We start from the raw sequence: 57,229 nt of genomic DNA on the forward strand, positions 1-57,229 counted from the left end.
TACCGAGCCGGCCACTCATCGCGGAACCCGCGCGCAGGGCCTCGGCCGCTCCGTCGTCCTGTGCCGACTCCCTTACGGCGGCGGTCAGTTCACGCACGGTCCGGCCCACGTCGCCCCAGCGCTCGGCGAACCGCGCGGCGAGGAAGCCGTCCTGGCCGACCGGCAGCAGCTGGGTGCGCGGGTCGCGGGCGCCGAGCAGTTCGCCGACCCGCTCGGCGGGCACCCGCGGGGCGTCCGGGCCGCGGCGCAGCAGGACCCGGTGACCGCCGAGCACCGTGGTCTCGGAGCCGTCCATCGAGCGCAGCGCCGCTGCCGCCGCCTCCGGCAGCGCCGACTCGGCGAGCAGGGCCAGCTGGCTGTCCAGCACGACCCCGGCCGCGCCGCCGGCCAGCGCGGCGGCGGCCGTGCGCGGGCCGATGCCGCCGCAGGCCCAGACCGGGACCGTCACGGCGGGCTCGGCCAGCAGCCGCTGGAGCAGGACGAAGGTGCTCAACTCGCCTGTCCGGCCGCCGCTTTCGGCACCCCGGGCGATGAGCCCGTGCGCACCGGAGCGGACCGCCGTCAGCGCCTCGTCGAGTTCGGTGACCTCGACGAGGACCTGGTGGCTGCCGGCGACCTCGTCGACCCGCCAGGCGGCGTCCGCGGCGAGCACGACGGTCCCCGGGCCGCCGGCACCAGCCGCCGCGAGGTCCGCCGGGCCGATCCGGCAGTGGGCGCCGACCCGTACTCCGTAGGGGCCGGGGGACCAGCGCCGGATTCGCGCGAGTGCCTCTCTGGATCTTCGGTCGCCAATTCCCAGGTCGAGTATCCCGAGTCCGCCGGCGCGGCTCACGGCCGCCGCGAGTCGGGCATCCGGTTCATGGAACGGGGTGATTCCAATGATCATTGCTTCGGCGCGCGCGGCAGACGTCATGATTCTCCGAATAAACGGTGAAACTGCACGGTGGGGGGTTTCGGCCTGAAGGCGCCGAACGGAGTCGCGAAGACGCAAGATGGCTGGTTGAAAGCTAGCGTCACCGTTACTCGGCGGTCAACAACGGAAAGGTAAGTGTCCCGCTCAGCGGAATGATCCGGCCAGTCCGAGCGGGTCCCCAAACAACCGAAAACCCTGCCAATTTCCTTCAGAGGGCACACCATTCGGACCGCAGTGGCGCAAGCGGTCCAAAAACTCCCGGTATTCATCCGAGGATCATGGTCCCGAAACATGGGCGACTACGGGATGGAATTATGTAAACATTGGGTGTCGATGCCTCCTCGTTCGAGCCGCGCTAGGTTGGCATCCATGAGCACACCCCGGGACCTGCTGATCATCGCCATGGACGTCGCCCCCGACCGCCCCGTCGAATCGGGTGATCTCTCGCTCGCGCTCGCCGGAGCCGAGGTGGTCGACCTCCTCGCCGCCGAGGCCGTCGCGCTGGACGGCGAACTGGTCGTGCCGAACGTCCGAGTACCCCTGCCGGACGCGCTGTTGGACGAGGCCGCGACCGCTCTCGTCCGCGAGACGCCGTACGAGTCGGTCGAGAACTGGCTGTGGCGGCGCGGGCGGGGACTGTCCTCGGCCTATCTCGCCGCGCTGGAGAAGGAGGGCCTGATCGCCCGGCAGCGCGGTCGCTGGATCCCGGTGCCCAGCGGCAGGGCGGCCCTGGTCGACTCCCCGGCCCGCAGCCGGGCGGCGGACCGCTGGGCGACCGGCGAACCCGTCCTCGCCCAGCTCGCCGCGGCCGTCGGTATCCGCGCGGTCTCGGACGAGGACTCCGCGAAGGTCACCGACGAGGCCCTGGACACCGTCCTGGCCACCGTCCACGACGCGGTGACGGAACTGGAGGCCGTCCGCCAGCGCAAGACCGTGGAGGACGCGGCGTACGACAATGTGTGGCGCGGAATGTGACGGAGCATCAGCGAAATGTGACGGCAGGTCAGTGAGATGTGACGGCGCATCAGTTGCCGCCGAGCGGTGCGGCAACTGCCGGACCAGCAGAGCCAGTTGATGGTGCTGAGCCTCAAGTGACGCCACGTCACCCATGGTAGGCACAACGTGTGCGCGGAGCCTAGGTCGCGAACACGGCCTGGGTCCGGACCGGGGTCGTCCCCAACGGAATCGTCACCGTGAAGACGGTCTGTCCGGGCTCCGACGTCAGCTCGACCGTGCCGCCGTGGGCCGCGGCCAGGGAGCGGGCCACCGCGAGGCCCAGCCCGCTGCCGCCGCGGTCGCGGCTGCGGGCCTTGTCGACGCGGTAGAAGCGGTCGAAGACCTGGGCCCGGTCGGCGTCCGGGATGCCGGGGCCCGCGTCGGCGACCCGGACCGACGCCGAGCCCGCGGCGACCGCCACCGTGACCGAGACCTCGGTGCCGGGCGGGGTGTGCACGGCCGCGTTGGTGAGCAGGTTGTCCAGCACCTGCCGGATCCGGACCGGGTCGACGCGCAGCCGCACCGGGGCCGGCGGCACCGTCACCGTCAGCGGCCGGTCCGGATGCCCCGCGCGGAACGCGTCGGCCGCCTGCGCCACCAGCTCCACCAGGTCCGCGTCCTGAAGCCGGATCGGTGTCTCCACGTCCGCCGCGTCCAGACGCGCCAGCAGCAGCAGATCGTCGAGGAGGACGCCCATCCGGGCCGCCTCGGCGCGCAGCCGGGCCAGATGCCTGTCCCGCTCCTCGGGCACGTTCGCCGCCGCGTACTGGAACAGGTCCGCGTAGCCGCGCACCGACATCAGCGGTGTCCGCAGCTCGTGCGAGGCGTCCGCGACGAACCGGCGCAGCCGCTGCTCCGCCTCCGCGCGCACCGCCAAAGAGTCGTCGATGTGCTCCAGCATCGTGTTGAACGCGGTGCGCAGCTCCTCCACCTCCGGGCCGCCGCCCCGCTCGTCCGCCCGCAGCGGCAGCCGGGCCGCCGACTCGGTCAGATCGTGCGAGGCGATGCCGTGCGCGGTGTGCGCCATGTCGCTCAGCGGCTGGAGCCCGCGCCGCAGCAGCCTGCGGCCGAGCACCACCAGCACGAGCAGCGCCAGCCCGAAGGCGACCACCTGGATGATCACCAGCTGCCGTACCGTGTCGTCGATGTCGTCCATCGGCGCGCCGCTGACCAGCACCACACCGGGTTCGACCGCGCAGCCGCGCAGCCGGTACTCGCCCTCGCCCGTGAGGTCGCTGGTGCGCAGCACCTCGGAGCCCTTGGCGATCTGCGCCCGGGCCACGGCGGTCAGGTCGCCGATGTCGGCCGGCAGGTCCGAGCTCTCCTCCGGCGTGCGCAGCACCGGCTTGCCGTCCTTGATGTCGTACACGGCGTAGTACCAGCGGTAGTACTTCTTGCCCTGGAGCGTGCCACTGGCCGCGATCGACTTGGACTGGGCGCCCTGGGCGAGCCCGAGCTGATCGTCGAGCTGGGCCGACAGATAGTCCCGCATGTACGTCGTCAGCGCCGTGCCGACGACGGCGAACACCACCAGTGCCAGCGCCCCCAGCCCCAGCGCGAGCCGCGTGCCCAGCCGCAGCCGCCGCCAGTTCTCCCGCAGCCGCCCGATCACTCGGCGGCCTGCCGGATCACATAGCCGAAGCCGCGCACGGTGTGGATCAGCGGATCGCGCCCCTCGTCCAGCTTCCGGCGCAGCCGGCTGACCACCAGCTCCACCACGTTGGAGCGGCCGCCGAAGCCGTACTCCCACACGTGGTCGAGGATCTGCGCCTTGGTGAGCACGGTCGGCGACTTGCGCATCAGATAGCGCAGCACCTCGTACTCGGTCGGCGTGAGCGTCAGGAGCTGGTCCCCGCGCCGCACCTCCCGGGTGTCCTCGTCCATCGTCAGGTCCGCGACCCGCAGCACCGAGCGCGGGAAGCCGGGCCCGGCGCTGCGCCGCAGCACGGTCCGCAGCCGGGCCATCAGCTCCTCCACCGCGAACGGCTTGACCAGGTAGTCGTCCCCGCCCCGGGTCAGCCCCGCGACCCGGTCGGCGACCGCGTCCCGCGCGGTGAGGAACACCACGGGCACCATCGTCCCGGAGTGCCGCAGCCGGTCCAGCACGCCGAAGCCGTCGAGGCCGGGCAGCATCAGGTCGAGCACCACGATGTCCGGCTGGAACTCGGCGGCGACGGTCAGCGCCTCCTCACCGGAGTACGCGCACGCCGCCTCCCAGCCCTCGTAGCGGGCGACCGTCGCGACGAGGTCGGCGATCGGCGGGTCGTCGTCCACGACGAGGAGTCGAACTTTGTCCACCCGCTCATACTGCGCCACCCACCGATCCACGCCAGACCCGCGGCCCCGCCACACCCACATCGACAACAACTTGAAAGTTGTCCGACAGGAAAACGACAGCGCACCGAGGTCAAGCTCTTCTCCCAGGACCCGATCAAGGAGCTGCTGTCCGTGACGACCGTCCAATCACCCCCTGCGCCCCCCACGGCGATACGCCCCAGGGTGGTGGCCCGCACCGGCCTGTACGCCGTGCTGGCCGCGAACGTCGCCGTGGTGACCGTCTTCTTCGCCCAGGCCGGATTCGCCTCCAACACGCTGATCGTCATCGGCCGCCTCCTCGGCCTCTACGGCGCGCTCGTGATGGCCTTCCAACTGCTGCTGGTGGCCCGCCTGCCCTGGCTCGACCGCCGTATCGGCATGGACCGGATGACCTCCTGGCACCGCTGGACGGGCTTCGCCCTGCTCTGGACGCTGCTCGGGCACCTCGTCTTCATCGCCTTCGGCTACGCGCAGGGCACCGACACCGGCCCGGTCGGCGAGGTCGTCGACCTCGCCGAGACCACCGAGGGCATCCTGCGCGCCCTCGTCGCCTTCGCCCTGATCCTCGTCGTCGGCGCCACCTCCGCCCGCTACGCCCGGCGCCGCCTGGCCTACGAGACCTGGCACTTCATCCACCTGTACACCTATGTCGCGGTGGTCCTCGCCTTCACCCACCAGGTCGCGGTCGGTACGACGTTCACCGCGTCCTCCGCCGCGAAGACGTACTGGTACGCCGTCTGGGGCACCGCCCTCGGCTCGGTCGCCCTGGGCCGCCTGGTCCTGCCGCTGTGGCGCAACCTGCGCCACCAGTTCCGGGTCTCGGCGGTCGTCCCCGAGTCCGACAACGTGGTCTCGATCCACATCACCGGCCGCGACCTCGACCGCCTCCCGGCCCAGGCCGGGCAGTTCTTCCTCTGGCGCTTCCTCACCAAGGACCGCTGGTGGCAGGCCAACCCCTTCTCCCTCTCGGCCGCCCCCGACGGCAACGGCCTGCGCCTCACCGCCAAGACGGCCGGCGACGGCACGGCCGCCCTGCGCCACCTCAAGGTCGGCACCCGCGTCTTCGCCGAGGGCCCCTACGGCGCGTTCACCACCCTGCACCGCCGCAGGACCGAGTCCCTCCTCATCGCGGGCGGCGTCGGCGTCACCCCGATCCGCGCCCTGCTGGAGGACCTGGAGGGCCACGCGGTCGTCGTCTACCGCGTCGCCACCGACCGCGACGCCGTCCTCTACGGCGAACTCGTCGAACTCGCCCACGCCAAGGGCGCCGAACTCCACCTGGTCACCGGCCCGCCCGTCCCCGACAAGCTGGCCCCGCGCGAACTCGCCCGGCTGGTACCGGACATCGCCGACCGGGACGTCTTCCTCTGCGGCCCCCCGCCGATGATGAACGCGGTGCTGCGCACCCTCGGCGACCTGGGCGTGCCCAAGCCGCAGATCCACTTCGAACGCTTCAGCCTGGCGGGATGAGAGACATATCGTGAAGCGAGTCATACCTGTCCTGGTGCTGTCCGTCGCGGGTCTGATCCCCGTGTGGCGCTACGAGCCGTCCGTCGGGACGACGACCACGACGACCACGACCACGACGACGACCGAGGCGGCCTCGACACCGACTCCGACCCCGACGAGCACGTCCTCGTCGTCCTCGTCCTCGGAGTCCTCGTCGTCGGCGTCCGCCACCGAGTCCGCCACGGCCGCCGCGAAGAAGGTCGTGCAGGGCACCGCGATCAACACCGACAAGGGCACCGTCCAGGTGCAGGTGACCTTCGAGGGCGACACGATCAGCGCGGTGAGCATGCTCCAGCAGCCGAACCACCCGCAGACCACGGCCGCCGTCCCGGTGCTCATCGAGGAGACCCTCAAGGCGCAGAGCTCGAAGATCGACACGGTCTCCGGCGCCACGATCACCAGCGACGCCTACGTCCAGTCCCTCCAGGCCGCCATCGACGCCAAGGGCGCCTGACATGAACCGCGTCGAGCACGTGATGGGGTTCCCGGTGTCGTTGCGCGTCGACGACGACGGTTCCCTGCCGGCCGGGACGGGGGACGCGCTGTTCGCCTGGCTGCGCGAGGTCGACGCCCGCTTCAGCCCGTTCCGCCCGGACAGCGAGGTCTGCCGCCACGACCGCGGCGAACTCCGGCCCGCCGACCTCAGCGCGGACCTGACGGAGGTCCTCGACCTCTGCGAGCGGTACCGGATTGCGACCGGCGGCGCCTTCGACGTCCGGCTGCCCGGCCGGCCCCTCGACCCCTGCGCGGTCGTCAAGGGCTGGTCGGTGCAGCGGGCGGCCGAGCTGCTCACCGCCGCCGGCGCCCGCCGTTTCATCCTCAACGCCGGCGGCGACGTGGTCGTCTCCGGCGGCCCCTGGCGGGTCGGCGTGCGCCACCCCGAGCACGCCGACCGGCTGTGCACGGTCCTGGAGCTGACGGAGGGGGCGGTGGCCACCTCCGCCCGCTACGAACGCGGCGACCACATCGTCGACGGGCGCACCGGCCGTCCCGCGACCGGACTGCTCAGCCTCTCCGTCGTCGCCGCGACCCTCACCGAGGCCGACGCCACGGCCACCGCGGCCTTCGCGATGGGCCCGGAGGGCGTCGACTGGGCCGCCGCCCGCCCCGGCTGTGAGGTCTTCGCGGTCGACGCGGAGCGCCGGGTCAGACGTACCCCGGGATTTCCGGTCGCGACGGTGGCGGCCTAGCGCCGGGGCCATGCCACCGGGTGTGCGCCCCCCGCCCCAACGGCCGTGCGCAACAGGCCCGTTCGGGGCGTGTCCCGCTCGGTGCGCTGCTAGCCTGCGGCCAGGTCGTCGGGTGGGCAGCGAAGGAGCCGAGCGGTGGTGCAGCCTTTCGTCCGGTACCGGGACGCCATGCGGACGGCGTGGGGTGACTGGTGGCTGGCATGGCCGTTGCTCCAGCAAGTCGCCGTGGGCGACGTACTGCAACAGGACTCCGGCGGGGCCGTGCGCCCGGCCGGGACCCTCACCGGGCGGCGCATCCCCTACGAGGAGACCACGCCCCGGGCGCGCGGCGAGTTCGTCTTCGACGCCGGCGGCGCGGTGGACGTCCGCTTCAAGGCGTCCGGCACCACTGACCCGCTGTTCTCCGCGCTCGCCGAGGCGGAGGCCGGAGCACTGTTGCGGTTCGGGCGCGAGAACGGCGTGTTCGTCGCCTACCGCGGGCTCACCGAGACCGGCACCCCAGACGCGCGCGCCCTCGCCGCGTCCCTCGTCAGCCGCTACTGGCAGGGGAGTTGGGACCCCGAACTGCTGGCGGTGACCCAGGTCGTCCGCGCGGACACGGCCGCCGTACTGGTGGCCACCGGGGCGGAGGCAGCCGTCGAACTGCGCCTGGCCACTTCCCTGGGCGCGGGCCCCTTGCAGCTCGCCGATCTCGCGGGCGGCGCCGAGGTGGCCCGCAGCCGCCACCTCGGCTTCCAGTGGATCGGCGAGCACGCCACCCCGCTGTTCCGGGTCGTACGGCTGCGGCCCAAGTGGCTCGGCGGGGTGCGCGCGGAGTTCGGGCCCGCGCAGCCCGGACGCGGCCTCGACGGCGAACCGGTGCCCGAAGTGCTGCTGGAGGAGGCCCTCGCCGATCCCTCGGCCGTGCTGGAGACCCCGCCGCAGCCCGCCGGCCCCGAGGACGCGTCCTGACCGCGCCGCTTTCCGAACGGCGGGCGGCGGCCCGGCGGCACGCCGTCGACGGACTGGCCGCGGAACTGCGCCAGTGGGAGGGCGCCGCCAAGGACGGCGGCCCCCTGGAGAAGCACCGCAGCCAGATCGACGCCGTGGCGGCCCTGATCGGCGCGGGCCTGGCCGACGCGCGGGCCCGGCTCGCGGACGGCCGGGGACACGAGGTGCCCGCCCGGATCCTGGACCTGCACCACGTCTGGGACTTCTTCCGCGCCAGACTCCTGCCCCGCCGGGTCCGTGACCTGCGGCGCGTGCTCGACGTCGCCGACGAACTGGCCTGGCAGTGCTACGGCCCCGTCCTCGCCCTGCCCGGGGTCCGCCCCAAGGAACCCCCGCTGGTCGCCTTCTCCCGCACCGCCTCGCCCCGCGCGCACCGCCGGGGCAGCGCCTACCAGGACCTGCTGCCGCGCGGTGGCATCCACACCCGGCAGGGCCGCGAGGCCGCCGCCCGGCTGCCGTTCCCCGTGATCGAGGTGCCCTGGTACTTCGGCGGGCATCTGCCCGCGCTGCTCGGCGTGGCCCACGAGAGCGCCCATCACATCGAGGACGACTGCGGTCTCGGCGCCGAGATCCACCACCGCGTCACCACCGCCGGCCTGCCCCCGGACCGCACCGCCCACTGGTCCCGCTGGGCGGGCGAGGCCTTCGCCGACGTGTGCGCGTCCGTGGTCTGCCGCACGGCCTACGCCGAACTGCTCACGGACCTGCTGGATTCCGAACTCCCCGTGGACGAACAGGACTTCGACGGCCCGCACCCGCCCCCGGCGGCACGCGTGCGGCTGGCCCGCGCGGCGGCCTCGCGGGAGCCGGCGGAAACGGGGGAGGAGGCGGTGGTGGCCGCCGCCCTGCTCGACGGAGGGTACGAGGGGCTGGGCGGTCGCACACTCACCGAACTGCTCACCGCCCCCGACGACGGCGACGTGCCCGCCGGGGCGGAGCGCTTGCTGCGCGGCCTGCCTTCCGGGTGCCGCTCGGCCGGTGCCGTGCTGTCCGCCGCCGCGATCGCCTTCCAGACCGACCCCGAGGGCTACGACACCCACGGCGTCGGCGAACGGGCCGTGGACGAGGTACTGCGACTGCGCGGCACCGGCACCCGTACCGCGACGGTCCGGGCACATCCCCACGACCACGCCGACGCCGGAGCCCTGCTGCTCGCCGCGCTGGACGCCGTACCCGAACGAGGTCCAAGTCGTCCCGTTTCCCCATGAGTTGCGCGGCCGGCCGCTACGCTGGCGAAGGCGTACCGAACGGACGGGGGACGGGTGTGCGGTGGACACCGGCGGTGCTGCACCGGCCGCACGACGGGCGGGTGCAGTGCGTCCTGTGCCCCTTCCGCTGCTCCCTCAAGGACGGTGAGACGGGACGCTGCGGAGTACGCCGCCGCACCGGCGACCGACTGGAGACCGCGACCTTCGCCTCCTCCGTACGGCACTGGGACACCGTCGAGCGCAAACCGCTCTACCACTTCCGCCCCGGCACCCCCTGCCTCACGCTCGCCGCGCCCGGCTGCACCTTCGCCTGCGACTACTGCATCAACCACCGCATGTCCCAGTACGGTCGCGAGGACTCGGTGCCCTGGGACGCCGAGCCCGTCGACCCCGCCGAGGTCGTCGCCGAGGCCGCCGCCCGCGCCGGCTGCGTGGCGATCTCGTACACCGAGCCGTCCCTCGCCCTCGAACTCACCGTCGCCCTGGCCGAGTCGGGCGCACCCCACGGCGTCGACGTCGTCTGGAAGAGCAACGGCTTCCTCACCCCGGAGGCCGTGGCGCTCGCCGCCCGCCATGTCGTCGCCGTCAACGTCGACCTCAAGACGCTCGACGAGCGCGACCACCGCGAACTCACCGGCGCCCGCCCCGGTCCCGTGCTGGAGGCGCTCACCGGGCTGCGCGAACAGGGCGTGTGGGTCGAGGTGTCGACACCGCTGATCCCCGGGATCGCCGCGTCCCCCGAGCAGTTGCGGCCCGTCGCCCGCGCGCTGGCCGCGCTCGACCCCGGGATCCCCTGGCATCTGGTCCGGGCCACCCCCGCCCACCACCGCACCGGCCACGCCCCGACCTCGGTGGCCGCACTCGAGGCCGGGGTCCGCACCGCGCGCGAGGAGGGGTTGCGCCATGTGTACGTGGAGCGGGCGCTCGGCGCCGAGGGGCGGGCCACCGCCTGCCCCGGGTGCCGCAGCACCGTGGTGGAACGGGACATCTGGGCGCTCGGCACGAACACGCTCGCCTCAGGACGGTGCCCGCACTGCGGCACCCCCGTGGAAGGAAGATGGTGACCCGGATGACCGCCGAGTACCGCATGGTCGAGCACATCCCCGACCTCATCCAGCCCGAGGAGTACGACGACCACCCCGACGGTCGCCTGGTGCGGATCAGCATCCGCGCCGACGCGGAGGGCGTCCAGGTCACCGGTGACGCCTTCCGGCCCGAACTGCTCGAAGCGCTCCTGGAGGCGCTGGGGCCGGACGTGATCGAGCAGATGCTCTGCGGCTGACCGGATGACCGGCCGGTTTCCGGCAGTTCGCCGTCAGTCCTCCAGGAGCAGTGCCGTGAGCGCCGCCCGCAGTTCCTCCGGGGCCGGGTCCGGCGGCAGGACGTGGCGGTGCGGGGCCGTATCGCGCCAGGGCAGCCGCGGGTAGTGGACGCGCAGTTCGCGCAGGCCCGGGAGCGGGACCGCGCGCAGATAGGGGTGCGTGAGCAGGACCGTCCGGGGCGGCCCGGCCATGTCCGCGGTCAGCCGACCCGCCATCACCTCGGCCTCGCGGAACGCCGTCGCCACGTCACCGGCCCGCAGCGGTCCGGTGGCCCACACCTGGACCAGGTCCTCCGGGCCCTGGAGCAGCCGCGCCCGCCACGGCTCGCCGAGCGGGACCAGCGCGCACGGGCGTTGCAGCCGCAGCGAGGCGGTGGCCAGCAGATGGGCGGCGAGCCGGAGCACCGAACCGACCTTGCCGTGGGTCGCGGGGGTGTCGTCGAGCAGCAGGACCACGCCGTGCGGATCGCGGGGCAGGCGCCCGCTGCTGGTCCGGTAGAGGAGTTCGTCGCGGGCGTGCCGGGCCCGCAACAGCTCGGTGGGCAGGGCCAGTTGGGTGGGCAGCAGCCGGTTGGCCGCGCCGTGCCTGGCCAGCCCCGACCGGCCGGTCCCGCCCAGGCCGCCGACCGCGAGCCCGATGTCGCCGTCCAGCAACCGCAGCCCCAGCAGGGCGCGTTGGGCGGGACCCGGCGGGGTGAGGGTCAGCCGCAGCCGGCGCGTCCGGGCGGGCAGCGAGGGATCGGCGGCCACCGCCTCCGGGCCCAGGATGCGCAGCAGGGCGAGGAGCCGGTCGTCCACCGTGCCCAGCGCGGCGGTGAGTTCGGTCAACGGGGGAGCCGTGTGCCGGGCCCGCACCGAGGGGCCGACGAGGACCCGGGCCAGCGCCCGGGAGAGGTCGCCGGTGGTCACCTCGGGCGGCGCCAGATACGCCGGAGTCGACGTGAGGTCCGCGACGAGCAGCAGCACCAGACCCGCCGACGCGGGCCCCGGCCAGCCCAGTTCGCGCAGGGCGTGCAGACCGCGGTGGTCGGCGAGCGCGCGCAGCCGGGGCGGGGTGGTGCCGCGCAGCAGCGCCAGCAGATCGCCGAGCAGGTCCAGCGGTACGCCGAAACCGCCGGCCGCGGCGACCGCGGCGATCCGCAGCAGCTCCTCCTGGCCGCTCGGCAGCGCCCCCTTTGCCGGCTGCGGGCGGCCGGCGAACAGGTCCCAGAGGACGGCCGCGCCCGAGTTGTAGGTGCTGGCCAGCCGGTCGTCCACCGGGGACCAGCGCAGTGTCCACAGATGCCCGCCGACCCCGTCCGGCGGCAGCAGCGCCCTGATCCGGCGCGGCTCCCGCGCGTCCCACACCTCGGCCACCGACGCCTGGTCGGCGGACGGGAAGGCGAGCAGCCGCGAGTCCGCGCACCAGGACAGCGCGGGCGCCCAGTCCCGGCCGCCCGCCTGCCCGAAGGACCGCAGCCGGCGCCAGGACGCGGTGTCCCAGATCACCACCGGGCCGCCCGAACTGCCCGCCGTGGCGGCCAGCATCGTGCCGTCCGGGGACCAGGCGACCCGGCAGACCATGGCCTGCGGGTCCGGCCAGTCCAGCACCTGGCGGCGCTGCCAGCGCCCGGTGGGTCCCGGCCCCCACACCAGCACCCGGCCCCGGGTGCCGGCCGCCAGCAGTCCGCCGTCCGGCGACCAGGCGGGACGCCGTACCCCCTGCTCGGCGGGCAGCCGCTGCGGTCCGCCCGCGGTCGGCTCCAGGTCGTGGAGCAGCAGGTGGGAGGGGTTCTCGCCGGGCTCGGGGACCGCCCAGCGCAGGGGGCGCACCGGGTCGGCGGCCGGGGCCTGGCCGCCGGGGCGTTCGGCGACGACCGCGCCGGTGCGCGGGTCCACCAGCCGGTTGAGGCCCGTGTCCTGGTGCGCGGCCAGCACCAGCAGGGGTTCGGGTCCGGCCAGGCAGACGGCGTCGTACCAGCCGTGCGGGGAACTCGGCACCGGCTGTTCGCGGGCCGGTGCGGACGGGTCGGCGCCGTGTTCGAGGATCCGGCCGGGGCCCGACTCGCACCAGTGGCCGGTGCCGTCCGGCGACCAGGCGAAGGCCGGGGCCACGCATCCGGTGCCCGCGTCGGGGACCCGTACCGCGCGCAGCACGCCCTGCGGCCGGTCCGAGGAGCGGGTGTAGACCTTGCCCACGGTGATGCCCATGGCGTTGGCCCAGCGGCGCAGCGCGGCCGGATCGCGGCGCCGGTGCGGGCGGGGCACCGCGCCGGGCGGTTCCCACACCGCGACCGAGTGGGCGTCCAGCCGGGCGGCGATCAGCCCGCTGACCGACAGGCTGAGTTCGCCCGGCCCGGTCACCCGGCCCGGCAGCTGTCCCAGCACGTCCAGCCGCGGTCCGAAGATCCGTACACCGGCCGCCGTGGAACCGCCGATCAGCAGCGAGCCGTCGTGGCTGAACGCGAGGGCGTTCATCCGGTGCGGCTCGAACTGCCGTGTCGACTCCCGCCCCGAGGCCGGATCCAGGAGGCGGATGCCGCCGTAGTCCTCCACGGCGACCGTACGGCCCTCCGGCGCGCAGGCCACCCGGCGCAGTCCGTCGAAGAAGCCGCCGAGGGTGCCCATCATGGTGCGGCCCTGCGGTTCCCACAGTTGCGCGGAGGTGGAGGTGGCCACGCACAGGACGTCCGGCGAGCCCGGGATCCAGCACACCTCCACCACCGGGTCGACCCCGCGCAGCTCCGTCACGGAGGCGCTCGTCCGGTCCACCAGCAGCACGTTGCCCGAGCGCAGCCCGGCGGCCAGCAGCCGCGCGTCCGGGGACAGCGCCACCGCGGTCACCTCGCCCTCGGCGTGCAACTCGGCCGGGAGGTCCAGGAGTTCACCGGTGTCGGCGTCGACCAGGACCGCCCGCCCGGCGACCAGCAGCAGCAGCCGGTCGCCGTCCGGGCTCCACACCGCCGCGTCGGTCCCGGCGGGCGGTGGCGCGGCCGGCGCGGGGCCCGGCCAGGGCAGCCGCCACACGGGGCGCCCCTCGTCGTCGTGGCGGACGATCTCACCGCCGTGCACGACGACCAGCCCGGTGCCGTCCGGCGACAGGCACAGACAGCGCAGGTCCTCGGCGGGCACGGTCAGGATCTGCTGGGCGTGCCAGGCACCGACCGGGGGCGTGCTCACGCCGACCCGCCGAGTTCGGCCGCGGCCCGCTCGTACATCCGCGCCGCCCGCTGGAAGTGCCCCGCCTGCTCCAGGAGTTCGGCCGCCTTGCGGTACTCGCCGCGCAGCGAGTGCTCCATGGCCGCCTGGTTGAGACCGCGCCGTTCCGTCTCCAGGGTGCGGGACGCGGTGGCCGCGGCCGGTTCCGGTTCCGGCACCAGGGCGGCCACCCGGCCCAGCAACTCCCGGGCGGGCGCTGACAGTCCGGCCGCGAACGCGGGCGCCTCGGGCACCCACAGCTGCCAGGCCGGCCGGGCGTCCGCCAGGCGCAGCTCCCAGGCGCCGTCCCGGCACAGCACCTTGACCGTGTCGGGGCCGAGGCCGAGGACCTCCTCGCGGGCCGGGTCCGGCAGCGGCGGGCTCAGGACACAGCCGCTCTCCAGATACAGCCCGCCGGGACCGGTCTGGTGGACCGGCACCCCGAACGGCAGGGCCTGGAGCAGACCGGGCGGCTCGGTCACCAGATGCCGGCCGGGGCCGAACACCACCACGGCCGTCTCGTGCAGCGGACGGCAGCGCAGGAACCGGCGCAGGCCGTCGAGTTCGGCGTCCGAGACCAGTACCGCGTCCACCCGGTGCGGCGCCCGGGGGCTGGCCACCACCCGCACCACGAGCGGCGGGCCCAGCGGCGGCACCGGCACCGGAGTGCCGGCCGGAGTCCGGACGGTCGGCGCCGCGCCCGCGTCCAGCAGCGCGCCCGCGGCGGGCTTGCCCAGCGGACGCCAGGACCAGGGGCCGGTCGGCGCGCACTCCACCACGAGATGCCGGTCACCCGACAACTCGTCCAGCAACAGGGCGTCCGGCAAAGGGAGTTGGAGGCGCAGGTCGATCACGGTCCGGCAGTCCGGATCGGTCGGCCGGCCCGCGACCGTCCCCGGCAGCCGCCCGCACGCCGCCACCAGACCGGCGGGCACGCCCCCCTCGGCGGCCCGCAGCCGCAGTAGCAGCCACCCGGTGTCGGACCGCCCGTCCGGGTCCAGCCGCTCCACCGGTGTGAACGTGGTGGGCACCCCGGTCGCCAGACACCGCCGCAGCAGCCAGCGCGCCAGCGCCCCCGGCGCCAGTACGGCGATCTCCCGCAACCCGGGCGGCGGCGCCCCGGTCGGACTGTGCGCGGCCAGCTCGGCGAGCGGCACCGGCTCCCACGCGACGACGTCGTCGATCCGGCCCACGGGACGCACCCCGCGCTCCAGGTCGGGCAGCGCGCCCCGGGACCGCGCGCCGTGCCCCCGCCCGTGCTCCTCCGGCGGCTCGTAGGACCGCGGGAGGCGCCTCCGCGGCGGCGCCGCCTCGGGCTCGCGGGCCGTGCCCAGCGGCCACAACAGGCCGTCCGCGTCGGGCTGGTGGACCGTACCGCCGTAGCCGGGCACCAGCTCGACGCCCGGCTGCTGGGCGGCGCCGAGCAGCGCCCAGACCGCACCGTCGTGCGGGGATCTGCGCAGCGCGGGCACACCGAGTTCGGCGGTGGCCGCGACATGGCCGAGCGCGGCCCGCGCGGACGGGAAGCGGACCACGGCCGACCACGCGGACGGCACCGGTCCCGGGCCCGGCTCGTACGGCGGCGGTTCGGCAGCGGGCTCCTCGCGGCCGTGCGGAGGCAGCGGTACGGCCTCGAAACGTGGCCGCGGCGGCTCTGCGGGGCCGGGCGGAAAGGGCGGTGGGGCGGGTACCGCGGACGGGAAGATCCTTCTCCTGCGCCGCCCCCATGGACTGCTCATGTTGTCCCCCGATGAGTGGATCCGACTGCAAGGGCTGCGAGGCGTGGTGCCGGCAGGCCCTACCCGGCGCCCGGCGGCGCCGGGCCGGTCGGTACGCCCGTGGTGTCGCCCAGTGCCCGCGCCGCCCAGTGCTGCCAGCGGTCGGCGCAGCCGGTGACACCGGCGCGGTAGGAGGCGGCGAAGACCAGCGCGGCGAGGTCCGGCCGTCCCACCTGGTCGGCCGCCGTCACCGCCCACACCTCGGCCTCCTGCCGCTCGCGCGCGGGCGACAGCGAGGCCAGCCGGTCCGGGACGGCGCCCAGCGTGCCGAGCAGCGCGGCCCGCTCGCCGTAGGCCAGCGCGACGGCCAGGTCGCGGCCCAGCCCGCGGCGCAGGCGCTCGCCCGGGTTGCCCGCGCGGGCCAGCGCGAACAGCTGCTCGGCGGTCGCGAACGAGCGGGTGAGGGTGACCAGGGTCCAGCCCGCCCGCAGCAGGTCGCCGGCCTGCTCGAAGCACTCCGCGGCGGCCTCGAACCGCCGCGCGGCCAGCAGGCACCGGCCGGCCCGGCGCGGCCGGCCGGCCCGCTGCCAGCACTCGGCGGCCCGCACCGGATCGCCCGCCTGCTCCCACAGCTCGGCCGCCTTCAGCCGGTGACCGGCCTCCTCGTGGCAGCGGGCGGCGTCCGCGTAGGCGCCCGTCTGCTCGTAGCACAGGGCGGCGCGTACCAGGAGGTCGGGCTGCCCCGTCATTCGCGGGCGCGCTCTCGCCGCCGTACCGCCTCGGGATCGTCCGGCTCCGGGGCCCGCACGGGGGCGGCGCCGTGACCGGTGTCCACGACCTCCTCGACGCCGGGTCTGCGCTCCAGCACCTGGCCGAGGGCGAAGGCGATCTCGTCGTGCGCGGCGTCGTGGTCGCGCACCCGGGTGGTCCGGCCCAGATCGTCCACCTGGAAGAGTTCGACCTCCCCGGTCTCGGAGTTGTACCGGAACTCGACCTTGACCCGCATGGCTCAGGCCTCCATCTCGAACTGGATGTTGAGGACGCCGTCCGCCTCGTCGACCCGGAGCGCCTCCGCACCGTTCGCACGCGCGTACTCCAGGATCGCGTCGCGGTAGGCGACGGCCAGCACCTCGTGCACCGGGCGCAGGAACTCCGTGCGGGCCGCTTCGAGCCGCTCGGCGGCGTCCCGGGACAGCTCCGCCCGCCGCCGCTCGGCCGGTGCCGCGAGGTCCCGCTCGGCCCGCTCGCGGGCCTCCGCGTCCAACTCGTCCGTCAGGCCCGCCAGTCGGCGCTGCCCGGCCAGCCGCTCCTGCTCCTCCTCACGGGCGGCCTGCTCCGCGGCCTTGCGGTCGGCCCGCAGCTGCGCCTCCTGCCGTGCGGTGTGCTCCGCCACCGACTTGCTCAGGCCCGCCCAGCTGTCGTCGTAGTACCGCTCGGTCCGCTCGGCCGTGGCGTTCACCTCGACCGTGCCCGTCAGGGTGCGGGTCACCTCGGCCTCGGCGGTCACCACGTCGTTGAGCCGGAGCGTCATCTCGATCTCACCGGTGTCGAGGTGGTAGGCCACCGCGCCGGTCTCCAGCTCAAGGTGGTAGACGCCGTCCCGCCACACCCAGCGGGTGTCGGCGCCGAGCGCCGCCTCGAAGGCCCGCCGTGCCGCCTTGCCGAGCAGGGTCCCGAACTCCTGCCGCACGCTGGCCTCGCCGGCCACCTCGGCGCTGGCCCGACCCGTCCGGCTCAGCTCCTCCTGCCACATCCTGGTGAGCCGACTGGAGGCCCGGACCCGGACCCGTCGGGGATTGCACATTGGGGTACCCCCTAGTTGTTCCCGCGCTCACTCGAACTCGCCGAGGAGGGCGTTCACTTCGGCAATGATACGAGACAGCTGTGCCTCGGTCGTGGTGTTCACCGGCTGATGCTCCCTCAACTCCCTGGAGAGATCGCCGAGTTTGTGGAGCCCGTCGATGACGCTCCATTCGCTGGGCTGCCGTGCGGCGGTCAGCGGCGCGGCGGTCTCCCGGGCGTCGAGCAGGATCTCGTGGTCCGGGCGGCGGCGCCGGGCCGGTTCCCCGCCGTGCTTCTCGACCACCGTGTGCACGGCCTCCTCGACCGTGGTGCGGTCGGCCGGGTCGGTCCAGATGTGGGCCAGCGGCCACAGGTCCGCCGGCTGCGCGGTCCGTGACTCGCGCAGCAGCGCGGCCCCGGCCACCAGCTTCAGGCTGCGCACCAGCCTGCGGTCCGAGAGCCGCACCCCCTGGATCAGCAACTGCCGTACCAGTTCCCGGTGTTCACCGCGGACCGGATCCAGGTCGATGTCCCGCAGCCGCAGCGAGAGCTGCTCCAGCCGCCGCACGGTCACCGTCCCGTCGGTACGGTCCGCCGTAGTCGCCGTACCGCCCTCCCGGGACGCGGCCGACTCGTTGACCGCGCTCGCCAGCCGCCGGGTCTCGTGGCCCCAGCCGACCTGGAGCAGCCGTTCCAGGTCGGTGCCGCCCACCGGCTCCACCTGGAGGCGGATCAGGAACCGGTCCGAGAACGCGGTCAGCCCCGGGTCGTCCGGGATGTCGTTGGTCGCGCCGAGCAGACTGATCAGCGGGGCGCTCTCGGCCCGCGCGCCGTTGTGGTAGCGCCGCTCGTTGAGCAGGGTCAGCAGGGTGTTGAGGATGGCGCTGCTGCCCTGGAACACCTCGTCCAGGAAGACCAGTTCGGCCCGCGGCAGCATCCCCTCGGTGTGCACGTGGTAGGTGCCCTGCCGGAACTGCTCGAAGTCCAGCGCGCCGAAGATCTCCGAGGGCTCGGTGAACCGGGTCAGCAGATAGCTGAAGTGCCGGGCCTCCACATGGCGGGCCAGCGTGGCGATCAGCTCGCTCTTGGCGGTGCCGGTGGGGCCCAGCAGCAGGGCGTGCTCCCGGCACACCACCGCGAGTTGGAGCAGCCTGACGGCCCGCTCGCGCCCCACGAACCGCTCACCGAGCCGGCGGCGCACGTACTCCAGGTCCCTGATGGTGTCGACGGTGTCCTGACCCCAGCTCACGGTCCCTCCTCGTCTCTCGTGGGTCCGCGCCGTCAGCGCCGGGCGGAGCGGCGCTGTTCCCGGCGGGAGCGCTGCAACTGGCCGACGATCTGGCCGAGTTGCTCCGGGGTGGGCGGCACCGGCGGATTCTGGAAGTGGGCGGCGACGAACGCGTCGCGGAACACCGAGTGGATGTCGTCGCCGTTGCGGCCGCTCATCGCCGTCGCGATCAGCTCGTCGACGCCGCCGCTGACGTCGATCCCGAACTTCGCCGCGTGCAGGTTGATCATCTTCAGCCGGGCCTCGTCGTTGGGCACGTCGATGCCGATCGTCTCGAAGCGGCTGGGCCGCAGCAGCGCCTCGTCGATCAGGTTCAGCCGGTTGGTGGTGCCGATCACCAGGGTCGGCACCTCGGGACGGAAGCCGTCCATCTCGGTGAGGATCTGCGCGACCACCGCGTTGCCGGCCCGGCTGCCGCCGTCGGAGTGCTCCGAGCGCCGGGAGGCGATCGAGTCGAACTCGTCGAAGACCACCACCGACGGGGCGTTGCGCCGCGCCTCGGCGAAGATCTCCCGGACGTTGCGCTCGCTCTCGCCGACGTAGGTGCCCATGATCTCCGGCCCGGACACCACCAGGATGGTGGCGTTCATCCGGTTGGCGATGGCCTTCGCGAACAGGGTCTTACCGGTGCCCGGCGGGCCGTGGAAGATGAAGCCGCGCGGGATCAGCTTGGTGCGCAGATGGTCGTACTCGGGCGGCAGCCGGTGGTGGCCGACGACGATGTCGATCGCCCGCTGGATGTGCTCCTTGACCTCGTCGTAGCCCGCGATGTCCTCGAAACCGACGTCCGGGACCTCGAAGTTGCTCGACATCTGCGCCTTGAACGCGCGGATCGTGGAGTACAGGTCGCGGGCGCCGGGCGCGGGGTGGTCCTTGTGGACGCTCACCGTGTACCGCATGGCCTGCCGCAGCAGGACCGGGTTCATGCCGGCCACGTGCTTGTAGAACTCGACGGGGTCGTAGCCCGCGAAGCGCTCCGTCTCGTCCACCGTCACCAGGGCGCGCCCCAGCGGCTGTTCCTCGTCGTCGTCGCGGAACCACACCGTGCGGGGCACCCCGGTGATCGACACCCGGGTGCTGAACCGCTCGGCCAGCACCTCCGGCACCGACAGGGAGGGCGCCGCGAACGCGAGCATCACCCGCTCCGCGGCCCCGTGCAGCAGCTCGGTCACCTCCCGGGCCTCCGCCGACAGCGAGCCGTCGCTGCCCCCGGCGAGCAGGTCGAGATGCTGGACGACGAGCACCTGGTCGTCGTTGAGCGCCCGCACCAGGTCCCGCAGCCGGGCCAGCAGCCGCTGCCGCGAGTTCTGCTGGACCGGTATCAACTCCTCCTGCGGAGACTGCTCCTGGGGATCGTCGTCGGGCGCCTCCAGCACCTCCGCCCGCAGCTGGGCCCGTACGGACATCTCCCGCCACAGGTGCGGCACGACCGACTTCTCGGCCACCACCAGCACCGAGAGACCGGCCCTGAGCAGCGAGGCCACCTGGGCGATGTCCCGGCTGTAGGCGAGCACGGTCGCCTCGTCCTCGGACAGCTCCTTGGGCTGCGGATGCCGGAACACCGGCGGGGCGGGGACGTCCTCGACGGCGGTGTCGGGCTGCTTCTCCAGCCGGGGCGGGGGCCGCCGGGAGGCGGCGGGTCCGGGCGAGTAGCTCGGCGGGTAGACCGGGGTGCCGTACGGCAGGTCCGACTGGAGCAGGAACTCCGGCGACACGGACTGCCAGCGCAGCAGGTCCCAGCCCGGCTCCAGCGGGGTGAGCAGGTTGTACGGTCCGGAGGCCAGCGCCTCGGCGACCGTGACGTCGGGCGGCTGCCGGCGCAGGGCCCGCAGGGACTCCTGGTCCGGCCCGACCACGGAGATACGGCGGGGGGTGGACGTGGTCATGCGGTACTCGCCTCCAGTCGTTCGACCTGCCGGTGGAGCCGTACGCCTTCGAGGTAGGCGCGGGTGATGCCCGAGCGGGCCTTCAACGACCGTCCGTGCGACCGCTCCAGCGCGGCGAGGGCCGACCACCAGCGGGCCACCGGGCGGGCGGCCGGGAGGTCGGGGGGGACGGTGAGGCTCAGCCGGGCGTCGCGGACCAGGGCCAGGTGCTCGGCGGTGTGGCGCAGCAGGGCGGCCTCGTACACATCGAGCACCAACTCGCGTTCGGGCATGCGGAGTTGGTCCAGGAGCCGGCCGCGCCACAGGGCCTGCGCGGGGGAGGCCGGAGGCTCGCAGTACACCGTCGTGACCAGGCGGCGGCCCTGCGGATGGGCCAACAGCACGTCCTCCAGGAGGAGTTCGGCCGCGGACTCGCCGGACGGGGTCGGCCGGTCCAGCAGCGCGGTCAGCGGCGAGGCGTCGCGCAGCCGTCCGGCCAGCACCGGGTCGGCGCAGTGCCGAAGGGCCGGGGCGACCACCGCGTGATGAGCCAGGACGTCCCACAGCGAGCGGGCCGCAGGCACCGCCCGCACCACCTCGGCCGCCAGGTCGGACCGGGCGCGGGCGCCCACCGCCGCCGCCAGCAGCAGCGCCCCGGCACCCACCGGGCGGTGCTCGCGGGCCGCCGGCGCGTCCAGGCGCAGCCGGGCGGCGGTCCGCACGGCCAGCCGGACCACCGCCGCCGAGACGTCCGGCGGCGGGTCGGCCAGCTCCTGAGGGTCCGTCAGATCCCCTTCGGGCGGCACCGTCCGGCCCTCGTCAGCGGCCGTCGACCACAGCACGACGCGCAAGGCTGTATCGACCGCGCTCATCCGTCACCCACTGTTCGCATTCCCGCACACCGTCGCCGTGGCGGGCGTAGAAACGCAGCAGCCGCTCGTCGCTGGTGAGATTGACCAGACCGGCCACCTGCCAGGGCTGCCGGAACGTGCCCAGATGCAGATCGACGTCCACGCCCGACAGGCCGGACTCGTGCCCCGAGAACAGATGGGTGTGGTACCAGCCCATCAACTGCCGTTCCGGACCGGAGTCCGACAGCAGCCGGTTGACCTCGCGGAACGAGTCCCCGGTGAAGGTGAAGTGCAGCGCCCCGGCCCCCGAGTGCTCGGCCGGGGTGACCTCCGTGATCTCCACCAGGTACCGCTCGGCCGGCGGGTCGTCGCCGTCCGCCTCGACGTCCTTGCGGTCCGGGTCCTGCACGCGCAGCACCTTGCCGATCAGGAAGCCGCCCTCCTCGATGCGCCGGGACAGCCGCATCAGGTGCAGATGGTCGTAGGTCTCGCCGGGCATGACGACGGTCACCGGGCCGAGCCGGTCGACGTCGATCCCCAGGTCGCCGGGGTCGACCAGCGGCACCGGCGGCTCCTCGACCTTGCGGACGGTGAAACTGCGCCTGGACTCCCGCAGGTTGAGGTCCATGGTGCCCTCCACCTCCGGCGCCGAGCGGCTGAGCGCCATCCCGCTGAGCGAGGGATGGTCCAGGCAGAACCCCCAGACCGCCTCCTCCTCGTCGATCTGCCGCACCACGTGCTGGAGCACCGGACCGAGCAGCTCCCGGACGGCGAACTCCTGGTCCACCACGGTCTCGCCGTTGCGGGAGAGCATCACCCCGAGCCTGCCGATCTGGCTGCGCAGGTTGTGGATGGTGCGCGGACCGTCCATGAGCCGGGGATCGGGCCTGCGCACATAGCGCAGGTGCATGACGAGCGGATCGTCCTGGTCGCCGGTCTCCAGCTCGCTGCGGAACGCGTCCACCAGCAGCGAGGTCAGCGTCATCTTGCCCACGAGGTCGAAGGACGTGCCCTTGTAGAGCAGCACCATGGCCGCTCCGGCTCGGTTCTCAGTACTCATCCGGGCTCGCCTCCACGCGGCTGACGACGAAGGAACGGGAGCGGTCGGCCCCGGAGGTGAAGCCCACCCGGGCCAGCCAGGTGGTGCCGCCGATCTCCTTGATGCGCTCCTGGCCCTCCCAGGAGAACGCCCAGGCCGCGGCGGCCCGGTCGAGATAGCCGCCGCGCTCCAGCATGTCCCGGACCAGGGAGTCGAAGTCGAGCGCCATCTGATAGTCGTGCGGGAGGATCTCGTAGTTGCGGTACCGGGCCATGTCGATGACCATCTGGCACAGCCGGTAGAGGCTGAGGTCGGGTGTGTAGTCGGTCATCAGCGGTCCCAGGCACACCGAGCCCTCCGCGTTGCTGTCCTTGCCCCGGGCGATGTTCGGGTGGAACACGTCCGAGAGCCACAGCACGCGCGGCGCGTGGATGGGGAACTCGGACGGCAGACCGATGACGAGCTTGTGGTGGTCGATGGGCTTGGGGTCCAGCGGCCAGGTGTCCAGGTCGTCCGGCGGCGCGAAGCCCGGCACATGCAGCTCCACCTCGAAGCGGACCGGCAGGGTGTCGTGGTCGGTGCCGACGAGCGTGAACTCCTCGTGCTCGTCGGCGAAGTCGGTGATGTCGTCGCGGGCCCGCGCGATGGCCTCCATCCGCAGCGAGAAGTCCACGCCCGCGGTCGCCTCCGCCGACACCTCCAACTGCCCGCCGTCGCGCACCCCTTGGTTGAACAGCGGAACGTCCGGATCGAGCCGGCGGGCCTCGCCGTTCTCGTCGCGGTAGTCGACGACGGCCCGGCGCAGCTGCCCGTTGGCGTCCATGGCCACCTCCGGGCGGTACTGCGCCCAGACGGCGGGCACCAGTTCGCTGGGCAGCGTCGTGTTGGGGACGTACTGGATCTCGTACAGCTGCCGGTCGGGCCCCATGACCTGGAGGCGGGCGTACAGGGTCGGCCTGAAGTCGTGCTCCCCGTACAGGACTTCGACGCCCGGGGCGATCCGCGCCGCGTGCTCCTGGAGCTGTTCGAGGCGTTCGGTGGGCATCTCGGCCACCCGGAAGGCCGCCTGCTGGTTGTTGGCGTAGAGCTGTACGGCCGCGGGATCGACGATCTCGCGGACCAGCCGCAGGAACTCCGGGTAGGCCTCGCTGCCCACGAACTCGACGGTCCTGAAGTGCTGGTCGGCGTTGCGGCCGTCCTCGGTCTCCTCCGCGCGCTCGGCGCGCAGGAAGTCGCGGATCTTGAGCAGGTCGTGGTTGGCCTGCCAGCGCACCAGCGCGGTCTCCACCAGCCGGAGCACCCCGTCGCGCATGGCGCCGAGTTCGAGGGCCCGTACGACCTGTCCCCAGAAGCCGACGACCTCCTGGCCCGCGTCCCAGCGGGGCCGGGTCTGCGGCGGGAAGTCCATGTCGTCCAGCAGGTCCTCGGCCTGGTTCTGCGTGCGGTACAGCTCGGCCAGCGTGTGCATGAGCTGCTGCTTGATCTCGATGGGCAGCTTGCCCGCTTCCTGTTTCACCGGGAGCCTCCTTTCCCGCCGGTCCCGGAGAGTTCCAGGTAGCGGATTCTTCGGGTGCGGCCGGTCGCGACGACCGGCAGGATCTCGCGGGGGGCGACGCCGAGGTCGGCGAGGGGCGCTCGCGAGGGCGCGTCCGCGAGCCGGGTGGACTCCCCGGTCGGGCGGGAGCCCGGCAGCGGGGCCCAGGTCATCACGGTCTCCTCCGCGGCGAGATGGGCGGCCAGTTGGGCCGGGGTGGAACGGACGCTGTGCGGGACGGTGGACACCAGATGGGCCGGAATCCGGGTGTGCAGCGGACAGTCGGGGTCCCGGCGCAGCCGTACCGGCGACGCCGTGCCGCCCGCGGCGTCCACCCGGACCACCTCCGGGTCGGGCAGCACCCCGCACAGCAGACGGACGACCAGCACCGCCAGCCAGGCCCCGATCAGCGCCGAGACGGGGGCCGAGGCACCGGCCTCCGCGGTGGTGGCGTCCGCGCAGGCCCAGGGGTCGTCCTGGGCGGCCCGGTCGCGGGCGGTCAGTCCGCAGCCGAAGCAGGGCCCGGCCGGGTCGTAGTAGCGGATCTCGCCGCCCCAGGGGCCGGTGCCGCCGTCGAGCATCGGGACGCCCACGAGATGGCAGCGCCCGGTGAGCTGAAGCCGCGCGGCCAGGCTGTCCAAACAGCTGACGACCAGGGCGGCGTCCCGCAGTTCGGCCAGTCCCACCCCGCTGACCAGGGGAGCGGTCCGGGCCTCGACCCGGGTCACCGGTGAGAGTTCCAGGAGCCGGCCCGCCGCCGTGGGGGCCTTGGGGCGGCCGATGTCACCGACGCGGAACAGCGGGGCGCGGCTGAGGTTGCACTCCGAGACCGTGTCGGGATCGCACAGCACCAGCCGTCCCACCCCGGCGAGGGCGAGCTGCTGGGCGAGGTGGCTGCCCAGGGCGCCGATCCCGCACACCACGACGGTGGCGGCGGCCAGCTGCCGTTGGTCCCAGCCGGGGATGAGCGCGTGCCGGTCGAAGCGGCCCATGTCAACTCCGCTTCAACGTACGGAAGTTCATCGGACACTGGTCCACGGTCAGTTCGCTGCGCCACTGCTCGAAGCAGCCGAGCCCGCGGGCCGGATCCTGGTGGACCGCCTTGAGGCAGCCCGGATCCGCCGGCGAGCAGGGGCAGACGACCACCGTCTCGAACAGCCGGAAGGTGTGCGTGCACACGAAGCAGGCGTTGCGCTGCTGCCGCGATCCCAGCGCCGGGCTGCCGGGCATCAGCCGTACCGTGTGGAGCGTGTCCGGCGAGGGGTCGGTGCTGTCCACGCCCCGGAAGAACGCGGCCTGGGCGTGCGGGTCGGGCGGGTCGGCGGGCGGTACCTGGCCGCTGCACGGCAGATTGCGCAGATGGTGGGTGACATCGCTCAGCCGGCCCTCCGCCGAGTGGCGCAGGAACACCGTGTCGTCCCGCCGGAAGGTGTGGCCGCACACCCGGCAGGGCGCCCGCCGCTGCGAGCCCGGCCGGCGCCAGGTGCCCAGCCAGCGCGAGTCCAGCGTGGTGGAGGCGGGCCCGTCGGCCCCGGCCACCTGCGGGTTCTCGCCGCGTTGCAGCCCGCGCTCGAAGGCCCCGGACACCTCGGGTGCTGCGGAACTCGCCGACCCCCCGGCGCTCTCCCGCTGACGTGCCGTCATACGGCCTGTCCCGTACGGGACTTGAGCAGTACGTCGGCGGCGGAGTGGCCGCGCAGCCGCAGGGCGGCCCGCCCGCTCTCGGCCGCCCGCCCGACGGAGGGGGAGTGCGCGAGAGAGCCGTAGAAGCCCTCGGCGAAGGCGAGTCCGGCCTCGTCGCCGAGTTCGCCCCGGGTGCCGATCACGCAGTGCGCGCAGTCCAGCAGCCCTTCCGCGTAGGCCGCCGTCCAGCAGGAGTTGAGGACGACACCGCTGAGCGGGGCGTGCAGGGCGAGGGCGGGCAGCAGCGCCTCGACCGGGACGGCCGTCGAGATGCCCGAGGCGTCCTCGAAGAGCAGCTTCCCGTCGTCCGTGCCGTGCCCCGCGAAGTGCACGATCCGCGGGAGCACGGCGTCGAGTTGGGGCAGGATGTCGCCGACCCTGGTGGCCGGGTGGACCGTCACGGCGAGCCGCCCGGCGGAGCGGGCCTCGGCCTCGCGGATCACCCGCTGCTCCGCGCCCAGCCGCAGCCTGGCCTCGTCCAGCGGCCCCGCCATCAGGCACAGCACCCGCAGCGGGACGTCCGCCGTGCCGCCGTCCGGATCCCGGCCGGCGAGCGCTCGTAATCGCGCGTTCCCGGGATGCCGGGCGGACGCGGCGTCGAGGAGCGCATCGAGCGGCACCGCCGCGAATCTGCCCTGGTCGACCGTCCGGCAGACGGCGCGCCACCAGCCCTCCGCAGGCAGCGGCGGGCCGAAAGCGGGGAGCAGCGCGGGACTTATTCCCACGTCCTCCAGGAATGCGTGACTGCTCAGCACATCGGGAAATAATTCGCCCAACAATTCGAATGCGCCGGCCTCGCGCAATTCGATCCAGGTTGCACCGGCCATACTTCGTCCCCCGAGCCAACTACCCCTGTGTACGCCTTGGTTCACAGGAAGAGTACGCGCACCGGCGCCGCCTGGGTGTACTTTCGGATCGCTGAGCACACTATTCGGGGGCGGGCTTGATCGAGCGCTTGGAAATGATCACCTGTGGTGGCCGCGAAGCCGAAAAATCGATCTTCGAGATTGATTTTGATCAGGGGGAGGACGCCCGGAACGGATTCCGGGAAAGACGCGGTGTACTGGTGCACAGTGGCGGGGAGCCGGTGCTCCAGCGCATCGCCTACACCGACGAGGCCCGGCGCGAACTGGGCCGCGCCGTCAAGAACGCCGACACGCTGGTGCGCCGGCTCGGCGTCACCGGCTATCCGGGCCAGCTGACCCGGGTAGTCGGACACCGGCCGGACGGCCGCGCGCCCTTCCTCGTGACCACCCGGCGCGGGCGCCCGCTGTCCGAGGTGCGCGACCAACTCCCGCTGACACCAGGACAGTTGTGGACCGCGGTGGACGGCATCATCGCCGTCCTCACCCAACTCCACGAACTGCGCCTGGTGCACCGGGACATTAGACCCGAGACCCTGCTGTGGGACGGGAAGGGCATCCGGCTCGCCGAGTTCTACCTCGGCGCGCACGAGGGCGAGGACCGCCGCGGCCCGGTCGGGTCCGACCCCTGGCGGTCCCCCGAACAGGCCGCGGGCCTCGGCAAGGCCGACTGCCGCGACGACGTCTACGCGGCCGGTGCCGTGATCTTCCACCTCGCGACCGGCGAGGAGATCGGCCCGACCCCGGACATGCGCGAGCGCACGCGCTACCTCGACAGCAGCCTGCGCACCCTCCTCGACCGGGTCTTCACCGACCTCGCCCGGGACCGCGTCAGCGGCTACGCCCTGCGGCAGCGCCGAGAGGGCCGGCCCGGCCGCGGCCCGGGCGGCGCCGCGCCGGACGCCCCGGGGCCGCGCTCCCGCGTCGGCCAGGAGGCGCAGGCCCGCGACAACTTCCGTGAACTGCGGGCCCGGCAGCGCGCGTTCAACGCCCGGACCGCGGCACCGCCCCACCAGCCGCCCGCACGGTCCCCGGGCGCCGCCCGCGTGACCTACCGGCCGCCGGCCACGTTCGGCGGCGGGGCGCCGGTGCGGCGCCCCTCCCGCACCGCGATCACCGCCGTGGCCCTGCTGGCCGCGGTCGTCGTGCTGCTCGTCGTCGTGGCGCTGAGCTGACCCGGAGGAGGAGGACGTGGCAGCACGCGTGAGGTGCCCCATCTGCCTGAACACCGTGGACTGGGCACGGGCCCAGATCGTCACCATGAACACCGACGGCCGCCCCGAACCGCTGGTGCGCGCCACCGACGAGGACGAGGTGAGCTGGAACTACCGCACCCTCGACGCCTACCGGCTCTGCGAGGGCGGCGGCGGTGAACCGCACGTCCTGCCCGGCCGCTACGGCGACTTCGGCGAGCCCCTGGTCATCGGCGTCGTGGGCGAGTCGCACGCCGGCAAGACCCATCTGCTGGCCGCCATGATCGGCATGCTCTCCGACGCCGACCGGATGTCCCGGCTCGGCCTGTCCGTCGGCGGGCTCGACCTGAGGCTGCACCAGCGGTATCTGCGCGACGTCGTTCGCCCGTTCCTGGACCAGGGCCAGGGACTCGACGGCACACCGCCCGCGCCGCCCGAGTTCACCGACGCCCTGTGGATCCACAACCGGCACACCGGACGCAGCTTCGCCGTCGCCTTCTTCGACGTCTCCGGCGAGTGGCTCGCCAACCACGAGGCCCAGGTGCCCTTCCTCGGCGCGGTGGGCGCCCTGGTCTTCGTGGTCGACCCCACCCGGATCCGCGGACTGACCGCCACCGAGGGCGGTGTCCTCGGCGACCCGTCCTTCGACGTCGTGCTCCAGAAGATCGGACAGCTGCGCGGCTTCGACGGGACGGAGTTCCTGCCGCTGCCCGCCGCCGTCGTCATCGGCAAGTGCGATCTGCTCCGGCACCACGAGAGCCTGGTCGACCGCTGGTTCCGCGACACCTCGCCCGACGAGGAACTCGACCTGCGCACCGTGGAGGCGGAGAGCGAGGACGCCTACGCGCTGCTCAGCTCCCGGGGGGCCCGCGGCTGGCTGGCCCCGTTCGTCCGCTGCGCCCGCTCGACCCTGCACTTCGCCTCCGCCACGGGCCACAAACCCGTGGAGGAGGACGGCGTCCAGCGCTCCCCGAAGGGCGGCTTCGAACCGCGCCGCACCCTCAAACCCATGCTCACGCTCTTCGCGCTGTGCGGGGTCCTCGGCCCCACCGACCTCGGCCAGGAGGGCACCGGATGACGACGGTCCACCAGATCCTCTTCGGCTGGGCCGAACGGAACCGCGAGGGCAACGCGGGAGTCCGCCCCGTCGCCCACTCCGGCGCACCGACCATCGACCGCTGGGCCGGCCGCCTGGAGTACGTCTGGGCCGCCAGGGAAGGCGCCCACGACGACACCGACGACACGGCGAGCCTGGTCCACCTGGTCTTCGAGGACGAGGCGGCCGTCCTGCGCAAACTGCCCGCCCGCAATGTGCACGGGCGCGGCGGCGCCACCCTCACCCACGCCCTCGTCGGCGACCCCCGGACGATCGACGCGCGCCTCGCCCTGGGCCTGCACGACTGGGACGGCTGGCGCGAGACCGAACCGGCCGGAGCGTCCGCCGTGCTCGACCCGCTCGACCTCGCCGACCTGAGCGAGGCCTCCGCCACGGGCCTGGCCGGCCTGCGCGAACGGGCCGCCGGCATACCGCCCGAGCAGCTCACCGCACTGCTCGGGCGGGTCCTGGGCGAACCCGCCGCCGACTTCACCGTCATCACCAGACCGAGCCTCGCCCTGCCGATGATGACGGCCCTCCTCGACATCGTCGGACCGGTGACCGGCCGGCCGTGGACCTTCGCCGGCCGCGAGTCCACCGACGTGGGCGGCCACCAGCCGCGGGTCGTCTTCCTCACCGCCCCGCCACCCCCGTCGTACTACGTCAACCGAAGACTGCGCGTCGAACCCGCCACCGTGCCCCCCGACCCGGACGGCCCCCGCTTCGCCGGGCAGCTGACCGAGCTGTACCTGTCCTGCGGACACACCGCGCTGGCCCGGATCCGCCCGCAGCACCCGCTCGCCGGGGCCGACGACGTCGCCGCCTGGCAGCGCTCGGTGCCGGTCGTGGACGGCCGTATCGCGGAGCCCCGGCTCGACCTCGACGTCCTCGTCGACGACGAACTCCTCGCCACCCGCGGTCACCTCCCCACCGTCCACACCCGCCTGGCCGCGGAGCTGTGCTACGAACCCGTGGACTGGCTGGCGGCGGTCGTACGGCGCTGGGGCCCCGACGAACTGCGCGCGGTGCGCCACCCCGACCTGCGCGACATCGTCCTGAAGGGGGCCCTGCGCAGCTGCCTCGGGGTGCTGGAGCCGGCGGCGGACCCGCTGGTGGAGGCCATCGCCGCCGCCCGCCCCGAGCCCCGCACGGTCGCCGCCGCCTTCCGCCGGCGGCTGCCGGACGGCGGGCTCGACCTGATCGACCCCCAGCATCTGCGCCTGCTGGTCGTCGCCCTCAGCCTCGGTCTGATGGACTCCGAACTCGACCGCCCCGAGACGCTGGCGGCCACCCCCGCCACCGTGCTCGTGGACTTCGTCGCGGACTACGGGCACAGGTTCCCGGACGCGGCCTACGTCGTGCTCCGCCGCTGGCTGGGCTCCGCCGCCGACCGGCAGGACGGCCACGCGGACGTGACCCACGTCTGGTACGAGAACGACCTGCTGCTGAGCCAGGTCGAGCGGATCGCCGACCACGACCCGGTCAAGGAACGCGAGTGCTACCGCCTGCTGCTGTCCGCCGCCTACGGCCCCTCGCTGTCCGCCGGGAACGCCACCGCCCTCATGCGGCACGCCGGGGACCGGGCACCCTCGGGACTGCTCGCCGCCGCGCTGGAGCGGGCGGCGGACGACAGCGCGGAGTGGCCGATCCGCAAGGAGGCCTCCGACCGCTACCTCCGCGAGGAGGGCCATCGGCTCGACAACGGCACCCGGCGCCCGACCGCCGGCCCACCGGCGGTGTCCACGGACTCCGCCTCCCGGCCCACGACGGCACCGGCCCCGGCACCGGCCCCGAACCCGTACCCACGGCAGCCGCCGCCCGCCGCCGAGCAGGCGCCCGACCGGCCCGCCCCGCACCTCGCCCCGCACCCCGCCACCGAACCGCGCCCGCCCGTCCGGCCACCCGGGCGCCCCGAGGAGCCCGGCCTGTTCGGACGCTCGGACGGTACGGCCTTCATCCTCGTCCTCGCCGCCGCCATCGTCCTGATCCTGCTGGCGGTGGCCTACATCCTGCTGACCTCCCGGACCTGATCCCGTGAATCGGACGAATGACACCGCATGACATCGACTGAAGAGACAGCAGCCCCGCAATCGTCCGTCCCGGCACCCCGGTCCGGCGGCGCACCGGAACTCGGCGATGTCGCCGCGAGGCTCCGCGAGTTCGCCGACCGCGCCCGCGCCGACGGCACGGACACCCGGGTCCTGGACCGGATCGTCGGCGATCTGGAGGCGGGCGGAGCCACGCTCGCCGGCACGGACCTGGTCACCGCCTACCCGCCCGACATCCTGCTGCCCGACGCGCCGACGAGGACCTCGGCCACGGTCGAGAGCTGGCTCGGCGTGCTCCGCGACGTCCTGGTGTTCGCGCCCATCGCGCTCACCTGGTGGCGACTGCGCGACGCCCTGCACGCCTACGACGCGACGAAGAGCCGGGACCCCTTCCTGCTCGGCTGGGCCCGCGGCTTCCCCGAAGGCGCCCCGCCGCACCGGACGACGGTCACCCTGGGGACCTCCGCGATCCATGTCACCCTGCTCATCGTCCTCGTGGTCACGCTCACCCTGGTCGTGCACATGGTGCAGCGCAGCCGGGACAGACGGCTCTCCCGCGAGGACGCGCGCCGCGAACTCGGGCACGAACTCACCCTGGCCACCTTCCTGTTGGCCACCCCCGCCGCCCGCCCGGCGGGCAAACCCCTGGACAGCCGCAGCGCCGACCGGCTCGGCGCCCAACTCAACGCCAGCACACAGCAGTTGGAGACCGCGCTGCGCCGCGCCTCCGAGGAGATCGTCACCGTCATGGAGTCCGGACCCGGCAGCCGGATCCAGACGGCGCTGGACGGCTGGACGAAGACGGTCGACGAACTGACCGCGCTGGTCCGCACGCTCCGGCTGCCCAGCGAACTGGCCGAGGACCTGATCCGCATCCGCCAGGAGACCGCCCGCGACGAGGAACGGCTCCGCGCCTCCCTCGACGCGCTAGTCACCGACCTGCGCGCCGCCCAGGAGACCGCCGGCCAGGAGATCCACCGGCACGACCTCGCCGTCGCCTCGGTCCGCGAACTGGCCCGCGACCTCGGGGAGTCACTGGTCGTCTTCACCGAGCGCACCAACATCCTCTACGACGCGGCCCGTTCGGTCCTGGAGTGGATCGACCGCCACGAGCCGCCGTCCCCCTACCGGGACGACCTGTGAGCCCCCGGCCCCGGAGCGGCAGCCCGGTCAGCCGTACCGTGCTGCTGGCCGGGTGGCTCTTCGCCGACCTGCTTCTGCTGCTCCTGGTCATCGCGCTCGGTTCCCTGCCCCGAGAGGAACGGACCAGCTCCACCGCCTCGCCCTCACCGTCCTCCTCCGCCCCGCCCAGCGAGTCCCCGTCCCCCCAGGTCGCCGAACGGGGCCTGGTGCTCAAACCGTGCAGCTTCACCGTCTCGACGGGCAGCGCGGGTTCCGTGAGGTCCCAACTCGCCGCCCAGCTGCGCCAGGCCGGGGTGGCGGACCGTACGGCCGGCTTCGTGCTCTCCTTCGGTACGGCGCCGCAGCCCGAGGCCGGGCAGGAGGCCGCCGAGAAGGTCAACCGCTACCTCACCGGCGGCCTGTCCGGCTTCCGGCACGCCCCCAAGCGGGGCTACTGGAAGGGCGGCGAGAGCGGCAAGGTCAGGATCGACGTGTTCTTCCTCGCCACACCCGACGGCGACACCACGTTCCCGAGGCGCTGTCACTCGTCGGACGACTGACGAAGAGGGCGGGCCGCCGGAAGTCCGGCGACCCGCCCTCTGGGGGAATCGTTCTCGGGAGTCGATCAGCTGACGTCGGAGGCGTCCAGCCGGTACAGACCGCTGCTCGACGACGAGGTCGTGGACGAACCGCTGCTGTACGCCGAGGACTTGACCGCCGTGCCGTGCGCCTTGACCCAGGTCGCGATCTCGGAGTTGGTGCCCTGACCACCGTCGCTGCTGACGATGATGTAGTGCAACTTGCCCGACTTCACCAGGGACTTGAGCTTGGCGAGGGTCATCGCGTTGTCGCTGCCGGACCAGCCGCCCATGGAGATCACGGGCTGTCCCGACTCCAGGATGATCGAGGACGCCGTCTGGTCGGTGGACACCGCCAGCAGCCAGGTCGCCCCGTCCTGGTGCTTCTTGAGGTACGCGATCATCTCGGACGAGACCTGAGTGCCGCCGCCCATGCCGCCCCCGCCGCCCTGCTGCCCACCGGACTCGGACGTGGATCCGGACGCGGACTCGGACGTGGACCCGCCGGTCGAGGAGCCGCTGCCGCTCTTGGCCGTGCCGGTGCCCGAGGGAGCCGTACCGCCCGACGGGGGCGTGCCCATCGTGCCGGACCCCGAACCGCTGGGCTTCGTACCGGACTTGCTGCCGCTCGGCGCGCTGCCCATACCGCCACCGCCCCCCATGCCGCCGCCCATTCCGCCGCCGGTGCTCGGACCGGCCGTCGGGTTGGTGCCGTTGGTCGAGGAGGTCGCCGCCGAGACCGAGTAGGCCGCGGGACCGGCGAGCAGGGCGACGACCGCGGCGAGCGCCGCGAAGCCCGTCAGCCGGTGGCGCCGGGTGAACCGGCCGACCAGCAGGCCGAGTACGGAGGCCGCGCCCGCCACGGCGACCACGATCTCCGCGACCGTGTAGACCGCGCCCGAGCCGGAGACCCGCTGGAGCAGGACGACCGCCCACACCGTGCTGGCCGCGACCGCGACCGGCAGCACCCACGCCCACTTGGCGGCGGCGCCCTCACGGAAGGCGCGGTACAGCAGCACTCCGCCGCCGCCCGCCAGGGCCGCGATACCGGGCGCCATGGCCGTGACGTAGTACGGGTGGAAGGTGCCCTCGGCCAGCGAGAAGGTCAGGAAGTGCAGGACGAACCAGCCGCCCCAGAGCATCAGCGCCGCGCGCTTGGCGTCGGTGCGGGGAGCGCGGCCCCGCAGGACCAGACCGCCGACGAGCGCGACGGCCGCGAAGGGGATCAGCCAGGAGATCTGGCCGCCCATGATCTCGTTGAACATCCGGTACAGGCCCGAACTTCCGCCGAACGAGGCGCCGTTGCCCTGCGAACCGACCGAGGAGCTGGCGCCGAAGATCCGGCCGAAGCCGTTGTAGCCGATGACCAGGTCCCACACCGTGTTGTCGGTGGAGCCGCCGATGTAGGGGCGGGAGGACGCGGGGATCAGGTCGACGATCACCATCCACCAGGCGCTGGAGACGACCAGCGCGACGGTGGCGACGGCGAGGTTGCGGATCCGCCTGCCGAGGGAGACGTTCGTGGCCCAGAGGTAGACGAGGAAGAACGCGGGCAGGACGACGTACGCCTGCATCATCTTGGTGTTGAACGCGAAGCCGATCGCGACCGCCGACCACACCAGCGGCATCAACTTGCCGTTGCGGACGGCCTTCAGGAGGGCCAGCGCGCCGAGCATCATCAGCAGGACGAGGATCGGGTCCGGGTTGGTGTCCCGGGTGATGGCGACCGTGATCGGGGTCAGAGCGAGGACGAGCGCCGAGATCGTGCCCGCGACCGCGCCGAAGTCACGCTTGACGCTGCGGTACAGCAGGGCCACCGAGCCGGTGCCGGCCGCGACCATCGGCAGCATCAACTGCCAGGTGCCGTAACCGAATACGCGGGCGGAGAGGCCCATCACCCAGAGGGCGAACGGTGGTTTGTCGACCGTGATGAAGCTGCCCGAGTCGAGCGCGCCGAAGAAGAACGCCTTCCAGCTCTTGGTGCCGCTGTAGACGGCCGCGTCGTAGAAGGTGTTGCCGGTGATCGAGGTCAGGTTCCAGGCGTAGAGGGCCGTGGCCAGCAGCAGGATCGCCCACAGGGCCGGGCGGGCCCAGCGCGGGTCCTCCGCCGGGCCGGTGAAGAGCCTTCTGACGCGGGAGTCGAGGCCGCCGTCGACGGGCGGGCCCGCCCGGTGCGAGCGGCGGGCGCCCTCCTGGTGGGGCGGCGGGGCGAGGGTCGTCATGACGCGTACTCCAGATTCTCCGAGCGGGAAGCGATGCGCGCGTCGGCTCCCGCCCGGGCGGGCGTGACCTCGGCGGTCGTGGCGGTCCAAAGAGTGCGGTGGGGCACGGCGGCGATGCGGGCGCGGCCGGTGACGGTCCGTCGGAACATGCGGCGCATGCCCTTGAGGTCGTCGAGGGCGGTACGGACGATGTCGACCCGGCTGTCGGGGTCGTCGATCCAGTCGACCGGGACCTCGTGGATGCGGAGCCGGTTGCGCTGGGCGAGGACGAGGAGTTCGGTGTCGAAGAACCAGGCGGTGTCCTCGATGTGCGGGGCGAGCGCTCGGAACACCTCGGTGCGCACGGCCTTGAAGCCGCACTGCGCGTCCGAGAAGCGGGCGCCGAGGCCCGCCTTGAGGAGGAGGTTGTAGGAGCGGGAGATGAACTCCCGCTTGGCGCCGCGTTCCACGGCCGCCTGCCGGTGCAGCCGGCTGCCGATCGCCACGTCGCTGTGGCCGGACAGCAGCGGGGCGACCAGCGGGAGGAAGCCTTCGAGGCCGGTGGACAGGTCGACGTCCATGTACGCGACCACGTCCGCCTCGGAGCGGCTCCACACCTGCTTCAGCGCGCGGCCCCGGCCCTTGGCGTCGAGGTGCACGGCGTGCACGTGCGGCAGCCGCCGGGTGAGGTCGAGCGCCTCCTGCCAGGTGGCGTCGGTGCTCGCGTTGTCCGCCACGGTGATCGTGAACGGGAACGGGAAGGACGATTCGAGGTATGCGTGGAGACGGCCGACACTGTCGGCGAGGACGTGCGCCTCGTTGTACACCGGCACCACGACCTCGACCGACCGCTGCCGGACGCCTCCCGCGTTCTGTTCGCTCATGACGCCGACGATCCGGGCCGTGGCTGGGCCGTTGCTGTGCCTTCGCTGAACGATCGATGAGAATCAGCGGACTCACAGGAAGGGCACAGTGGATCCGCCCCGTACCCCCAGGAAGCGGCAGCCGAAAGCGGGTCGGTGCCCGCCGGGTTCCCGCAACACAAGCCGTCTAGACTCTGCCCTCAACGGCCTGAGACAGCGGCCAGGAACGGGCAGTTTCTGCCACATCCGAAGGGTATTCGGCGCTTTGATACGGATAGATTCAGTCACCAAGCGGTACCCGGACGGCACGGTGGCGGTCGACCGATTGTCCTTGGACATACCGGACCGCTCGATCACCGTCCTCGTCGGCCCCTCCGGCTGTGGCAAGACGACGACCCTGCGCATGATCAACCGGATGATCGACCTCAGCGAGGGTCAGATCCTCCTGGACGGCGCCGACATCACCAAGCAGCCGGTCAACACCCTGCGCCGGTCCATGGGTTATGTCATCCAGAACGCCGGTCTCTTCCAGCACCGCACGATCATCGACAACATCGCCACCGTGCCCCGCATGCTCGGCTGGAGCAAGGACAAGGCCAGGACGCGCGCCACCGAACTCATGGAGCGGGTGGGCCTCGACGTCTCCCTCGCCAAGCGGTACCCCTACCAGCTCTCCGGCGGCCAGCAGCAGCGCGTCGGGGTCGCCCGCGCGCTGGCCGCGGACCCGCCGGTGCTGCTGATGGACGAGCCGTTCTCGGCCGTCGACCCGGTGGTCCGCAAGGGACTTCAGGACGAACTCCTGCGCCTCCAGGGCGAGTTGGGCAAGACGATCGTCTTCGTCACCCATGACATCGACGAGGCCATCAAGCTCGGCACGATGGTCGCGGTGCTGCGCACCGGCGGCAAGCTGGCCCAGTTCGCGCCGCCCGCCGAGCTGTTGTCCGACCCGGCGGACGCCTTCGTCGAGGACTTCCTCGGCGCCGACCGCGGCATCCGCCGCCTGTCCTTCTTCTCCTCCGCGGGCCTCGACCTCAAGACGTCCCCGATCGTCGCCGTCGACTCCAGCGCCGAGCAGATCGCCGAACGCACCACACCCGGCGTGCCCTACCTCCTCGTCACCGACCTGGACGGCAGGCCGCTCGGCTGGAGCGAGCCCGGCACCCTCGCCGCCGGTCCCGTCGACCCCGCCCGACTCCTGTCCCACGGCCGCCCGTTCGCGGCCGGCCGGGACTCGCTGCGCGCCGCGCTCGACGGCTCCGTGCTGTCGCCCACCGGCTGGGCGGTCGGCGTGGACGACACCGGCCGGGTGGTGGGCGTGGTGTCGCAGCAGGCCGTGGGCGAGGCGATCCGCAGCGCGCACGCGGCGGTGCGCCCGGACACGAAGGCCGTCGGATGAACGACTGGTTCCGCATCCCCAGCGACCTCCAGAACAGCTACCTCGGCCTGATCGGGCTGCATCTGCGCGAGGCCGTGATCCCGGTCCTCGTCGGCCTGGTCGTCGCCCTGCCGATCGCCCAACTCTGTGTGCGGCTGCGCTGGTTGTACCCGCCGGTGCTGTGGGTGACGACCGTGCTGTACGCGATCCCCTCGCTGGCCTTCTTCGTCGTCCTCATCGACTACACCGGCCAGACCGAGACCACCGTGATGATCCCGCTCGGCGTCTACAGCCTCGTGGTGTTCGTCCCGGCGATCGTCGACGGCGTCCGCTCGGTGCCCCAGGAGACCCTGGACGCGGCCACCGCGATGGGCCTCGGGCCCGTCCGCCGCTATCTCCAGGTGCAGTTGCCGATCGCCGTGCCCGCGATCATCGCCGGCCTGCGGGTGGCGACCGTCTCCAGCATCTCCCTGGTCAGCGTCGGCATGCTGATCGGCAACCAGGGCGGGCTGGGCAACCTCCTCAACGACGGCCAGATCTACCACCAGCCGCGCCTGATCTGGCTCTCCGTGATCACCACCGCCGTCCTCGCCATCGTCGTGGACGCCGTCCTGGTCGGCGTACGCCTGCTGCTGACGCCCTGGATGCCGCGCGGCAACCGCAAGGCCCGCCCCGCAGAGGACCGGCCCGAACCGGCCGCACCCGTACTGGAGGACGCAGCCCGGTGAACGTACTCCACTACATCAACCTGTTCTTCAGCGACAGCACCCACTGGCACGGCTACGACGGCATCCCCACCCGGCTGCGCGAACACGTCCAGTACTCGCTGCTCGCGCTCGCCATCGCCGCCGCCATCGGCCTCCCCGTGGGCCTGCTGACCGGCCACACCGGACGCGGCGGCAACACCCTCTCGCTGATCGCCACCGGCGCCCGCGCGCTGCCCAGCTTCGGCCTGCTGGTGCTGATGTTCGTGCTGATCGGCTTCGGCCTGGTGCCGGTGATGATCCCGCTGGTCGTGCTCGCCGTACCGCCGATCCTGGTCACCACGTACGAGGCGATGCGCTCCGTCGACCCCTCCCCGGTCGACGCCGCCCGCGGCATGGGCATGAACGAGACGAACATCCTCTTCCAGGTGGAACTGCCGTCCGCGCTCCCGCTGATCCTCAGCGGTCTGCGCTCGGCCGCCATCCAGATCGTCTCCACCGCCACCATCGCGGCCTACGTCAGCCTCGGCGGCCTCGGCCGCTACATCATCGACGGCCTCTACCAGAAGAACTACGAGAAGGTCGTCGGCGGCGCCACCCTGGTCGCCGGGATGGCTCTCGTGACGCTCGCGGTCTTCTGGGGCATCGCGCGGCTCGCGGTGTCGCCGGGGGTGCGCCGCAGCAACTGACGCGCACGGCAAGGGGGGTGGAGGGCCGACGGCCCTCCACCCCCCTTCCCGCGATCCGGGCGCGCTCAGTTCTCCGTGCGCGCCAGCGCCAGCTCCAGCACGACCAGCAGCGCGTCCCGCACCGAGCCGCGCTCACGTGCGTCGAAGGCGATGACCGGGACGCGTTCGTTGACGTCGAGCGCCCAGCGGACCTCGTCCAGGGAGTGCTCGATCTTGCCGTCGAAGGCGTTCAGGGCGACCGCGAACGGGATCTGCTTGTGCTCGAAGTAGTCGACGGCCGCGTAGCAGTCGTCGAGCCGGCGGGTGTCGACGATGACGAGACCGCCGACCGCGCCCTCCACGATGTCGTCCCACATGAAGCCGAACCGGTCCTGCCCGGGGGTACCGAACAGATAGAGCTTCAGCGTCGGGTCGATGGTGATGCAGCCGAAGTCCATCGCCACCGTGGTGGTGGTCTTGCGCGGGGTGTGGGACAGGTCGTCCACGCCCGCCGCGACCTCGGTGATCGCCGCCTCGGTGGTCAGCGGCTCGATCTCGGAGATCGCGCCCACGGTCGTGGTCTTGCCCACGCCGAAGCCGCCCGCGACGACCATCTTGACCGGCAGCGGCGGTCGTACGGCGGTCTGCGCAGCCGCACCGCGGGCGACCGGTTCAGTCGGTGTCACGGAGTACTCCCCGGGAGTTGGGGATGGCGCGGAGGCCATCGATGACCCTTCGCAGGACGGATGCGTCATGGATGATGTCGGTGTTCGGCACGTGCACCGTCAACTGCCCGGCGGCACGCAGGTCCTCGGCCAGGACCCGCACCACGTTCAGGTGCAGCCGCAGCCGGGCCGCGATCTCCGCGAGGGACTGCGGCTGCCGGCAGGCGGCGACGATGTCGTGGCGCTCGAAGGAGAGCCGGTCGAGCACGTCGAGTCCGGCGGCCGTCGCCACCACCTGGGTCTCGACGGGGATCGGCCGTCCGGAGTCGGCCGCGCCCGCACCCGCCACCCGGCCGGCGGTCACCAGGAACGGCCGTACGGCGGAGGGGGCGCGCACCGGATCGCGACCCGGGGGTGTGGCCCCGTCCGCGCCGGCACCGCTCGGTGTGCGGCCGTCGGACATGACTGGCTGTTCCTCTCTCGACCGGTCGGGGACCGGTCACCGAGCCGAAGCGGCGCCGACGCTGTTCTTCAGCTGGAGCACCAGCTGCGGGTTGAGCGCGGAACCGGCACGGTTGGCGAACAGCGTCATCTCGTAGGCGATGTTGCCGAGCTTGGCCTCCTTGTCGGTGACGACGCCGAGGACGGCACCGCTGCCGATCGCGGAGACGAGGACGTGGCCGCCCTCCAGGTCGATGATGACCTTGTTCAGGCCGCCCAGGCCGTAGTTGCCGGAGGCGCCGGCGGCCAGGCTGGTGATGCCGGAGACGATGGCCCCGAGCCGCTCCGAGTGGGCGTGCTCGCGCAGTTCCGCCACGGCGATCAGCAGGCCGTCGGAGGACACCGCGATGGCGTCGACGACACCCGCGGTCTCCGTCGCGAAACGGTTGAGCAGCCAGTTGAAATCGGCCGCCGCTGCCTGCAGTTCGGCCGGCGTGGTGCCTCCCCTGGGAGTTTCACCTGTCGACGTACTCACTGCTCCGCTCCTTTCGGGAGATTGTTCCGGTCGTGCGGGTGGATCGCGTCCGTCGGACGCAGGCCCGTGATGGTGTCGCTGTCACGGTTGGCCTGCTCCACGGCGGCCTCGAACTCTTCGAGGGCCGAGCGGACGGCGTCCGCGTCGGCGGGCCGGGGGGCCTGCCTGGCGGCTTGCTGGGCGGCGTCGTCGGCGCCCGTACGAAGGGTGGCGCCCTTGACCCGCCGACGCAGCGGGCGGGAGCCCCCCGGGTCGGTGTCGAACGCGGCGGAGTCGTCCGCGGGGGCGTGGTGGGTGAGCGGCGGGGGAGCGGCGGCGGCCCTCGGCGCGGTCTCGTAGCGGGAGACCCGGCGCGGCAGCGGGGCGGGCTCGTCCTCGGCCCGCACCTGCTCGGTCACGACCGGCTCGGGCCTGTTCAGGGTGATCGACGGGCGCGGTCCGGAGTCCGAGGCGGCCCAGGAGGGAGCCGGACGGCGTTGCTCCTCAAGGGAGTTGAACGCCCCGGTCCCGGCGGGCGCGAGCGCCTTCTCCGGTCCCGCGTGCGCCTGCGAGGCGCCGCCGGAGGTCAGCGTGCTCATCCGCAGCAGCAGCGTCGCCGGGATGGTGACCTCGGCGGTCACACCGCCGCCCGGGGTGCGGGCCAGCGCGACGTCGATGTCCCAGCGGCGGGCCAGCGTACCGACCACGAACAGGCCGAGCACCTTCGTCGGCACCACGTCCAGACGCTCGCGGCGGATCAGCCGGGCGTTCTCCTCGGCGATGCGGTCGGCGCTCATCCCGAGACCGTGGTCGGCGACCACGATCAGCGCGTCGTCGCCGTCGGTGCGCACGACCACCTCGACGGGGCTGCCCGCCGGGGAGAACGACACCGCGTTCTCCAGGAGTTCGGCGACCATCAGCGTGAGGTCGCCGATGATGTCGGGCTCCACCATGATCTCGGTGTCGGCCCGCAGACCCACCCGCTGGAAGCCCTCGATCTGGCCGAGCGCGGCCCGTACGACGTTGGTGAGTTCGGTGGGGCCGCCGTCCAGCACGGTCTCGCGGATGCCGGCGAGCAGCATCAGGCTGTCCGCGTTGCGCCGCAGCCGGACCGCGATGTGGTCGATGGAGTAGAGGCGCTCCAGCAGCGCCGGGTCGGTCTCGCCGCGCTCCACCGCGTCGATCAGCGCGAGCTGACGGGTCGTCAGGTTGCTGACGCGGCGGCCGACGTTGCCGAACATCTCGGCGATGTTGCGGCGGCTGACGACCTGTCGGGCCAGCAGCGCGGCGGCCGTGGTCTGCACATGGTTGAAGGCCTCGGCCAGGTCGCCGATCTCGTCCTTGGCGGTGACCGGCATGTCCCGCAGCATGGGCGGGCCGTCGTCCTCGGCGTCGTCGTCGGCGACCCGGGCCAGTTCACGGCCCGCGACCTCGGCGACCTGCTTGGCGGCACCGGTCAGGGCCTGCACCGGGCGGACCACCGAGCGGCGCACGATCACCACGAAGAACAGCCACAGCACGAAGCCGAGCAGGGAGAGGTTCAGCAGGATCCCGGCGCGCCAGGACGCGGAGCTGGAGGCGTTGTCGGCGCGGGTGGCGATCTGGTCGATCAGCGAGTTGGTGATCTTCAGCCGGGCCGCGGCCTGCTGCGGATAGTTGGGGTAGTCGCTCATGGCGTCCGCGAACGCCTTGCGGACCGCGCCCGGCGACTCGGCCTGGAGTCCGCTGGGGTCGACCTGCAACTCGGCGTAGGCCTCGGCGATCTCCCGCTGCGGGGCGGTGTGCTCGATGCCGGACAGTTCGTCGGCCTGCGCCTCGGTGGCGAACCGGGCGAAGCGGGAGGCCTGGTAGGTGTACAGGTCGTAGGAGCCGACGGCGTTGGTGAACTCGATCAGCGCGTTGCTGTCACCGGTCGTCGCCGAGAACACGCTGGTCTCGAACGAGCTGTGGGCGGCATCGGCCCGCAGCACGGAGTCCAGCAGGTTGCCGGTGAAGGTGGTGGCGAGGTTCGCGTTGTGCTCCAGGTCGAGCCCGTCGATCAGCCCGTCCGAGGCGCTGGTGTACGCGGGGTCGATGTTGTCGGCCGGCAGATAGCTCTGCTCGACGGTGTTGCGCAGCGTCTCCAGGCCGTTGATCTCCAGCAGGGCCTGCGCCTCGCCGGCCGGCAGCCGGTCGCCGAAGGTGTCGCGCACCTTGTCGACCTGCCGGTCCACGGCCTGCTGGGCCTTGCGGTAGGCGCTCTGCGAGGGCGTGCCGCCGTCGTTGGTGGCCTCGAAGCGGACGGAGAGCAGGATGGCCTGCTGGTGCTCCGCCTCCACGAGGTTCACCAGCCTGGCGACCTGGCCGCTGTCACGCACCAGCTGCGCCGCGTCGCTCGCGTCCGTCGACTGCCCGATCTCATCGGCGATGAGATACGCCAGCAGCACCGCGACCACCGCGAGCGGCACGCCGACGAGCAGATTGAGCTTGCGCCTGAAGGGCCAACGGTCTGCGAAGCCCCGTATGGACACCAGGCCTCCTTCGTGGGGTGTTGTCACGGTACGCGCAGCGTCACACGTGACTGTTTTTGATCCAAGCGGCCCCCGCACACCGCTGTGACCGACGCCAACTCCGGGGAGACTACCGCCTCTTCGATCGATCAAGTGCGTCGCCCTACGTCAAGAATCAATTACAAAGCGCCCGCGTTCGTGACCGGTCCGTTTACGCCTCCTTCACAACTGGGCACTCATTGAGGCCAATCGGTGACCGGACTTCTCTTGACTGACCAAGAACCGGCTGGATTGGATCAGCGGAGTGCGGCGTTCACGCCCCGCGTGGGGACGCCACAGCCATGCCTGCACGCCTGTGTCAACATCCAACCCCGGAACGGGAATTGTGACTTCTAAAGCGAAGAACAGCTGGTCCAGCACTAGGTACCCCGGCGCGGCGGCCATCGCCCTCGCCGCCACGGCTGCGCTTGTCACGGGATGTGGATCGTCCTCCGACAGCAAGTCCGACAACCCCCTCTCGGGAGGCGGCAAGGCCAGCGGTGACACGGTCGTCGTCGGCTCGAACAACTTCGCCGAGAGCACCCTGCTCGCCGACATCTACGGCGAGGCCCTCAAGGCCAAGGGCGTCAAGGTCACTTACAAGCCGAACATCGGCAGCCGTGAGACGAGCTACGGCCTGCTCAAGAACGGCTCCATCACGGTGCTGCCCGAGTACAACGGCGCCCTGCTGGCCTACCTCGACCCGAAGGCGACCCCGACGACCGTCGCCGCCACCACGGCCGCGATCAACGCCAAGCTCGACACCAAGCTGACGCTGCTGGAGCCGGCCGCCGCCGAGGACAAGGACACGGTCACCCTCAACGCGGAGACCGCGAAGAAGTACAACCTCACGTCCGAGTCCAGCATCGGCGACCTCAAGTCCATCGCCAAGGACCTGGTCATCGGCGCCTCGCCGGAGTTCCAGACCCGGCAGCAGGGCCTGGTGGGCCTGAAGTCGGTCTACGGCCTGGAGTTCAAGTCCTTCAAGGCGCTGGACGCGGGCGGCACGCTGACCGCTGCCGCGCTGAAGAAGAACACCGTGCAGGCGGCGGACCTCTTCAGCACGGACCCGACCATCGCCAAGGAGAAGCACGTCACGCTCCAGGACCCGAAGCGGCTCTTCGGCTTCGAGAACGTGCAGCCCCTGGTCTACAAGAGCGGCCTGTCCGCCGCCGGTGTGGCCGCCCTGAACGCGATCTCCGCGAAGCTCGACACGGCGACCCTGCTGGACCTCGACACCCAGGTCCAGTCCCAGAACAAGGACCCGCTGGACGTGGCGAAGGCCTGGCTGAAGTCGGCCGGCCTGAGCTGACGTACTGCCGCCCCGACGCGGGTGCCTCCGTTCTCCGGGAGGCACCCGCGTCGTCGTACCCGGACGGACTCAGTAGCCGACGCGGAACGTCGCGTCCTGCTGGTCCGTCGCCGTCGAGATCGGGTCGATGCGCAGCACGTAGTTGGAGTGCCGGATGTAGCGGGTCGGGTTGTTGTACGACCGGAAGGACGCCCAGGTGGAGTCCGCCAGGCCCGCCGTCCGGTAGAACGTGGCGTCCCCGGCGAACGTCGACGTGCCGTCGTTCACGTCGAGTTGGAGCGCGTAGTTGTAGTGCCGCAGATACCGGGTCGGGTAGTTGACCGACTGGAAGGACACCCCCGCGCTGTCCGCGAGGCCCGGCACCAGCGTCCACTGCGAGTCGGTGTACGGGTCGAAGGCGTACGCGTCGATGCGGCCGACGAAGTTGGAGTGCCGGACGTAACGGGCCGGGTAGTTGTAGGACTTGAGCCGGTTCCAGGCCGGAGTGCCCCATTTCGCCACGAGGTTGGTGTACTCGGTCGCGGTGATCGGCTGGATGCCGCAGTGCTTGGAGTTGAGCGGCTGGGTGTAGAGCTTCTGGTCCACGGCCGTCCAGGTCCCGGCGGCCAGACTGCTGCTCTGCCAGGCGTAGAAGACGCCGTTGGGGTCCCAGGTGTCGCCCCACAGGTACCAGGTGGAGCCGGACGAGAGGGACTTGACCAGGGTCGGCGCCTCGGTGCCGTTGTGCGAGACCGCCGTGCTGAACTCGGTGAAGCTGCCCGGGTCCAGTGAGGTGGACTTCGCGCCGACCAGCGTCGAGTTCTTCTTGAAGTAGAGGTAGTTGACCCCGTCCACGCCCACCGCGAGATCACCGTCGATGACGTCGTAGCCGGGGTCGAAGAACACCTGCGGATCGCCGGCGGTCACGAAGTCGCTGGTGTAGTTGACCATGATGACGTTGTGGCCGCTGTCGTTCACGGCCGAGTAGATCACCCCGTACTGGCCGCGCCCCGCGTCCCAGTAGGACTCCGGCGCCCAGGCGTGGGTGTCGAGGCTGTGCACCTTCATCCGCCGGTAGCCGGTGAAGGTGCGCAGGTCGGTGGAGTCCCAGACGTGGATGTACTGGCTCACGTAGGACCAGTCGGTGCCGTTGAGGTCGGTCGCCAGGACCACGAACGTGCCGTCCTGCTTGCGCAGGATGAACGGGTCGCGCAGGCCGAGGGAGCCCGCGGTGGGGGTGGCGACGGGGGCGTTCTGGTTGAGCGGGGTCCACTCCAGCCCGTCGAGGCTGACCGCCAGGTGCAGTCCGTAGTCGGCGCCCAGGAAGGTCGGCGACTCGGTGAAGTAGCACATGACGTACGCCGAGTCGGTCGCCGCCCGCGCGCTGCCGGCGCCGAGCGTGAGCGCGCCGGTGGCCGCGAGCGGGACGGTCGCGGCCATGCCGAGGAACGTGCGGCGGGACGGGTGGGGGAGCGGGGGGACGGCCATGTGTTCTCCAGGGGTGACGAGCGGCCCAATGTTCGGTATAACGAACGTAGTTCGGTAAACCGATCAGAAGGTAAGGAGGGGGCGTCTGCGCGTCAATCACACGGCCGTGCTTGGCCGGATCTCACCGTTCACGTAGGCGTCTGCTGGGTGCCCCCTGTGTGGATCGGCAGTTCCGCCCGCGCCCGCGCCGCCGCCCCCACCGCCACCGCGTCACCGCCCAGCCGGGCCGGCAGCACCCGCACCGGACGACCGCTCACCGGCGGCTCCAGCGCCAGCGTCTCCCGCACGGCCGACCCGATCAGCTCCCACGACCGGCTGACGCCCCCGCCGATCACACATGTCGTGACATCCAGCAGCCCGGCCGTGATCAGCAGCGCACGGGCCACCCCGCGGCCCGCCTCCCGGTACACCGCGAGCGCGTCCGGGTCGCCCTCGCGGGCCGCCTCGGCGACCGCGCGGGCGCTGCGGTCCGCCCCCGTCCGCTCCCCGTACCGGGCCGCGATCGACCGCCCCGACGCCAGCGTCTCCAGATGCCCGCGTCCGCCGCAGGTGCACGGCAGTTCACCGAACCCCGGCACATGCCCGATCTCGCCCGCGGCCCCGCGCGGCCCGTCGTAAAGGGCGCCATTCAGCCACAACGCGCCGCCCACCCCGGTGCCGAGCGTCATCCCGAGGACGTGCTCCGCACCCGCGACGGCCCCCTTCGCGACCTCCCCGCGCAGAAACGCGTTGACGTCGTTGTCGAGGAACGCCGGTACCTCCAGGGCCCGTTCGATCGCGGCCGTCACCTCGAACCCGGCCCAGTCGCGGAACGAGTCGCTCGCCACCAGGATCCGCCCGGCCCGCGCGTCCACCAGCCCGGCCGCCCCGACCCCGACCCCGAGCAGCCGGGCGGGCGTACGGTCCAGCAGCAGCCGTAGCGCGCGGAGGGCGGCGGCGAGCATCGCGGCCCCGCCCTCGCTCGCCGGGGTCGGCACCTCCGCCCGGTCCAGGACGTCGAGCCGGTCCGCGCACAGCACGACCTGCGTGGTGGTCCCGCCGATGTCGACGCCGGCCACCACCTCGGGGGCCCCGCTCACCCGACGGCCTCCGTCCCCGACGCCGACCGGCGTGCTCTGCGCTCCCGTTGGAGCACCGGATCGGGCACGGGCACGGCGTCGACGAGCCGACGCGTGTACGCGCTCCGCGGATGCAGCAGGGTGCTCATGGTCGCTCCCTGTTCCTCGACCCGCCCGCCCCGCATGACCACGACCCGGCCCGCGAATCGCTGCACCACGGCGAGGTCGTGCGACACGAAGAGACACCCGAAGCCCAGTTCCGCCTGCAACTCGGCGATCACCTCCAGCACGGTCCGCTGCACACTCACGTCCAGCGCGCTCGTCGGCTCGTCCGCGACCAGCAGCCGCGGCGCGAGCACCAGCGCCCGCGCGAGACTCACCCGCTGCCGCTGCCCACCGGACAGCTCACGTGGCCCGCGCCGCGCCAACTCCGCCGGCAGCCGCACCAGTTCGAGCACTTCGGCGACCCGTTCGCGCCGCTGTGCGGCCCCCGTGCCGGGCCGGTGCACGCGCAGCGGCTCGGCCACGCACTCCGCGACGCTCATCCGCGCGTCCAGCGAGGCCACCGGATCCTGGAGCACCACACCGACCCCGGCCAGCAGCGCCCGCCGGGCCCGTCCGCGCGCCGCGCGCAGATCGGTCCCGAAGAGCGAGACGTCCCCGGAGTCCGGTGCGACCAGCCCCAGGGCCACCCGCGCGGCGGTCGACTTCCCGGACCCGGACTCACCGACGAGCCCCACGGTCTCCCCGGCCCGCACGGTCAGCGACACGTCGTCCAGCGCCCGCACGGCCCGCGGCCCGCGCCCGAACCGCACCCCCACACCCCGGAGTTCGACCACCGGCGCCCCCTCGACGGGCGCTTCGCGCACGGCGTCCGCCGGTTCGGCCACCGCGAGCCGGGGCACGGCCGCCAGCAGCCTTCGGGTGTACGCGTGCGTGGGCCGCGACAGCACGTCCGCCACCGTCCCGGTCTCCACGATCTCCCCGTCCAGCATCACGGCGACCCGGTCGGCGAAGTCGGCGACGACCCCCATGTTGTGCGTGACCAGCAGCACGCCGGTGCCCGCGTCGACGGTCAACGCCCGCAGCAGATCCAGGATCTCGGCCTGCACGGTGACATCGAGCGCGGTGGTCGGCTCGTCCGCGACGAGCAGCCCCGGCGAGTTGGCGATGGCCATGGCGATCACCACCCGCTGCCGCTGTCCGCCGGACAACTGGAACGGGAACGCGGAGGCCCGCCGTTCGGGGTCGGGAATCCCGACCCTGCGCAGCAACTCGACGGCCTCGGCCGCCGCCTCCCGCCGCGACACGTCCCGATGATTGCGGACGACTTCCGCGATCTGCCCGCCGATCCGGGTCAGCGGATCGAGCGCGGTGGCGGGCTCCTGGAAGACCATCGAGGCGATACGGCCCCGCAGCCGCGCGAGTTCGCCCTCACCGGCCCCGACCACGTTCGTACCGCCGACCGAAACTCCCCCGGACGCACGGGCGTTGCCCGGCAGCAGCCCGAGGGCGGCGAGCGCCACGGTCGACTTGCCCGACCCGGACTCACCGACCAGGGCGAGCGTCTCGCCGGGCGCGACCCGCAACGAGACCCCGCGCACGGCGGGCACGTCACCGCCCTCCGTGGCGAAGGTGACGCCCAGGTCGTCCATCTCCAGGATGTCGTTCATCCGCGTCCCCTCACGTCGAAGGCGTCCCGCAGCCCGTCACCGATCGCGTTGAACGCGCACACGACGAGGATGATCGCGAGGCCCGGCGGCACGATCAGCCACCAGCGCCCCGAGTAGGCGGCCGTCAGCCCGGCCGAGAGCATGCCGCCCCAGTCGGTGGCCGGCGGCTGGACCCCCAGCCCCAGATAGGACACATAGGCCACGAGCAGAATCGCGTCGGCGACCTGGAACGTGGCCGCGACGACGATCGTCGACACCGAGTTGGGCAGGATGTGCCGGACGATGGCCCGCCCGTGCGTACCGCCGATGGCCCGCAGGGTCAGCACGTAGTCGCGCCGCTTCAGGGTCAGCGTCTCCGCCCGCACGAGCCGCGAGGGCACCAGCCAGGACACCAGCCCCAGGATGACGATCAGCCCCAACACACCGGGTGTGGTGATCGCGGAGACGACCAACAGGATGAACAGCGCGGGGATCGCGATCCCGGCGTCCACGACCCGCATCATGACGGCGTCGACCCACCCGCCGGCATACCCGGCGACGGACCCCCAGAGCGTCCCGATGACGGTGGCGAGCACGCCGGCCGCGAGCCCGACGAGCAACGACACCTTCCCGCCGTACATCAGCCGCCCGAGTTCGTCGTGCCCGACGGCGTCCGTGCCGAGCCAATGGGAGCCGCTGGGGCGGAGGTTGACCTGTGTGAGGTCGGTGTGGGTCTGGTCGGTGGAGTGGAGCAGGGGGCCGAGGAAGCAGAACAGGAAGAAGAGGACGACCACTGCGAGTCCGGCGACGGCGAGCCTGTTGCGGGCGAAGCGCGCTCTCAGGGGCGCGGTACTCTGCGCACTCACGCCGGACCCCCCTTCACCCGGGGATCCACGACCCGCTGCACGACATCCGCGAGCAGCGTCCCCACCACGGTCGCGACGGAGATCACGAGCACGCACCCGAGCAGCACCGGATAGTCGGACGACTGCGCCGCACTCCAGAACAACAGCCCCATCCCCGGGTAGTTGAAGAGCTGCTCGACGACCAGCGCGCCCCCGAACAGCACCGGCACGTAGTACCCGAGCATCGCGATCACCGGAGTCAGCGAGTTCCGGAATACATGCCGGAAGAGGATCGCCGTCTGCCGCGAACCGCCCGCGCGGGCGGTCCGCACATAGTCCTCGGAGAGGTTCTCCAGGGTCGCGGCCCGCATGTACCGGCTGAACACGGCCACCATCGAGGCCGCCCCGGTCACCACCGGCAGCACCAACGCCACCGGATCCGCGAGGACCTGCCCCACCGTGTCCCCCTGCGGCGCCTGCGACGGGAACCAGCGCACGGCCTGCGTGAAGACCATCACCAGGACAAGTCCCAGGAAGTACACGGGAGTCGAGTACGCCACGAAGCTCAGCGCGGTGATGACGTAGTCGGCCGGCCGGTTGCGCCGCACGGCCTGCCACATGCCCAGCGGAAGAGCCAGCAGCAGCCCGACCACCGCCGACAGCACGGTCAGCACCAGTGTCTTCGGCAGCCGTTGCGCGATGAGCTGGGACACGGCCTCGTTGAGGGTGTACGACGTGCCGAGGTCGCCGTGCAGCAACTGCCGCAGGTAGTACAGGTACTGCACGGGCAGCGGCCGGTCGAGCCCCTGGTCGTGGTTGAAGAGCGTGATCTGCTGGGGCGTGGCCTGCGGGCCGAGGATCCCGCGCGCGGGACCCCCGGGCAGCGCGTGCAGCAGACCGAAGACCACGACCGTCACGATGAGGACGACGACCAGCGCCTGGGCGGTCCGCCGGGTCAGATACAGGAGGGTGTCCATGCCTCAGCCGGTCCACTTCCACTGTGCCGGGTGGAAGTTGGCGAGCGGGTCCTGGGAGAACCCGCCGAGGCCGTTCTTGACGACGGAGATCTGGTAGTCGGGCTCCGGCAGCCAGATCACCGGCAGATCCTTCGCGAGGGCCGCGCTGTAGTCCTGGACCGCCTGCGTCGAACTGGACGTCGTGGAAAGGGAGATGAGCTTGTCGACGGCGGTGTTGGAGTAGTCGCCGAAGTTCGCGCCGCCCTTCGTCTGGAAGAGCGAGTCGCCCGTCGGGAAGGCCGGGAAGTACCAGCTGCCCGCCGTACCGAAGTAGGACAGCTGCCACGAGCAGATGGACTGCGTGGACGTGCACTGCGGGGTCTGCGAGAGCACGGAGTTGACGGGCGCTGTCTTGATGGAGAACGCGATGCCGGTCTTCGCCAGCGAGGACTGGATCGCGCTCATCATGTTGTCGGTCACCGTCGAACCGGACTGCGACAGCACCCGCATCCGGAACTCCGTCCCCTTGGCGACCCCCGCACCGCACTGCGCGGCACCGGTGCCCGGACTCGTGCAGGTCATGACCCCGCCCTGCTCGGTCCAACCGTGGCTGGTGAGCAGGGACTTGGCGGCCGAGGTCGAGAACGGATACGGGTTGCTCCGCTGCGTGGCCGACAGGAACGACGAGGTCTGCGCCTGCGGGACGGGCCCGTACCCGGGTACCGCCGTCCCGTTGAAGATGACCTTCGACAGACCGGCCTGGTCGATGGACCGCTGCACGGCCTGCCGGGCGTAGAGCTGCTTGAACACGGCACCCATGGAAGGGTTGTTGAAGTTGTACGGCATGTAGGTGATCGCCCAGCCCGACCACGGCTTCACCGTGTAGCCCTGGGCGGTGAAGCTCGCCTTCTGGTCGAGGTCGGTCGCCTCGATGTAGCCGTAGTCGACGGACCCGGACCGCAGCGCGTTCTTCTCCGCGTCCGCCGTCGTGAAGGGGAGGAGGTTCACGGTGGGGATGCCGGGCTTCTCACCGCCGTCGTACTTCGCGTTGGCGGTCAGGACGACCTTGCCGGCCGTGGAGAAGGACTGCACGGCGTAGGGGCCGCTGATCGTCTTCCACAGGGCGTTCGTGGCATAGCCGTTGATGTTCTTCGCCGCGCTGTTGAGGTACGTCCAGTCCTTCTTGGCGTCCCCGGCCTTGTCCCACACGTGCTGGGGGAGCGGGGTGATGGAACTCAGCTCGTTGGCCAGCATCCACTGCGGGTTGTAGGCCTTGTCGAAGGTGATGGTGAAGTGCCGGGCGTCGACGGCCTTGAAGGACGTCCAGTTGTCCGGCGCCTTGCCCGGGTTGTAGCCCGCCCACTGCGCCTTGTTCGCCTTGATGAGGTCGAACCAGAACTTCACGTCGGCCGAGGTGATCGGCTTCCCGTCGCTCCAGTGCCGCTCGCCGAGGGTGATCGTGACGCTCTTGTTGTCGGCCGCGAAGTCCGCCGCGGTCGCCACCGAGCCCTTCTTGTTCCAGCCCATGGTCCCGGTCGAGCCGTCGTAGGCGATCAGCGGCTCCCACAGCGCGTTCGCGATGGAGATGTTGTTGGTGTTGAGGTGGGCCGCGGTGCCGATCGGGAGGATCCAGTTCGGGGTGAAGTTCGCGGGCAGCGCGTAGTTGATCGCGTCGCGCGATCCGGCGGACGACGTACCGCTCGACCCGGAACAGCCCGCGAGCAGCAGCGAGGCCGTGGTCACGGAGGCACCGGCGAGGAGTCTCGTGCGGACAGGGGACATGGTTCTCCTCGGAAAAAGAGGGGCGGAGGCGGGAGTGAGGACAGTCAACGACCCGTGTGGGCGAAGAAACAGGCGTGCCGCTGTAAAAAGCCTGTTACTGCCGTTCTGGAAAAAGGGCACAAGGTGTGCGGGTGACTTACGCTCGTCGCCTCGATCGCCGATCCGGAAGTAACTTCCTTCATGCCTGAAAAAAGTGCCCAGCGCCGGAAGAGCACCTCGGGCGTCTCCTCACTGGCCGAGCACGTCCTCGAACTCCTCGCCTCCGGGCAGGCCGCCACCCGCACCGATCTCGCCGAACTCCTCGGCGCCGCGCCCTCGACGATCTCCCTGGCCGTGGGCCAGCTGGTCTCCCTGGGCCTGGTCGCCGAGCACGGCACGCGGTCCTCCACCGGCGGCCGGCCGCGCAAGGTGCTCCGGCTGGGCGGCAGCGACGGCTTCGCGGTCGCGGCCGAACTCGGCGGCAAGCACGCGCATGTGGGCGTTGTACTGCCCGGCGGCGGACTCACCGACGTCTCGACCGTCCCCTTCCCGACGGCCGACGGCCCCGAGGCCGCGCTGCCCGGTCTCGCCGAGACGCTCACCGCCCTCGCCGAACGACGCGGCCCGGAGCTGCTGCGCGGGGTCGGGCTCTCGCTGCCGGGCCCGGTCGACGTCGCGCGCGGTGTGGTGACCCTCCCGTCCCGGATGCCCGGCTGGAACCGCTTCCCGGTCCGGGCCTGGCTGGAGGACCGCTTCGGCGTCCCGGCGGCCATCGAGAACGACGCCAACTGCATGGCCGTGGGCGAGCACACCGTGCAGCCCGCCGAACGCCGCCAGTCGATCATGGTCAAGACGGGTACCGCGATCGGCGCGGGCGTCATCGCCGACGGCCGCCTCTACCGCGGCGGCACCGGCGCCGCGGGCGAGATCACCCACGTCCGGGTCGAGGCCGCCCACGACATCCCCTGCTCCTGCGGCAACACCGGCTGCCTCGAAACGGTCGCCTCCGGTGCCGCCCTCGTCCGCATCCTGCGCGGCCACGGCCTCGACGTGACCTCCACCGAGGACGTCGTACGGCTGGCCACGGACTCCCACCCCGAGGCCACCCGGGCGGTCCGCCAGGCCGGCCGCTACCTCGGCCAGGTCCTCGCCGCCAACGTCAACTTCTTCAACCCGGACGCCGTGTACCTGGGCGGCATCCTCTCCACCCTGGAGCCCTTCGTCGCGGCGGTCCGCAGCCAACTCTACGAAGGCTGCCACCCGTTGGTCACCGAGCACCTGGTGATCGAACGCGCCAGCCTCGGCGCGGACGCGGGGCTCGTGGGCGCGGGCCAGTTCGCCCTTCAGCGCGCTCTGGCGCAGGCCCTGCACACGGTCACCGGCACCCACCACTCCTGATTCCCGGAGGAGCCATGTCCCGTCCCGTCATCGCGATCGCAGGCCTCGGCATCGAGTCCTCGACCTTCTCCCCGGCCCGCACCGAAGCCCCCGCCTTCCACCCCCAGCGCGGCGCCGACGTGCTGACCCGCTACCCCTTCCTCGCCCCCGGCACCCCGCTGCGGGAAGCCGCCGACTGGCGCGGAGCCCTCGTCGGCAAGGCACTCCCCGGCGGCACGGTGACGGCCGCCGCCTTCACCGCCCTGTCCGACGAACTCATCGCCAGGCTCAGGGAGTTGGGACCCCTGGACGGCCTCTGGTACGACATCCACGGCGCGATGACGGTGGAGGGCGTCGACGACGCCGAGGCCCGGCTCCTCACCCGCGTCAGGGAGACCATCGGCCCGGACACCCTCGTGTCGGCCTCGATGGACCTGCACGGCAACGTCTCCCGCGCGCTGGTCCACGCCTGCGACCTGATCACCTGCTACCGCATGGCCCCGCACGAGGACGCCATGGACACCAAGGAACGCGCCGCCCGCAACCTCGTCGACCTCCTGGCGAGCGGCGCCCCGCGCCCGGTCAAGGCGTGGATCCCGGTCCCCGTGCTCCTCGCGGGCGAGCAGACCTCCACCCGTATCGAACCCGCGAAGAGCGTCTACGCCGCCGTGGCGGACGTGGAGGCGAGGGACGGCGTCACGGACGCGGCGATCTGGGTCGGCTACGCATGGGCCGACGAGCCCCGCAACCGGGCCGCGGTCGTCGTCACGGGACCCTCCACCGCCCAAGTCACCGCAGGAGCCGAACAGTTGGCGCGCGGCTTCTGGGCGGCCCGGCACGACTTCGCGTTCGTCGCCCCCACCGGCACCCTCACCGAGTGCCTCGACGAAGCACTCGCCTCCCCCGCCCGCCCGTACTTCATCAGCGACACCGGCGACAACCCGACCGCCGGCGGCGCGGGCGATGTCACCTGGGGCCTCCAACAGGTCCTGGCCCGACCGGAGTTCAAGGACGAGAACGGTCCCACGGTCATCTACGCCTCGCTGCCCGGACCGGCAGCCGTGGACACGGCCGCGGCGGCCGGTGTCGGCGCCACCGTCACCGTCACCGCCGGCGCGGAGGTCGACGACCGGCACGCGCCCCCGCTGACCCTCACCGGTGTCGTGCACGCGGTCCGCCACGGCGACCGGGACGCCGAGACCGAGGTGGTCCTCAGGGTCGGCAGCGTGTACGTGGTCCTGACCCGGCTGCGGAAGCCGTACCACCACGAACACGACTTCACCGAACTGGAGTTGGCACCGCGCGCGGCCGACATCGTGCTCGTCAAGATCGGCTACCTCGAACCGGAACTCTTCGCGATGGCCGCCGGCTGGAAGATGGCCCTCACCCCGGGCGGGGTCGACCAGGACCTGGTCCGGCTCGGTCATCACCGCATCCGGCGGCCGATGTTCCCCTTCGACCCCGACATGGCGGAGCCGGACCTCACGGCGCGGCTCGTCGGCGGCTGGGACCGGCCGCTCAGCGGGGCGGACGAGTGAGCCCGCCGCCCGCGCCGCCCTCGGCGGCTGCCTCGATCAACTGGTCCAGCAGCGCGATCAGTACGTTGCGGCACGAGTCGCGCTCCCGCGCGTCGCACAGCAGCACCCGCACGTCCTCCGGGAGCGCCAGCGCGTCGCGGACCGCCTCCGCCGGATACGGGTGCTCGCCGTAGAAGCCGTTCACGCCCACCACGAAGGGGATGCCCCGGCGTTCGAAGAAGTCGACGGCCGCGAAGCTGGACTTCGGGCGGCGGACGTCGATCAGGACCACCGCGCCCAGCGCGCCGAGCGCCAGGTCGTTCCACATGAACCAGAAACGCTGCTGGCCCGGGGTGCCGAACAGATAGAGCACCAGGTCCTGGCCGATGGTGATGCGGCCGAAGTCCAGGGCCACGGTGGTGGCCCGTTTCTCCTCGATGCCGTCGAGGTCGTCGACGGCCAGGCTCGCGGAGGTGAGCGGTTCCTCGGTGCGCAACGGCGCGATCTCGCTCACCGAACCGACCATGGTGGTCTTGCCGACGCCGAAGCCCCCCGCGATCAGGATCTTGACCGTCTCGGGCGGCGCGGGTGCCGGAGCGATGGTGTCAGAGCCGGCCAAGGCCCTCCCTCACTTTCTGCAGCAGGTCCATGTCCGGGCTGGTACGGGAGACCGGGTGCGGCGGACGGGCCGTGATCAGGCCCGCCTCCAGCAGGTCGCAGAGCATGATCACTACCACGCTCACCGGAAGGTCGACAAGGGCCGCGACCTCCGCCACCGCCAGCGGCTCCGCGCACAGCCGCAGGATGCGGGACTGCTCCGGCTGCGGCCGGGGCGCCCGCACGGGCGGCGGGTCGACCGCGGTGACCGTGGTGATGAGGGTGAAATCGGCGCGGCTGGGCCGGGTTCTGCCACCGGTCAGCGTGAACGGCCGGACCAGCCGTCCCGCCGCGTCGCCACCGCTCACCTCACTCGCCGGAGCCGGCCGCGGGGCCGACGCCCGCCCGCGGCGCGGCGCTGAGATGCTCGCCTATCTTCTTCACCAGCATGTTCATCTGGTAGGCCACGACGCCGACATCCGCGCCGGGACCGGTCAGCACCACCAGGTGGGCGCCGGGGCCCGCCGAGGTGAGGATCAGATAGCTGTTCGCCATCTCGATCAGCGCCTGGCGCACCGGTCCGCCCCGGAAGTCCATGCTGACGCCCTTGCTGAGGCTCATCAGCCCGGACGCGGTGGCCGCGAGCCGCTCGGCGTCGTCGCGCAGGAACCCGGTGGACTTGCTGACGACGAGGCCGTCCTCGGACAGCACGACGGCCTGGTTCACCTCGGCCACCCGGTCCACGAGTCCGGTGAGCAACTGGTCGAGTTGGGTGTGCGTGGCAGGCACGGGACGTGTCATGGCGTGGTCCTTCATGAGCGGTCGGCGGGCGGATTCGAGGAGGCGGCTGCTTCCTCCCGTTCGTACTGCGACGGCGCGTCGTCGTCGACGGAGTCTCGCGCCTGGAACGTGCCGCGCTGGAATCCGGCCAGCGAGGAGGCCGCACGTTCCGCGGTGAAGTCTTCCAGTTCCCCGTCCGCCTCGGCCGGTCCGGCCTCCTCCAGCAACTCACTGGCCAGACTGGTCTGCGGCACCCGCCGCGGCAACGGGGCGAGCCCGCCCGGATCGGCGGCGACCGGCGCCTCGGCGGACCGGGCCGGGGGAACGGCGGGCAGCGCCCGGGGCGCGGGAAGCGGTGCCCCGGCCGCCGGCCCGGCCGCGGCGGCCACCCGCTCCACCACGACGGCCTCGTCGGCGTCCTTCGCGGCGAGCGGCAGCGGCTCGTCCAGCGGCTCGGGTACGACGATCTCGTGCGGGATCAGCACGATCGCGGTCGTGCCGCCGTACGGCGAGGAGCGCAGGGTCACCGCGATACCGTGCCGGGTGGCGAGCCGGGCGATCACGAACATGCCCAGGCGCAGATCGTCGGCGAGGGCGACGACGTCGAACTTCGGTGCCACCGCGAGCTGTTCGTTGAGCGAGGCGTAGTCCTCGTCCGACATGCCCAGGCCGCGGTCCTCGACCTCGATCACCAGTCCCTTGGCGACCATCGCGGCCCGCACACCGACCGGGCTGGGCGCGGGGGAGTACACCGTCGCGTTGTCGATCAGCTCGGCCAGCAGGTGGATCACGTCGGCGACCGCGGGCGGCGCCAGGCACACCTCCTCCTCGGTGTGCACCTCCACCCGCTGGTACTCGGCGACCTCGCCCACGGCACTGCGCAGGATGTCGATCAGGGCGACCGGCTCGGTCCAGCTGCGCCGCGGCTGCTCGCCGCTGATGACCACGAGGTTCTCCTCGTAGCGGCGCAACTGGCTCGCCGTGGAGTCCAGTTCGTACAGACCGCGCAGCACCTCGGGGTCGTCGTGCCGGCGTTCCAGCTGGTCGAGCTTGGTGAGCTGGAGGTTGACCAGGTTCTGGCTCTGCCGGGCGATGCCGAGGATGACCTTCTGGAACCCCCGCCGGGTGTCGGCGAGTTCGATCGCGGTGTGCACGGCGGTGCGCTGCGCGGTGTTGAACGCCTGGGCCACCTGGCCGAGTTCGTCGCCGCCGTAGTCCAGCGGCGGGGTCGCCGACTCGACGTCGATCTTCTCGCCCCGGTTCAACCGGGCGACCACGTCCGGCAGCCGGTCCTCGGCCAGGCTCAGCGTGGCCATCCGCAGACCGCGCAGCCGCCGGGACAGCGAGCGGGTGATCCGCCAGGACATACCGACGCACAGCAGCAGCGCGGCGAGTCCGCCCGCGCTCAGCGAGGCCGCGGTGACGAGCAGGTTGTGCGCCTTGTCGGAGCTGCGGTCCAGCAGCCCGTCCGTCTGCTGCCTGATCAACTTCGTGTACTGGGTGGCGACTTCGGACAGCGCGGCGTTCCACTGCTTCTGCTCGTCGGGCAGCGCGATCCGGTCGGTGGTCCCGCCGTGCGCCGTACCCGCCGCGAGCACCCGGTCCTCCACGGACTCCAGGGTGCTCCACTGCGGGCTCTGCAGCACCTGCTCGATCTGTGTCTTGGCG

51 protein-coding genes (2 of these 51 only partly in view) are annotated in these 57,229 nt (G+C 72.4%); 19 read left to right on the top strand and 32 right to left on the bottom strand.

Annotation, left to right across the window (positions count from 1 at the left end; all coding sequences use genetic code 11):
- On the bottom strand, positions 1–913 hold the 5' end (the start) of the coding sequence (locus tag ACIQPR_RS13630) for an SDR family oxidoreductase (RefSeq protein ID WP_403646605.1). It extends 5,954 nt beyond the left edge of the window; only the first 913 of its 6,867 coding nucleotides appear in the window; its start codon is at positions 911–913; the stop codon falls past the left edge of the window.
- A gap of 369 nt (positions 914–1,282) precedes the next feature.
- Here ACIQPR_RS13630 and ACIQPR_RS13635 point away from each other — a divergent pair, with 369 nt between their 5' ends.
- Complete coding sequence (locus ACIQPR_RS13635; RefSeq protein WP_403646608.1) at positions 1,283–1,888, top strand: GPP34 family phosphoprotein; 606 nt, start codon at positions 1,283–1,285, stop codon at positions 1,886–1,888.
- A 160-nt stretch (positions 1,889–2,048) separates the two neighbouring features.
- Here ACIQPR_RS13635 and ACIQPR_RS13640 read toward each other — a convergent pair whose 3' ends face one another.
- Together ACIQPR_RS13640 and ACIQPR_RS13645 are read right to left on the bottom strand one after the other, a co-directional pair.
- Entirely contained in the window at positions 2,049–3,521 is a 1,473-nt protein-coding gene (locus ACIQPR_RS13640; RefSeq protein WP_403646610.1) for a sensor histidine kinase, read from the bottom strand.
- Entirely contained in the window at positions 3,518–4,207 is a 690-nt protein-coding gene (locus ACIQPR_RS13645; RefSeq protein ID WP_403646613.1) for a response regulator transcription factor, read from the bottom strand. Before ACIQPR_RS13645 ends, ACIQPR_RS13640 begins: the two co-directional genes overlap by 4 nt.
- A gap of 150 nt (positions 4,208–4,357) precedes the next feature.
- Here ACIQPR_RS13645 and ACIQPR_RS13650 point away from each other — a divergent pair, with 150 nt between their 5' ends.
- From ACIQPR_RS13650 to ACIQPR_RS13680, 7 genes are all read left to right on the top strand, one after another.
- Positions 4,358–5,695: a ferric reductase-like transmembrane domain-containing protein gene (locus tag ACIQPR_RS13650; protein WP_403646616.1), complete on the top strand. Its 1,338-nt coding sequence runs from the start codon at positions 4,358–4,360 to the stop codon at positions 5,693–5,695.
- A 10-nt stretch (positions 5,696–5,705) separates the two neighbouring features.
- The gene (locus ACIQPR_RS13655) at positions 5,706–6,188 is read left to right on the top strand and encodes an FMN-binding protein (protein WP_403646618.1); all 483 of its coding nucleotides are present in this window, start codon (positions 5,706–5,708) and stop codon (positions 6,186–6,188) included.
- A gap of 1 nt (position 6,189) precedes the next feature.
- Positions 6,190–6,924 carry an FAD:protein FMN transferase gene (locus tag ACIQPR_RS13660; RefSeq protein ID WP_403646620.1) on the top strand — a complete coding sequence of 245 codons (735 nt, stop codon included), beginning with the start codon at positions 6,190–6,192 and terminating at the stop codon, positions 6,922–6,924.
- A gap of 135 nt (positions 6,925–7,059) precedes the next feature.
- A complete protein-coding gene (locus ACIQPR_RS13665; protein ID WP_403646623.1) occupies positions 7,060–7,875 on the top strand; it encodes a hypothetical protein in 816 nt (271 codons plus the stop codon).
- 134 nt (positions 7,876–8,009) lie between these two features.
- Entirely contained in the window at positions 8,010–9,122 is a 1,113-nt protein-coding gene (locus ACIQPR_RS13670; RefSeq protein WP_403646625.1) for a hypothetical protein, read from the top strand.
- 56 nt (positions 9,123–9,178) lie between these two features.
- Entirely contained in the window at positions 9,179–10,186 is a 1,008-nt protein-coding gene (amrS, locus tag ACIQPR_RS13675) for an AmmeMemoRadiSam system radical SAM enzyme (protein ID WP_403646628.1), read from the top strand.
- A 5-nt stretch (positions 10,187–10,191) separates the two neighbouring features.
- Positions 10,192–10,404: a radical SAM-modified peptide, FtsH ternary system-associated gene (locus ACIQPR_RS13680; RefSeq protein ID WP_403647896.1), complete on the top strand. Its 213-nt coding sequence runs from the start codon at positions 10,192–10,194 to the stop codon at positions 10,402–10,404.
- Between the two features lie 33 nt (positions 10,405–10,437).
- On the opposite strand, the gene ACIQPR_RS13685 is transcribed toward ACIQPR_RS13680, so the two are convergent.
- The 13 genes from ACIQPR_RS13685 to ACIQPR_RS13745 are packed head-to-tail and all read right to left on the bottom strand — an operon-like array spanning position 10,438 to position 26,207.
- Positions 10,438–13,602, bottom strand: coding sequence for a hypothetical protein (locus ACIQPR_RS13685; RefSeq protein WP_403646630.1), 3,165 nt, complete (start codon positions 13,600–13,602; stop codon positions 10,438–10,440).
- Positions 13,599–15,359 carry a hypothetical protein gene (locus ACIQPR_RS13690; RefSeq protein ID WP_403646632.1) on the bottom strand — a complete coding sequence of 587 codons (1,761 nt, stop codon included), beginning with the start codon at positions 15,357–15,359 and terminating at the stop codon, positions 13,599–13,601. The genes ACIQPR_RS13685 and ACIQPR_RS13690 overlap by 4 nt, the downstream gene beginning before the upstream one ends.
- A 59-nt stretch (positions 15,360–15,418) precedes the next feature.
- Positions 15,419–16,087, bottom strand: a complete 669-nt coding sequence (locus ACIQPR_RS13695; protein ID WP_403646635.1) for a hypothetical protein — start codon at positions 16,085–16,087, stop codon at positions 15,419–15,421.
- Entirely contained in the window at positions 16,084–16,344 is a 261-nt protein-coding gene (locus ACIQPR_RS13700) for a hypothetical protein (RefSeq protein ID WP_403646638.1), read from the bottom strand. The genes ACIQPR_RS13695 and ACIQPR_RS13700 overlap by 4 nt, the downstream gene beginning before the upstream one ends.
- 3 nt (positions 16,345–16,347) lie before the next feature.
- Positions 16,348–17,142, bottom strand: coding sequence for a hypothetical protein (locus tag ACIQPR_RS13705; protein ID WP_403646640.1), 795 nt, complete (start codon positions 17,140–17,142; stop codon positions 16,348–16,350).
- A 27-nt stretch (positions 17,143–17,169) separates the two neighbouring features.
- Positions 17,170–18,369, bottom strand: a complete 1,200-nt coding sequence (locus tag ACIQPR_RS13710) for an AAA family ATPase (RefSeq protein ID WP_403646642.1) — start codon at positions 18,367–18,369, stop codon at positions 17,170–17,172.
- A 32-nt stretch (positions 18,370–18,401) separates the two neighbouring features.
- Positions 18,402–20,294 carry an ATP-binding protein gene (locus ACIQPR_RS13715; RefSeq protein ID WP_403646645.1) on the bottom strand — a complete coding sequence of 631 codons (1,893 nt, stop codon included), beginning with the start codon at positions 20,292–20,294 and terminating at the stop codon, positions 18,402–18,404.
- Positions 20,291–21,115, bottom strand: coding sequence for a hypothetical protein (locus tag ACIQPR_RS13720; protein ID WP_403647899.1), 825 nt, complete (start codon positions 21,113–21,115; stop codon positions 20,291–20,293). The genes ACIQPR_RS13715 and ACIQPR_RS13720 overlap by 4 nt, the downstream gene beginning before the upstream one ends.
- Complete coding sequence (locus tag ACIQPR_RS13725) at positions 21,093–22,184, bottom strand: JAB N-terminal domain-containing protein (protein WP_403646647.1); 1,092 nt, start codon at positions 22,182–22,184, stop codon at positions 21,093–21,095. The genes ACIQPR_RS13720 and ACIQPR_RS13725 overlap by 23 nt, the downstream gene beginning before the upstream one ends.
- The gene (locus tag ACIQPR_RS13730; protein ID WP_403646650.1) at positions 22,174–23,679 is read right to left on the bottom strand and encodes an effector-associated domain EAD1-containing protein; all 1,506 of its coding nucleotides are present in this window, start codon (positions 23,677–23,679) and stop codon (positions 22,174–22,176) included. Before ACIQPR_RS13730 ends, ACIQPR_RS13725 begins: the two co-directional genes overlap by 11 nt.
- Positions 23,676–24,689, bottom strand: coding sequence for a HesA/MoeB/ThiF family protein (locus tag ACIQPR_RS13735; RefSeq protein WP_403646653.1), 1,014 nt, complete (start codon positions 24,687–24,689; stop codon positions 23,676–23,678). Before ACIQPR_RS13735 ends, ACIQPR_RS13730 begins: the two co-directional genes overlap by 4 nt.
- A 1-nt stretch (position 24,690) precedes the next feature.
- A complete protein-coding gene (locus ACIQPR_RS13740; protein WP_403646656.1) occupies positions 24,691–25,341 on the bottom strand; it encodes a hypothetical protein in 651 nt (216 codons plus the stop codon).
- The gene (locus ACIQPR_RS13745) at positions 25,338–26,207 is read right to left on the bottom strand and encodes an effector-associated domain EAD1-containing protein (RefSeq protein ID WP_403646658.1); all 870 of its coding nucleotides are present in this window, start codon (positions 26,205–26,207) and stop codon (positions 25,338–25,340) included. Before ACIQPR_RS13745 ends, ACIQPR_RS13740 begins: the two co-directional genes overlap by 4 nt.
- Before the next feature lie 239 nt (positions 26,208–26,446).
- On the opposite strand from ACIQPR_RS13745, the gene ACIQPR_RS13750 reads away from it, so the two are divergent.
- Genes ACIQPR_RS13750 through ACIQPR_RS13770 form a run of 5 tightly spaced genes read left to right on the top strand, consistent with a single transcriptional unit; the run spans position 26,447 to position 32,262 of the window.
- Positions 26,447–27,418 (top strand): hypothetical protein, encoded by a 972-nt coding sequence (locus tag ACIQPR_RS13750; protein ID WP_403646661.1) that lies wholly within the window; start codon positions 26,447–26,449, stop codon positions 27,416–27,418.
- Between the two features lie 16 nt (positions 27,419–27,434).
- Positions 27,435–28,514 (top strand): hypothetical protein, encoded by a 1,080-nt coding sequence (locus ACIQPR_RS13755; protein ID WP_403646664.1) that lies wholly within the window; start codon positions 27,435–27,437, stop codon positions 28,512–28,514.
- Entirely contained in the window at positions 28,511–30,562 is a 2,052-nt protein-coding gene (locus tag ACIQPR_RS13760) for a hypothetical protein (protein ID WP_403646666.1), read from the top strand. The genes ACIQPR_RS13755 and ACIQPR_RS13760 overlap by 4 nt, the downstream gene beginning before the upstream one ends.
- Positions 30,563–30,589: 27 nt before the next feature.
- Positions 30,590–31,723, top strand: a complete 1,134-nt coding sequence (locus ACIQPR_RS13765) for a hypothetical protein (protein WP_403646669.1) — start codon at positions 30,590–30,592, stop codon at positions 31,721–31,723.
- Positions 31,720–32,262, top strand: coding sequence for a hypothetical protein (locus ACIQPR_RS13770; RefSeq protein ID WP_403646672.1), 543 nt, complete (start codon positions 31,720–31,722; stop codon positions 32,260–32,262). Before ACIQPR_RS13765 ends, ACIQPR_RS13770 begins: the two co-directional genes overlap by 4 nt.
- Positions 32,263–32,327: 65 nt before the next feature.
- Here ACIQPR_RS13770 and ACIQPR_RS13775 read toward each other — a convergent pair whose 3' ends face one another.
- Together ACIQPR_RS13775 and ACIQPR_RS13780 are read right to left on the bottom strand one after the other, a co-directional pair.
- Positions 32,328–34,502 carry an ArnT family glycosyltransferase gene (locus ACIQPR_RS13775; RefSeq protein WP_403646675.1) on the bottom strand — a complete coding sequence of 725 codons (2,175 nt, stop codon included), beginning with the start codon at positions 34,500–34,502 and terminating at the stop codon, positions 32,328–32,330.
- A complete protein-coding gene (locus tag ACIQPR_RS13780) occupies positions 34,499–35,365 on the bottom strand; it encodes a dolichyl-phosphate beta-glucosyltransferase (protein ID WP_403646678.1) in 867 nt (288 codons plus the stop codon). Before ACIQPR_RS13780 ends, ACIQPR_RS13775 begins: the two co-directional genes overlap by 4 nt.
- Positions 35,366–35,609: 244 nt before the next feature.
- Here ACIQPR_RS13780 and ACIQPR_RS13785 point away from each other — a divergent pair, with 244 nt between their 5' ends.
- From ACIQPR_RS13785 to ACIQPR_RS13795, 3 genes are read left to right on the top strand one after another with little or no spacing between them, the layout of a single operon-like run.
- Positions 35,610–36,740, top strand: coding sequence for an ABC transporter ATP-binding protein (locus tag ACIQPR_RS13785; protein ID WP_403646681.1), 1,131 nt, complete (start codon positions 35,610–35,612; stop codon positions 36,738–36,740).
- Positions 36,737–37,447, top strand: a complete 711-nt coding sequence (locus tag ACIQPR_RS13790) for an ABC transporter permease (protein WP_403646684.1) — start codon at positions 36,737–36,739, stop codon at positions 37,445–37,447. Before ACIQPR_RS13785 ends, ACIQPR_RS13790 begins: the two co-directional genes overlap by 4 nt.
- A complete protein-coding gene (locus ACIQPR_RS13795) occupies positions 37,444–38,112 on the top strand; it encodes an ABC transporter permease (protein WP_403646687.1) in 669 nt (222 codons plus the stop codon). Before ACIQPR_RS13790 ends, ACIQPR_RS13795 begins: the two co-directional genes overlap by 4 nt.
- A 65-nt stretch (positions 38,113–38,177) precedes the next feature.
- On the opposite strand, the gene ACIQPR_RS13800 is transcribed toward ACIQPR_RS13795, so the two are convergent.
- From ACIQPR_RS13800 to ACIQPR_RS13815, 4 genes are read right to left on the bottom strand one after another with little or no spacing between them, the layout of a single operon-like run.
- Positions 38,178–38,777: a GTP-binding protein gene (locus ACIQPR_RS13800; RefSeq protein WP_401937813.1), complete on the bottom strand. Its 600-nt coding sequence runs from the start codon at positions 38,775–38,777 to the stop codon at positions 38,178–38,180.
- Positions 38,764–39,219, bottom strand: a complete 456-nt coding sequence (locus ACIQPR_RS13805) for a DUF742 domain-containing protein (protein WP_403646690.1) — start codon at positions 39,217–39,219, stop codon at positions 38,764–38,766. The genes ACIQPR_RS13800 and ACIQPR_RS13805 overlap by 14 nt, the downstream gene beginning before the upstream one ends.
- Positions 39,220–39,255: 36 nt before the next feature.
- Complete coding sequence (locus ACIQPR_RS13810; RefSeq protein ID WP_019071413.1) at positions 39,256–39,732, bottom strand: roadblock/LC7 domain-containing protein; 477 nt, start codon at positions 39,730–39,732, stop codon at positions 39,256–39,258.
- Positions 39,729–42,221, bottom strand: coding sequence for an ATP-binding protein (locus tag ACIQPR_RS13815; RefSeq protein ID WP_403646693.1), 2,493 nt, complete (start codon positions 42,219–42,221; stop codon positions 39,729–39,731). Before ACIQPR_RS13815 ends, ACIQPR_RS13810 begins: the two co-directional genes overlap by 4 nt.
- Positions 42,222–42,585: 364 nt before the next feature.
- Between ACIQPR_RS13815 and ACIQPR_RS13820 the strand changes: the two genes are divergently transcribed.
- Positions 42,586–43,551 carry an ABC transporter substrate-binding protein gene (locus ACIQPR_RS13820; protein ID WP_403646696.1) on the top strand — a complete coding sequence of 322 codons (966 nt, stop codon included), beginning with the start codon at positions 42,586–42,588 and terminating at the stop codon, positions 43,549–43,551.
- Positions 43,552–43,620: 69 nt separating this feature from the next.
- On the opposite strand, the gene ACIQPR_RS13825 is transcribed toward ACIQPR_RS13820, so the two are convergent.
- From ACIQPR_RS13825 to ACIQPR_RS13850, 6 genes are all read right to left on the bottom strand, one after another.
- The gene (locus ACIQPR_RS13825) at positions 43,621–45,018 is read right to left on the bottom strand and encodes a glycoside hydrolase family 43 protein (protein WP_403646699.1); all 1,398 of its coding nucleotides are present in this window, start codon (positions 45,016–45,018) and stop codon (positions 43,621–43,623) included.
- Between the two features lie 128 nt (positions 45,019–45,146).
- The gene (locus ACIQPR_RS13830) at positions 45,147–46,097 is read right to left on the bottom strand and encodes an ROK family protein (RefSeq protein ID WP_403646702.1); all 951 of its coding nucleotides are present in this window, start codon (positions 46,095–46,097) and stop codon (positions 45,147–45,149) included.
- On the bottom strand, positions 46,094–47,749 hold the full coding sequence (locus ACIQPR_RS13835; RefSeq protein WP_403646704.1) for a dipeptide ABC transporter ATP-binding protein: 1,656 nt from the start codon (positions 47,747–47,749) through the stop codon (positions 46,094–46,096). Before ACIQPR_RS13835 ends, ACIQPR_RS13830 begins: the two co-directional genes overlap by 4 nt.
- The gene (locus ACIQPR_RS13840) at positions 47,746–48,594 is read right to left on the bottom strand and encodes an ABC transporter permease (protein WP_403646707.1); all 849 of its coding nucleotides are present in this window, start codon (positions 48,592–48,594) and stop codon (positions 47,746–47,748) included. The genes ACIQPR_RS13835 and ACIQPR_RS13840 overlap by 4 nt, the downstream gene beginning before the upstream one ends.
- Complete coding sequence (locus tag ACIQPR_RS13845; protein ID WP_403646710.1) at positions 48,591–49,550, bottom strand: ABC transporter permease; 960 nt, start codon at positions 49,548–49,550, stop codon at positions 48,591–48,593. Before ACIQPR_RS13845 ends, ACIQPR_RS13840 begins: the two co-directional genes overlap by 4 nt.
- Before the next feature lie 3 nt (positions 49,551–49,553).
- Complete coding sequence (locus ACIQPR_RS13850; RefSeq protein ID WP_403646713.1) at positions 49,554–51,311, bottom strand: peptide ABC transporter substrate-binding protein; 1,758 nt, start codon at positions 51,309–51,311, stop codon at positions 49,554–49,556.
- Between the two features lie 180 nt (positions 51,312–51,491).
- Between ACIQPR_RS13850 and ACIQPR_RS13855 the strand changes: the two genes are divergently transcribed.
- Entirely contained in the window at positions 51,492–52,688 is a 1,197-nt protein-coding gene (locus tag ACIQPR_RS13855) for an ROK family protein (RefSeq protein ID WP_403646715.1), read from the top strand.
- A 14-nt stretch (positions 52,689–52,702) separates the two neighbouring features.
- Positions 52,703–54,205: a M81 family metallopeptidase gene (locus tag ACIQPR_RS13860; RefSeq protein WP_403646718.1), complete on the top strand. Its 1,503-nt coding sequence runs from the start codon at positions 52,703–52,705 to the stop codon at positions 54,203–54,205.
- Here ACIQPR_RS13860 and ACIQPR_RS13865 read toward each other — a convergent pair.
- The 4 genes in view from ACIQPR_RS13865 to ACIQPR_RS13880 are tightly spaced (at most 11 nt apart) and all read right to left on the bottom strand, a layout consistent with a single transcriptional unit that may run on beyond the window.
- Positions 54,186–54,803, bottom strand: a complete 618-nt coding sequence (locus ACIQPR_RS13865; protein WP_403646721.1) for a GTP-binding protein — start codon at positions 54,801–54,803, stop codon at positions 54,186–54,188. The genes ACIQPR_RS13860 and ACIQPR_RS13865 overlap by 20 nt on opposite strands.
- The gene (locus ACIQPR_RS13870) at positions 54,790–55,149 is read right to left on the bottom strand and encodes a DUF742 domain-containing protein (RefSeq protein ID WP_403646723.1); all 360 of its coding nucleotides are present in this window, start codon (positions 55,147–55,149) and stop codon (positions 54,790–54,792) included. The genes ACIQPR_RS13865 and ACIQPR_RS13870 overlap by 14 nt, the downstream gene beginning before the upstream one ends.
- 1 nt (position 55,150) lies before the next feature.
- Positions 55,151–55,582 (bottom strand): roadblock/LC7 domain-containing protein, encoded by a 432-nt coding sequence (locus ACIQPR_RS13875; RefSeq protein ID WP_266773724.1) that lies wholly within the window; start codon positions 55,580–55,582, stop codon positions 55,151–55,153.
- Between the two features lie 11 nt (positions 55,583–55,593).
- Positions 55,594–57,229: the 3' portion of a nitrate- and nitrite sensing domain-containing protein gene (locus tag ACIQPR_RS13880; protein WP_403646726.1), read on the bottom strand. Its footprint extends 713 nt past the window's final position; only the last 1,636 of its 2,349 coding nucleotides appear in the window; its start codon lies off the right edge, out of view; the stop codon is at positions 55,594–55,596.

Source organism: Streptomyces sp. NPDC091280, assembly GCF_044768565.1.
GTDB lineage: Bacteria > Actinomycetota > Actinomycetes > Streptomycetales > Streptomycetaceae > Streptomyces.

Excerpts from the sequence above, each read along its gene's own strand:
- ACIQPR_RS13635 (WP_403646608.1), top strand. The coding sequence starts at position 1,283 with ATGAGCACACCCCGGGACCTGCTGATCATCGCCATGGACGTCGCCCCC.
- ACIQPR_RS13660 (WP_403646620.1), top strand. The coding sequence starts at position 6,190 with ATGAACCGCGTCGAGCACGTGATGGGGTTCCCGGTGTCGTTGCGCGTC.
- ACIQPR_RS13680 (WP_403647896.1), top strand. The coding sequence starts at position 10,192 with ATGACCGCCGAGTACCGCATGGTCGAGCACATCCCCGACCTCATCCAG.
- ACIQPR_RS13690 (WP_403646632.1), bottom strand. The coding sequence starts at position 15,359 with ATGAGCAGTCCATGGGGGCGGCGCAGGAGAAGGATCTTCCCGTCCGCG.
- ACIQPR_RS13695 (WP_403646635.1), bottom strand. The coding sequence starts at position 16,087 with ATGACGGGGCAGCCCGACCTCCTGGTACGCGCCGCCCTGTGCTACGAG.
- ACIQPR_RS13700 (WP_403646638.1), bottom strand. The coding sequence starts at position 16,344 with ATGCGGGTCAAGGTCGAGTTCCGGTACAACTCCGAGACCGGGGAGGTC.
- ACIQPR_RS13705 (WP_403646640.1), bottom strand. The coding sequence starts at position 17,142 with ATGTGCAATCCCCGACGGGTCCGGGTCCGGGCCTCCAGTCGGCTCACC.
- ACIQPR_RS13715 (WP_403646645.1), bottom strand. The coding sequence starts at position 20,294 with ATGACCACGTCCACCCCCCGCCGTATCTCCGTGGTCGGGCCGGACCAG.
- ACIQPR_RS13725 (WP_403646647.1), bottom strand. The coding sequence starts at position 22,184 with ATGAGTACTGAGAACCGAGCCGGAGCGGCCATGGTGCTGCTCTACAAG.
- ACIQPR_RS13735 (WP_403646653.1), bottom strand. The coding sequence starts at position 24,689 with ATGGGCCGCTTCGACCGGCACGCGCTCATCCCCGGCTGGGACCAACGG.
- ACIQPR_RS13740 (WP_403646656.1), bottom strand. The coding sequence starts at position 25,341 with ATGACGGCACGTCAGCGGGAGAGCGCCGGGGGGTCGGCGAGTTCCGCA.
- ACIQPR_RS13745 (WP_403646658.1), bottom strand. The coding sequence starts at position 26,207 with ATGGCCGGTGCAACCTGGATCGAATTGCGCGAGGCCGGCGCATTCGAA.
- ACIQPR_RS13760 (WP_403646666.1), top strand. The coding sequence starts at position 28,511 with ATGACGACGGTCCACCAGATCCTCTTCGGCTGGGCCGAACGGAACCGC.
- ACIQPR_RS13765 (WP_403646669.1), top strand. The coding sequence starts at position 30,590 with ATGACATCGACTGAAGAGACAGCAGCCCCGCAATCGTCCGTCCCGGCA.
- ACIQPR_RS13775 (WP_403646675.1), bottom strand. The coding sequence starts at position 34,502 with ATGACGACCCTCGCCCCGCCGCCCCACCAGGAGGGCGCCCGCCGCTCG.
- ACIQPR_RS13780 (WP_403646678.1), bottom strand. The coding sequence starts at position 35,365 with ATGAGCGAACAGAACGCGGGAGGCGTCCGGCAGCGGTCGGTCGAGGTC.
- ACIQPR_RS13790 (WP_403646684.1), top strand. The coding sequence starts at position 36,737 with ATGAACGACTGGTTCCGCATCCCCAGCGACCTCCAGAACAGCTACCTC.
- ACIQPR_RS13805 (WP_403646690.1), bottom strand. The coding sequence starts at position 39,219 with ATGTCCGACGGCCGCACACCGAGCGGTGCCGGCGCGGACGGGGCCACA.
- ACIQPR_RS13825 (WP_403646699.1), bottom strand. The coding sequence starts at position 45,018 with ATGGCCGTCCCCCCGCTCCCCCACCCGTCCCGCCGCACGTTCCTCGGC.
- ACIQPR_RS13835 (WP_403646704.1), bottom strand. The coding sequence starts at position 47,749 with ATGAACGACATCCTGGAGATGGACGACCTGGGCGTCACCTTCGCCACG.
- ACIQPR_RS13845 (WP_403646710.1), bottom strand. The coding sequence starts at position 49,550 with ATGGACACCCTCCTGTATCTGACCCGGCGGACCGCCCAGGCGCTGGTC.
- ACIQPR_RS13850 (WP_403646713.1), bottom strand. The coding sequence starts at position 51,311 with ATGTCCCCTGTCCGCACGAGACTCCTCGCCGGTGCCTCCGTGACCACG.
- ACIQPR_RS13855 (WP_403646715.1), top strand. The coding sequence starts at position 51,492 with ATGCCTGAAAAAAGTGCCCAGCGCCGGAAGAGCACCTCGGGCGTCTCC.
- ACIQPR_RS13860 (WP_403646718.1), top strand. The coding sequence starts at position 52,703 with ATGTCCCGTCCCGTCATCGCGATCGCAGGCCTCGGCATCGAGTCCTCG.
- ACIQPR_RS13875 (WP_266773724.1), bottom strand. The coding sequence starts at position 55,582 with ATGACACGTCCCGTGCCTGCCACGCACACCCAACTCGACCAGTTGCTC.